General features: G+C 38.9%; 50 protein-coding genes and 2 pseudogenes (1 of these 52 running past the window's edge). 31 read left to right on the forward strand and 21 right to left on the reverse strand.

What is annotated here, in order from left to right:
- Window positions 1-136 precede the first annotated feature (136 nt).
- Both CDG59_RS02285 and CDG59_RS02290 read left to right on the forward strand, forming a co-directional pair.
- Window positions 137-337 (forward strand): PA3496 family putative envelope integrity protein, encoded by a 201-nt coding sequence (locus CDG59_RS02285; RefSeq protein ID WP_004664469.1) that lies wholly within the window; start codon window positions 137-139, stop codon window positions 335-337.
- 76 nt (window positions 338-413) lie between these two features.
- Window positions 414-938 (forward strand): YecA family protein, encoded by a 525-nt coding sequence (locus tag CDG59_RS02290; RefSeq protein WP_005161776.1) that lies wholly within the window; start codon window positions 414-416, stop codon window positions 936-938.
- 170 nt (window positions 939-1,108) lie between these two features.
- Here the strand turns inward: CDG59_RS02290 and tmpT are convergent, their stop codons facing one another.
- The 3 genes from tmpT to CDG59_RS02305 all read right to left on the reverse strand — a co-directional run bounded on the left by tmpT (window position 1,109) and on the right by CDG59_RS02305 (window position 3,490).
- Window positions 1,109-1,753, reverse strand: a complete 645-nt coding sequence (tmpT, locus tag CDG59_RS02295; RefSeq protein WP_087543318.1) for a thiopurine S-methyltransferase — start codon at window positions 1,751-1,753, stop codon at window positions 1,109-1,111.
- A gap of 47 nt (window positions 1,754-1,800) precedes the next feature.
- Complete coding sequence (locus tag CDG59_RS02300; protein ID WP_087543320.1) at window positions 1,801-2,412, reverse strand: DedA family protein; 612 nt, start codon at window positions 2,410-2,412, stop codon at window positions 1,801-1,803.
- Between the two features lie 145 nt (window positions 2,413-2,557).
- Complete coding sequence (locus CDG59_RS02305) at window positions 2,558-3,490, reverse strand: rhodanese-related sulfurtransferase (protein ID WP_087543322.1); 933 nt, start codon at window positions 3,488-3,490, stop codon at window positions 2,558-2,560.
- 109 nt (window positions 3,491-3,599) lie between these two features.
- On the opposite strand from CDG59_RS02305, the gene CDG59_RS02310 reads away from it, so the two are divergent.
- On the forward strand, window positions 3,600-4,091 hold the full coding sequence (locus tag CDG59_RS02310; RefSeq protein WP_087543446.1) for a DUF1289 domain-containing protein: 492 nt from the start codon (window positions 3,600-3,602) through the stop codon (window positions 4,089-4,091).
- Here CDG59_RS02310 and CDG59_RS02315 read toward each other — a convergent pair.
- Window positions 4,088-4,744 (reverse strand): DUF2306 domain-containing protein, encoded by a 657-nt coding sequence (locus tag CDG59_RS02315; protein WP_087543323.1) that lies wholly within the window; start codon window positions 4,742-4,744, stop codon window positions 4,088-4,090. The genes CDG59_RS02310 and CDG59_RS02315 overlap by 4 nt on opposite strands.
- 69 nt (window positions 4,745-4,813) lie before the next feature.
- Between CDG59_RS02315 and CDG59_RS02320 the strand changes: the two genes are divergently transcribed.
- Complete coding sequence (locus CDG59_RS02320) at window positions 4,814-5,479, forward strand: YARHG domain-containing protein (protein WP_087543325.1); 666 nt, start codon at window positions 4,814-4,816, stop codon at window positions 5,477-5,479.
- Between the two features lie 72 nt (window positions 5,480-5,551).
- Here CDG59_RS02320 and gltA read toward each other — a convergent pair whose 3' ends face one another.
- On the reverse strand, window positions 5,552-6,826 hold the full coding sequence (gene gltA, locus CDG59_RS02325) for a citrate synthase (RefSeq protein ID WP_005161757.1): 1,275 nt from the start codon (window positions 6,824-6,826) through the stop codon (window positions 5,552-5,554).
- Between the two features lie 900 nt (window positions 6,827-7,726).
- On the opposite strand from gltA, the gene sdhC reads away from it, so the two are divergent.
- The 11 genes from sdhC (at window position 7,727) to CDG59_RS02385 (ending at window position 21,003) form a co-directional block, all read left to right on the forward strand.
- Window positions 7,727-8,128: a succinate dehydrogenase, cytochrome b556 subunit gene (gene sdhC / locus CDG59_RS02330; protein WP_087536948.1), complete on the forward strand. Its 402-nt coding sequence runs from the start codon at window positions 7,727-7,729 to the stop codon at window positions 8,126-8,128.
- On the forward strand, window positions 8,128-8,493 hold the full coding sequence (gene sdhD / locus CDG59_RS02335; protein WP_087543327.1) for a succinate dehydrogenase, hydrophobic membrane anchor protein: 366 nt from the start codon (window positions 8,128-8,130) through the stop codon (window positions 8,491-8,493). Before sdhC ends, sdhD begins: the two co-directional genes overlap by 1 nt.
- Before the next feature lie 12 nt (window positions 8,494-8,505).
- Window positions 8,506-10,401: a succinate dehydrogenase flavoprotein subunit gene (sdhA, locus tag CDG59_RS02340; protein ID WP_004664448.1), complete on the forward strand. Its 1,896-nt coding sequence runs from the start codon at window positions 8,506-8,508 to the stop codon at window positions 10,399-10,401.
- A 14-nt stretch (window positions 10,402-10,415) separates the two neighbouring features.
- On the forward strand, window positions 10,416-11,126 hold the full coding sequence (locus tag CDG59_RS02345; RefSeq protein ID WP_004664446.1) for a succinate dehydrogenase iron-sulfur subunit: 711 nt from the start codon (window positions 10,416-10,418) through the stop codon (window positions 11,124-11,126).
- Between the two features lie 740 nt (window positions 11,127-11,866).
- Window positions 11,867-14,707, forward strand: coding sequence for a 2-oxoglutarate dehydrogenase E1 component (locus CDG59_RS02355; RefSeq protein ID WP_087543329.1), 2,841 nt, complete (start codon window positions 11,867-11,869; stop codon window positions 14,705-14,707).
- The gene (gene odhB / locus CDG59_RS02360; RefSeq protein ID WP_087543331.1) at window positions 14,707-15,903 is read left to right on the forward strand and encodes a 2-oxoglutarate dehydrogenase complex dihydrolipoyllysine-residue succinyltransferase; all 1,197 of its coding nucleotides are present in this window, start codon (window positions 14,707-14,709) and stop codon (window positions 15,901-15,903) included. Before CDG59_RS02355 ends, odhB begins: the two co-directional genes overlap by 1 nt.
- Window positions 15,904-15,962: 59 nt before the next feature.
- The gene (gene lpdA / locus CDG59_RS02365) at window positions 15,963-17,396 is read left to right on the forward strand and encodes a dihydrolipoyl dehydrogenase (protein ID WP_087536945.1); all 1,434 of its coding nucleotides are present in this window, start codon (window positions 15,963-15,965) and stop codon (window positions 17,394-17,396) included.
- Window positions 17,397-17,532: 136 nt separating this feature from the next.
- Window positions 17,533-18,699, forward strand: a complete 1,167-nt coding sequence (sucC, locus tag CDG59_RS02370) for an ADP-forming succinate--CoA ligase subunit beta (protein ID WP_004664440.1) — start codon at window positions 17,533-17,535, stop codon at window positions 18,697-18,699.
- A gap of 12 nt (window positions 18,700-18,711) precedes the next feature.
- Window positions 18,712-19,602, forward strand: a complete 891-nt coding sequence (gene sucD, locus CDG59_RS02375) for a succinate--CoA ligase subunit alpha (RefSeq protein ID WP_004664438.1) — start codon at window positions 18,712-18,714, stop codon at window positions 19,600-19,602.
- 255 nt (window positions 19,603-19,857) lie between these two features.
- Window positions 19,858-20,508, forward strand: a complete 651-nt coding sequence (locus tag CDG59_RS02380; RefSeq protein ID WP_087543333.1) for an esterase/lipase family protein — start codon at window positions 19,858-19,860, stop codon at window positions 20,506-20,508.
- 255 nt (window positions 20,509-20,763) lie between these two features.
- Window positions 20,764-21,003, forward strand: a complete 240-nt coding sequence (locus CDG59_RS02385; RefSeq protein ID WP_087543335.1) for a hypothetical protein — start codon at window positions 20,764-20,766, stop codon at window positions 21,001-21,003.
- A 79-nt stretch (window positions 21,004-21,082) separates the two neighbouring features.
- Here CDG59_RS02385 and CDG59_RS02390 read toward each other — a convergent pair whose 3' ends face one another.
- The 3 genes from CDG59_RS02390 to trpS form a co-directional block, all read right to left on the reverse strand.
- Window positions 21,083-22,789, reverse strand: a complete 1,707-nt coding sequence (locus CDG59_RS02390; RefSeq protein ID WP_087543337.1) for a flotillin family protein — start codon at window positions 22,787-22,789, stop codon at window positions 21,083-21,085.
- A gap of 30 nt (window positions 22,790-22,819) precedes the next feature.
- Window positions 22,820-23,464 carry a YqiJ family protein gene (locus tag CDG59_RS02395; protein WP_087543338.1) on the reverse strand — a complete coding sequence of 215 codons (645 nt, stop codon included), beginning with the start codon at window positions 23,462-23,464 and terminating at the stop codon, window positions 22,820-22,822.
- A gap of 424 nt (window positions 23,465-23,888) precedes the next feature.
- Window positions 23,889-24,902, reverse strand: a complete 1,014-nt coding sequence (trpS, locus tag CDG59_RS02400; protein ID WP_087543340.1) for a tryptophan--tRNA ligase — start codon at window positions 24,900-24,902, stop codon at window positions 23,889-23,891.
- 165 nt (window positions 24,903-25,067) lie between these two features.
- On the opposite strand from trpS, the gene CDG59_RS02405 reads away from it, so the two are divergent.
- The 3 genes and pseudogenes from CDG59_RS02405 to CDG59_RS14985 all read left to right on the forward strand — a co-directional run.
- Complete coding sequence (locus CDG59_RS02405) at window positions 25,068-25,991, forward strand: DUF808 domain-containing protein (RefSeq protein ID WP_087543341.1); 924 nt, start codon at window positions 25,068-25,070, stop codon at window positions 25,989-25,991.
- Between the two features lie 42 nt (window positions 25,992-26,033).
- Window positions 26,034-26,927 (forward strand): neutral zinc metallopeptidase, encoded by an 894-nt coding sequence (locus CDG59_RS02410; RefSeq protein ID WP_087543343.1) that lies wholly within the window; start codon window positions 26,034-26,036, stop codon window positions 26,925-26,927.
- An 18-nt stretch (window positions 26,928-26,945) separates the two neighbouring features.
- Window positions 26,946-27,075: pseudogene (locus CDG59_RS14985) on the forward strand (IS5/IS1182 family transposase); the annotation flags it as partial.
- A 275-nt stretch (window positions 27,076-27,350) separates the two neighbouring features.
- Here the strand turns inward: CDG59_RS14985 and CDG59_RS02415 are convergent.
- From CDG59_RS02415 to carA, 5 genes are all read right to left on the reverse strand, one after another.
- Window positions 27,351-27,788 (reverse strand): universal stress protein, encoded by a 438-nt coding sequence (locus CDG59_RS02415; RefSeq protein ID WP_046738777.1) that lies wholly within the window; start codon window positions 27,786-27,788, stop codon window positions 27,351-27,353.
- 209 nt (window positions 27,789-27,997) lie between these two features.
- The gene (locus CDG59_RS02420) at window positions 27,998-28,624 is read right to left on the reverse strand and encodes a CatB-related O-acetyltransferase (protein WP_087543344.1); all 627 of its coding nucleotides are present in this window, start codon (window positions 28,622-28,624) and stop codon (window positions 27,998-28,000) included.
- A 63-nt stretch (window positions 28,625-28,687) separates the two neighbouring features.
- Window positions 28,688-29,164 carry a transcription elongation factor GreA gene (greA, locus tag CDG59_RS02425; RefSeq protein ID WP_004660795.1) on the reverse strand — a complete coding sequence of 159 codons (477 nt, stop codon included), beginning with the start codon at window positions 29,162-29,164 and terminating at the stop codon, window positions 28,688-28,690.
- A gap of 90 nt (window positions 29,165-29,254) precedes the next feature.
- Complete coding sequence (carB, locus tag CDG59_RS02430; protein WP_087543346.1) at window positions 29,255-32,488, reverse strand: carbamoyl-phosphate synthase large subunit; 3,234 nt, start codon at window positions 32,486-32,488, stop codon at window positions 29,255-29,257.
- A 14-nt stretch (window positions 32,489-32,502) separates the two neighbouring features.
- Window positions 32,503-33,642 carry a glutamine-hydrolyzing carbamoyl-phosphate synthase small subunit gene (gene carA, locus CDG59_RS02435; protein WP_005161719.1) on the reverse strand — a complete coding sequence of 380 codons (1,140 nt, stop codon included), beginning with the start codon at window positions 33,640-33,642 and terminating at the stop codon, window positions 32,503-32,505.
- Window positions 33,643-34,002: 360 nt separating this feature from the next.
- Here carA and CDG59_RS02440 point away from each other — a divergent pair, with 360 nt between their 5' ends.
- On the forward strand, window positions 34,003-34,611 hold the full coding sequence (locus CDG59_RS02440; RefSeq protein WP_005161718.1) for a hypothetical protein: 609 nt from the start codon (window positions 34,003-34,005) through the stop codon (window positions 34,609-34,611).
- A gap of 48 nt (window positions 34,612-34,659) precedes the next feature.
- On the opposite strand, the gene CDG59_RS02445 is transcribed toward CDG59_RS02440, so the two are convergent.
- A complete protein-coding gene (locus CDG59_RS02445; protein ID WP_087536935.1) occupies window positions 34,660-35,196 on the reverse strand; it encodes a DOMON-like domain-containing protein in 537 nt (178 codons plus the stop codon).
- Window positions 35,197-35,201: 5 nt separating this feature from the next.
- A complete protein-coding gene (gene yhbY / locus CDG59_RS02450) occupies window positions 35,202-35,528 on the reverse strand; it encodes a ribosome assembly RNA-binding protein YhbY (RefSeq protein ID WP_087543348.1) in 327 nt (108 codons plus the stop codon).
- A 228-nt stretch (window positions 35,529-35,756) separates the two neighbouring features.
- Here yhbY and rlmE point away from each other — a divergent pair, with 228 nt between their 5' ends.
- From rlmE to CDG59_RS02475, 5 genes are all read left to right on the forward strand, one after another.
- On the forward strand, window positions 35,757-36,407 hold the full coding sequence (rlmE, locus tag CDG59_RS02455) for a 23S rRNA (uridine(2552)-2'-O)-methyltransferase RlmE (protein WP_087543350.1): 651 nt from the start codon (window positions 35,757-35,759) through the stop codon (window positions 36,405-36,407).
- Window positions 36,408-36,543: 136 nt separating this feature from the next.
- Window positions 36,544-38,439, forward strand: coding sequence for an ATP-dependent zinc metalloprotease FtsH (gene ftsH, locus CDG59_RS02460; RefSeq protein WP_087543352.1), 1,896 nt, complete (start codon window positions 36,544-36,546; stop codon window positions 38,437-38,439).
- A 140-nt stretch (window positions 38,440-38,579) separates the two neighbouring features.
- Window positions 38,580-39,434, forward strand: coding sequence for a dihydropteroate synthase (folP, locus tag CDG59_RS02465; RefSeq protein WP_087543354.1), 855 nt, complete (start codon window positions 38,580-38,582; stop codon window positions 39,432-39,434).
- Between the two features lie 119 nt (window positions 39,435-39,553).
- A complete protein-coding gene (locus CDG59_RS02470) occupies window positions 39,554-41,173 on the forward strand; it encodes a vWA domain-containing protein (RefSeq protein WP_087543448.1) in 1,620 nt (539 codons plus the stop codon).
- 111 nt (window positions 41,174-41,284) lie between these two features.
- Window positions 41,285-41,599, forward strand: a complete 315-nt coding sequence (locus tag CDG59_RS02475; RefSeq protein ID WP_034602853.1) for a DUF5713 family protein — start codon at window positions 41,285-41,287, stop codon at window positions 41,597-41,599.
- Between the two features lie 29 nt (window positions 41,600-41,628).
- Here the strand turns inward: CDG59_RS02475 and CDG59_RS02480 are convergent, their stop codons facing one another.
- Window positions 41,629-43,233, reverse strand: a complete 1,605-nt coding sequence (locus CDG59_RS02480; RefSeq protein WP_087543356.1) for a CocE/NonD family hydrolase — start codon at window positions 43,231-43,233, stop codon at window positions 41,629-41,631.
- Window positions 43,234-43,511: 278 nt separating this feature from the next.
- Between CDG59_RS02480 and pnuC the strand changes: the two genes are divergently transcribed.
- Window positions 43,512-44,084, forward strand: coding sequence for a nicotinamide riboside transporter PnuC (pnuC, locus tag CDG59_RS02485; RefSeq protein WP_087543450.1), 573 nt, complete (start codon window positions 43,512-43,514; stop codon window positions 44,082-44,084).
- Between the two features lie 43 nt (window positions 44,085-44,127).
- On the opposite strand, the gene CDG59_RS02490 is transcribed toward pnuC, so the two are convergent.
- Both CDG59_RS02490 and CDG59_RS02495 read right to left on the reverse strand, forming a co-directional pair.
- On the reverse strand, window positions 44,128-45,261 hold the full coding sequence (locus CDG59_RS02490) for a glycerophosphodiester phosphodiesterase (protein ID WP_005161692.1): 1,134 nt from the start codon (window positions 45,259-45,261) through the stop codon (window positions 44,128-44,130).
- 163 nt (window positions 45,262-45,424) lie between these two features.
- Window positions 45,425-47,038: a phosphoethanolamine transferase gene (locus CDG59_RS02495; RefSeq protein WP_087543358.1), complete on the reverse strand. Its 1,614-nt coding sequence runs from the start codon at window positions 47,036-47,038 to the stop codon at window positions 45,425-45,427.
- 310 nt (window positions 47,039-47,348) lie between these two features.
- Here CDG59_RS02495 and CDG59_RS02500 point away from each other — a divergent pair, with 310 nt between their 5' ends.
- The 3 genes and pseudogenes from CDG59_RS02500 to CDG59_RS02510 all read left to right on the forward strand — a co-directional run bounded on the left by CDG59_RS02500 (window position 47,349) and on the right by CDG59_RS02510 (window position 51,861).
- Window positions 47,349-50,456, forward strand: coding sequence for a multidrug efflux RND transporter permease subunit (locus tag CDG59_RS02500; RefSeq protein ID WP_087543359.1), 3,108 nt, complete (start codon window positions 47,349-47,351; stop codon window positions 50,454-50,456).
- A 90-nt stretch (window positions 50,457-50,546) separates the two neighbouring features.
- Window positions 50,547-51,189: pseudogene (locus CDG59_RS02505) on the forward strand (magnesium transporter); the annotation flags it as partial.
- Between the two features lie 78 nt (window positions 51,190-51,267).
- Window positions 51,268-51,861, forward strand: coding sequence for a DUF4112 domain-containing protein (locus CDG59_RS02510; protein WP_087543361.1), 594 nt, complete (start codon window positions 51,268-51,270; stop codon window positions 51,859-51,861).
- 57 nt (window positions 51,862-51,918) lie between these two features.
- Here CDG59_RS02510 and htpX read toward each other — a convergent pair whose 3' ends face one another.
- Together htpX and CDG59_RS02520 are read right to left on the reverse strand one after the other, a co-directional pair.
- Window positions 51,919-52,824 carry a protease HtpX gene (htpX, locus tag CDG59_RS02515; protein WP_004660837.1) on the reverse strand — a complete coding sequence of 302 codons (906 nt, stop codon included), beginning with the start codon at window positions 52,822-52,824 and terminating at the stop codon, window positions 51,919-51,921.
- A 214-nt stretch (window positions 52,825-53,038) separates the two neighbouring features.
- Window positions 53,039-53,899, reverse strand: a complete 861-nt coding sequence (locus CDG59_RS02520) for a lytic transglycosylase domain-containing protein (RefSeq protein WP_087543363.1) — start codon at window positions 53,897-53,899, stop codon at window positions 53,039-53,041.
- 493 nt (window positions 53,900-54,392) lie between these two features.
- Between CDG59_RS02520 and ttcA the strand changes: the two genes are divergently transcribed.
- Both ttcA and CDG59_RS02530 read left to right on the forward strand, forming a co-directional pair.
- Window positions 54,393-55,298, forward strand: coding sequence for a tRNA 2-thiocytidine(32) synthetase TtcA (gene ttcA / locus CDG59_RS02525; protein ID WP_005161680.1), 906 nt, complete (start codon window positions 54,393-54,395; stop codon window positions 55,296-55,298).
- 199 nt (window positions 55,299-55,497) lie between these two features.
- Window positions 55,498-55,881: an SCP2 sterol-binding domain-containing protein gene (locus tag CDG59_RS02530; RefSeq protein ID WP_004660844.1), complete on the forward strand. Its 384-nt coding sequence runs from the start codon at window positions 55,498-55,500 to the stop codon at window positions 55,879-55,881.
- Between the two features lie 52 nt (window positions 55,882-55,933).
- On the opposite strand, the gene CDG59_RS02535 is transcribed toward CDG59_RS02530, so the two are convergent.
- Window positions 55,934-57,043 (reverse strand): transglycosylase SLT domain-containing protein, encoded by a 1,110-nt coding sequence (locus CDG59_RS02535; RefSeq protein WP_087543365.1) that lies wholly within the window; start codon window positions 57,041-57,043, stop codon window positions 55,934-55,936.
- Between the two features lie 371 nt (window positions 57,044-57,414).
- Between CDG59_RS02535 and greB the strand changes: the two genes are divergently transcribed.
- On the forward strand, window positions 57,415-57,671 hold the 5' portion of the coding sequence (gene greB / locus CDG59_RS02540) for a transcription elongation factor GreB (RefSeq protein WP_087543367.1). It continues 232 nt past the right edge of the window; only the first 257 of its 489 coding nucleotides appear in the window; it begins with the start codon at window positions 57,415-57,417; its stop codon lies beyond the right edge, outside the window.

The raw sequence follows: 57,671 nt of genomic DNA on the forward strand, positions 1-57,671 counted from the left end.
CACAAAAAAAACGATGAAAAAAAGTACAAAACACCATTTTATAGTAAAAAAAATCAAATAAAACTTGACAAGGTCTGATAAGACCGATAAATAGCGGCTAGACCCATTTATATTTTTTCATTTAGAGGTACTGTTAGTGTCTTCTACAGATTTCGAATTAGATGATGATAACTACGGTGAGGATGATGTTGGTTTTGATGAGTCATCAGGCAAAATCAGTGCCAAAGAATCATTAGAAAAGCGCCGTTTGATTGATGATCTACTCGCTCAACGCCGTTTAGAACGAGAATTAAAAGATTTCGATTATGATTTCGACGACGATGATTTGGATGACTAAAGTGAAGCAAAATTGCTAAGACTTTATGTTTGAAAATGTTATGCTGTTGCCGTGTATTTAAAATTTGGATCATAAAATGAGCACATTAGATTTAGACTTATTGAGTAATTTTCTTGACGGTGATCAAAATGAGCACGGTTTAGATTTTGCAGCGACTCATGGCTTTTTGTGTGCTATTGCGGTTGGTCCAAAATTTGATCGTTGGTTGGATGAGCTTTTTGAGAGTAATCAAAAGAAAGTTCCTAGTGAAATCATTGAACAAATCAAAGCTTGGTTAGAGTCTATTCGCCAAGATTTAGCCAATGAAAACGGAATTGAATTCCCTTTTGAAATTGAAGAAGCAGATGTTGATTCAAGTTTAGGTGATTGGAGCGTTGGTTTTGTTGATGCAATGTTCTTAAATGAAGAGGCATGGTTTGCTCCAGAGTTTGAGGAACAATTGGTTGATTTAACTTTACCAATTATGGTGTTTAGTGGCATTGATGAAGAAGATCCACAAATGGAATCTTTCCGCCGCAATGGTCAATTGATGGATGAATTAGCAGAAGAAATTCCTGATAATTTGAACGAAATTTATCTTATGTATCACACGCCAGCGTGATGCTACATCTTATGTAGTTATAAAAGTAATGCATAATTTGACACCAAATTAAATATTAAACGTCCTTTAGAGGACGTTTTTTATATCTCGTTTGGGAGTTAATGTTTTTGTGATTGAGGAAGCATCAAGTGGAAATCACTATTCAATGCTTTTATATTTCTCTTCGCTATTTAATCTATTTGTGGTGATTTGCCCAGAGACCAAACATTTTCATAGGCGATTACTTTACCCTTAAGATTCTCTGTTATCGTTTCCAATAATTTAATTTGATAATGCGTTGCATAATGCTCAGTTAATTCATGTTCAGGAACGGAGAATGGTGGTCCTTTAAGTGAGTTTTGATCATATTCAAGGCTAATTAATAGCTGAGGTGCTTGTTTTGTAATGTCTAACAAATGTTGTGTGTATTGGCTTCGCATTTGCGGTGGAAGAGCGATTAGGGCAGCTCGATCATAAACAGCATCTACATCACCAAGTTGTTGTGCTGTTAACTGGAAAAAATCACCAACGAATAATTCAATTTGAGGATGTTGATAGTGAGTCAATTCACCTGATTGTGCCTCTTTAAAGCTCAATCCTAAATTTGAAATAAGATCTTGGATTGCAATAGGGCTAAGATCAATACCAACTATTTGATAACCCTGATTTATTAGCCAGCTTATATCTAAACTTTTACCACAAAGTGGAACAAAAATACGAGCATGAGGCTTTAAATCTAATGATCTAAAATATTGGGTGAGTAGGGTGTGAGGTTGGTCTTGATGAAAACCAATATTATTGTTTTGCCATTTGTCATGCCAAAAATCATGTTGCATTATTTGAACCTCGGTATCCATTTAAATAGAGTTGAAAATGTCATTTACTATTTTTTTGATAAATAGAATTTTTTGATTAAGAACCAAAGTACGTATGCTATTGCAATAGCTAAAATAATAGTGCCAATACGCTGTGTAATAGCACTCATCAATGCTGGATTTTCACTAAAATGATAACCAACATAGGCAAGAAGAGTGGTCCAAAGAATTGTACCTGCAGCACTGTAAGCGATGAACTTACTAAAAGGCATTTTGCTCATACCTGCTGGGATACTAATTAAAGAGCGAACTGCAGGTACCATACGACCAAAAAAAACGATCCTATGCCCATATTTTTCAAACCAAGCCAATGATTTTTCAAGATCAGCAACACTAATACGTAGGTATTTTCCGTAGCGTTCGACAAGAGTAAAAAGGTGGTGTTGCGGAATTTTTCTACCAATCCAATACAGTAATGCCGCAGCTAGGAGTGAGCCGATACTACCAGCAATAATCACTCCGATTAAAGTCAGTTCACCTTTTGCCGCAGTATAGCCTGCGGATGGCATAATGATTTCGGATGGAATTGGTGGGAAAATATTATCAAGAAACATTAAAAATGCGATACCCAAGTATCCTAGTTTCTCCATGATGGATAATACCCAGCCTTCCAGTCCCATAGCGCCTAAATGTGATTTGTGAGTTAAGGTTTAGAATAATGCTTGTCTAAATAACTCTCAATGATGTATTGGTTAATAATTTTGATGATTAAAATAAAAAAGCCTTAGTTTGAGCTAAGGCTTTTTATTAAATCTTTATACTTATTTATAGGCGTTTGCGTTTTGCCGCTGCAATTTGTGACTGACGCATACGGAAGCCAGCTTTTTGTTTATCCGTAGTTTTATCAATACAGTAAACACAAGACACACCGTGTTCATAGCTTGGTAATTCAGCTTCAACCTTAGTAAGTGGCCATCCACAAGCGTGACACTTAATATTTTCACCTTCTGCAACGCCGTGAGTCACCGCAGTACGACCATCAAATACGAAGCATTCACCTTCCCACATACTTTCTTCGGCAGGGGTTTCTTCTAGATATTTTAAAATACCGCCTTTGAGATGATAAACTTCATTAAAGCCTTCTTGAAGAAGGAGAGAAGTTGATTTCTCGCAACGAATACCGCCCGTACAGAACATCGCAATTTTTTTGTCTTTATGTTGTTCAAGGTTTTGTTTTACATATTCAGGAAATTCACGGAATGTTTCCGTTTTGGGATCGATTGCACCCTTGAATGTACCCGCTTTGTATTCATAGTCATTACGAGTGTCGATCAGGATCACGTCATCACGACTAATCAGATCATTCCATTCCTTTGGATCAAGATAATGGCCAACCAGGTCACGTGGCTTAACGTCGACACCTAAAGTGACAATTTCATTTTTAAGTTTAATTTTCATTTTACGGAATGGTTTTTCAGAGCTTTCAGACTCTTTATATTCCATTGCATTGAAACCTTCGTTTAAAAGGAATTGATGAACGGTATCAATCGCGGCACGGTCGCCAGCAACAGTTCCATTAATTCCTTCAGACGCTACAATCAGAGTTCCACATAAATTGATGCTCTTCACTAAGTTTAAAAGACGTTGTTGCAGGTCTGCTGCATCTGAAACTTCTTTAAATTGATATAGTGCCGCAACAACCCAATTATTGGTCGCTTGCTGTTCTACAGGTGCAAGCTGTTCTACAGTAGCGTTCATGGATAACTCCAAATGTATTAAGATAGAAAAATAAGGCGCACATTTTAGCGCGAAATCTGAAAATAAGCGAGAAAGCCATAAAACAAATATGGTTTTAAAGGAGTTGGTTTTGAGTAACGATCGTCGAATTCCATCATTGACCCCCTGTGCAGGACGTTGCTCAACGGTATTTGGTGATCTGGTTTGTCGTGGTTGTCGACGTTTTAATCATGAAGTGATTCAGTGGAACACCTATACGCCTGAACAGCGGTTGGTGGTCTGGAAGCGTTTGGATGCACAACTGGACCAGATTCTGGTGCCATTGCTGCCCAATGCCAGTCTCCAGCATGTCGAGGGCTTTATCCACGGCAAGCACATTCGTATTCTGGAAAGCGCAAGTGCTGGGCGTAAGCTGTATCATGCTTTGAAAATTTGCGAGAAGAATAAGCATTTGGCACATGATAGTGGGCTTGGTATTACAGATTCACAGGTTAAACCCATTTGGGATGAGTTTGAGCGTCGTGTGTTGGCTTTGGCTAAGGCGAGTTATGAATTGGCATGGTTACGTGCAGATGGTATCAGTGCAACCTTGTTACGTGCCTTGGAAGATGATGAGATCTAAAAAGCTTTTTTTCGAAAAGTTAGCCAATAAATAACCATTTCAGCAATTAATACATTGATCGTCCAGCCTAACCATGCTTCAAGCTGATAAATGTGGATTGGTGTAAGCCAATCCCAATAGGGTTGAATTTGGTAAAGTGTAAGTTTCCATGTTCTTAAGCTTAATGCAGATAATGCTAAAGCAAAACTTCGAATCATCCAGTTAAGATGTGCAATCCATTTTTTTTCAAAAGCATAATAAAGTGCAAATAGGGTACTTGTTCCCCATAATAATCCAAGAATGACAAAGCAGATTTGAGTACTTAGACCTCCATTTGCTGAGATTGCAAGAATGAAGCCGCTAGGCAAGGCGGCTCCAAGTGTTGCAATAATATAAAGCCAGCCCGCATAGCGATGTAAACGTGGTGTGTTGTTACGAATTGAATGTGAGAATTGGGTAAAACCCGCCAATAATACCAAGCTGCTAGTCATAACATGAGTTTGAAATGCAAAGCGCCAAGGCTGAGAGTGTACGACATCTTGCTTAAGAACTAAAAAATTGGTGCTATCCGACCAAGGGAAATAATTCAGGCAGATTTTAAGCATTAACCAAGATAGATAGCCGAAAACTAATATGATGATCAATTGAGAGAATCGGTTGAGTATTTTCCACATAAATATTGATCACTGATATGCTGTGCAAGCAAAATAATTTAAATAGTCTTTTTAGATGAGAACATTAAAATGAATAAGCCTAAACAATTATTAATTGCGATTGCTATTTTATCAAGCACTCCGCTGACTTTAGCACAGCCCGCTCAAATAGCACCTTCATGGACAGGGTTATATAACGATGAACAAAAAATTTCTTTGTTTATGCAGCAAAAAGGTAATGATGTTACTGGTTATAGTGTTTTGAATGGTAAGCAACTAAATTTTAAAGGGAAAATTAAGCAAACTGATTCAAATTATACATTAACCTTGAATGAGGTTGGGCAAGGTGTGGATGTTGGTCGATTCGTATTGAATTATAAGGGGAATACTTCACCGATTGAAGCGCAATGGTTGTCTGTAAGTCAAACGGTAAAACCTAAATTTTTTAGTTTAAATGCACAGCAATGTAAATATGCAAAAGGGCAAGGTGAATTTCCTGATGCTTCGGTGCGTTTGTTGAAAGATGCTGATTTACAAGTGCCTTTAGGGCAGTTGCAATATATGCGTAATGAAATTTATGCACGTCATGGTTATGCTTTTCAGAACAAAAATTGGGCAACTACATTTTCGCAATATGATTGGTATATGCCTTGCTACACCAATGTGGATACACGTCTAACTCAAATTGAAAAAGAAAATATCAAGCGGATTAAAATGGTCGAACCTTATGCAAAAGATATAGATTGGGGGCGTTAAGATATTTCTATTTTTTGTACATAAAAAAGCTGCCATTTGGCAGCTTTTTTAACATTAATTTTAAAAATAAAATTAACGTTTGATGTCGCGTTGAGTCGAGCCTGTGTAAAGCTGACGTGGACGACCGATCTTGTAAGGACCGCTGTGCATTTCTAACCAGTGGCTGATCCAACCAACAGTACGTGCAAGAGCGAAAATTACAGTAAACATTTCTGTTGGGATACCAATCGCTTTTAAGATGATACCTGAGTAGAAGTCTACGTTCGGGTAAAGCTTACGCTCTACGAAGTACGGGTCGTTCAATGCAATACGCTCAAGTTCCATAGCAAGCTGCAATTGTGGATCGTTGATGCCTAATGCTTCAAGAACTTCGTCACAAGTTTGCTTCATTACTTTAGCGCGAGGGTCAAAGTTTTTATAAACGCGGTGACCGAAGCCCATAAGCTTCACTTCTTTACGTTTTACTTTTTCCATGAATTCAGCAACGTTTTCAACGCTACCAATTTCATCTAACATTTTAAGTACAGCTTCGTTTGCACCACCGTGAGCAGGTCCCCAAAGTGCAGAGATACCAGCAGAGATACATGCATATGGGTTCGCACCAGTAGAACCAGCAAGACGAACTGTAGACGTAGATGCATTTTGCTCGTGGTCAGCATGAAGCGTAAAGATACGATCCATTGCACGTGCAAGAACAGGATTTACTTTGTAGTCACGATCAGCAGGAGTAGCAAACATCATGTGCAAAAAGTTTTCTGCATAACCTAAGTCATTACGTGGGTAAATGAATGGTTGACCTACAGTGTACTTGTAGCTCCACGCTGCAAGCGTAGGGATTTTCGCGATTAAGCGAATTGCAGTAATTTCACGATGGTTAACATCTTCGATGTCTAAACCGTTGTGATAAAACGCAGATAATGCACCTACTACACCAACCATGATTGCCATAGGGTGAGCATCACGACGGAAACCATTGAAGAAACGGCTTACTTGGTCATGAACCATAGTGTGGTTGCGAACTTTAGCATCAAATTCTGCTTTCTGTTCAGCATTTGGAAGCTCGCCATTTAATAATAAGTAGCAAGTTTCTAAATAGTCTGCTTGAGTCGCTAATTGATCAATCGGATAGCCACGGTGTAATAACACACCTTTGTCACCATCAATGAATGTGATCTTAGATTCGCAAGCAGCTGTCGCCATAAAACCAGGATCGAAAGTAAAATGACCAGATGCTAATACATCTTTAACGTCAATTACATCTGGGCCCAATGTGCCGCTGTAAATTGGTAATTCAATTTCTTTGCCATCAAGCTGTAATACGGCTTTTTTGCCAGTTGCTGCAGACATTCAATAGATCTCCTGTCCTGGTGAATGATTATCTGACTCGAAATCCTAATCTTGTCATGTGCGAATCAGACGGTGTCAAAATTTGCTATAAGATTAGTGGCTACTAAAATTTTGTCAATTATACTTAGGGATAAAAAATAACGTTATTGCAGTCAATTAGTCATTTAGTATCAAAGAAAAAATTGAGTAAAATCACAGCATCGGTCGAGTATAATATGTCAAATCAGGTTTGAGGTGCATAAAAAAAATGAAGCACCAGTACAATTGTAAGTAAATTTTTATCCGAGTTATATTTTGGTGCTTAAAAAATAAATACTTACCACAATTCAAAAGCCTATATATCTCAGGGTTTAGAATTAACTATCCATTAAAAAATAGATTAAAAGTTTTATATATTGAGTCATAATTGATTCATTATGGTGCGATTAACTGTATAAAAAATAGCTTATTTTTTGTGGCTAATTGGTGTGAGGAGACAGATTATTGATCCCTGATATTTAATATATAAATGAGGGGTATTATTTTCGCCTATATTTAAGATTGTACTTTTTGATTAATTTTTAGACATTAGGTGGAGTGTTATTGAAATATATTAGAAATAATTTTGACAAAAAATTTAGTAAACTAAAAAATAATAACTTATATTTTATTTTTATATAACAGTAATATATTGGGTTTTATTGCTGTTTCCAACGCAGCTTAAACACGCATTAAATGTGAATGATTCTTATTTCATTGTATTTTCGACTAAAGCGAAAACTGATTGTTTGTATTTTGATATTTCACGTTTTATAATTCGTTGTCGTTATATAGGTTAGGCGTGCATTATGCTTGCCTGACTATGCCAGCTTTCCTTTGAATTAATTCAAACAAACTCCAGATGGAGTTTCTACCTACAGGATGCCCGCTGTGAAAAGCAACAGACCTGTCAATTTGTCCATGGGTCAGGTGTTAGCGGTAAATTTACGCTCACCCGTGGCTATTGCATCAATTCTACACCGTTTATCAGGTGTAATCGTTTTCTTATTAGTCGCTGTTCTTTTGTGGATTTTGGATAAATCTTTATCTTCACCAGAAGGATTTGACTACGTTAAAAATGTCGTTTTCGGAAATATCATTGTACGTTTCATCGTATGGGTATTTGTAGCTGGGTTAATTTTCCACTTTATTGCAGGAATCAAGCACTTGCTTGCTGACATGGGTTTTGCGGAAGAATTACAAAGCGGTCGTATCGCAGCTACTATTTCATTGATCTTGTCTGCGCTTGGAATTATCGCAGCTTTCGTATGGATTATGTTCTGATGAAAAGTGCTACAGGTTTAACAGGTTCAGGTTCTCGCGATTGGTATATCCAGCGTGTGAGTGCGGTTGTATTGGCTGCCTATACTGTTGTTCTGTTTGGCTGGATTCTCTGCAACAGCGGATTTGGCTATGAACAGTGGGCTGGCTTTATGTTGACTCTGCCAATGAAGATTTTTTCTTTGCTGGCCGTATTATCGCTCTTTGCACATGCCTGGATTGGGATGTGGCAAGTCTTTACTGATTATGTAACGACTCGTCAAATGGGTTCTTCGGCTTCAGGTTTACGCCTTGTACTCACTACAGCTGTCATTATTTCAGTGTTCGTGTACGCAATCTGGGGTATCCAGATTTTCTGGGCAAATTGATAGGAAGAGATCATGGGCGCAATTAACCCTAAAGAAGATTATTCAAATATTCAAAACCTCACTTTCGATGCAGTTATTGTTGGTGGTGGTGGTTCTGGTATGCGTGCTTCTTACCAACTTGCTCAAGCTGGTTTAAAAGTTGCAGTATTGACCAAAGTATTCCCGACACGTTCGCATACTGTTGCTGCTCAAGGCGGTATTGGTGCATCGTTAGGTAACATGCAAGAAGATAACTGGCATTATCACTTCTATGACACGGTTAAAGGTTCGGATTGGTTAGGCGATCAGGATGCAATCGAGTTCATGACACGTGAAGCGCCAAAAGTTGTTTATGAGCTTGAACACTTAGGTATGCCGTTTGACCGTAACGAAGATGGTACGATCTATCAGCGTCCATTTGGTGGTCACTCTGCAAACTACGGTGAAAAAGCTGTACCACGTGCGTGTGCTGCTGCTGACCGTACAGGTCATGCATTACTTCATACTTTGTATCAAAGTAACGTAAAAATGGGTACTCAGTTTTACGTTGAATGGATTGCATTAGACCTAATCCGTAACGAAGCAGGTGATGTTCTTGGTGTAACCGCAATTGACCAAGAAACAGGTAATATTGCAGTATTCCAAGCGAAAGCGACTTTATTTGCTACTGGTGGTGCTGGTCGTGTTTATCGTGCATCAACCAATGCTTATATCAACACTGGTGATGGTCTTGGTATGGCTGCTCGCGCAGGTATTCCATTACAAGATATGGAATTCTGGCAATTCCACCCAACGGGTGTTGCGGGTGCGGGCGTATTGTTAACTGAAGGTTGTCGTGGTGAAGGTGGTATCCTTCGTAACAAAGACGGCGAACCATTCATGGAACGTTATGCTCCAACTTTAAAAGACTTGGCGCCACGTGACTTCGTATCACGTTCAATGGACCAAGAAATTAAAGAAGGTCGTGGTTGTGGTCCTAAGGCGGATTATATCTTGTTAGATATGACGCATTTGGGTGCTGAAACGATTATGAAACGTCTACCATCTGTATTTGAGATTGGTAAGAAGTTCGCAAACGTTGACTGTACCAAAGAGCCAATTCCAGTTGTACCAACAATCCATTATCAAATGGGTGGTATTCCTACGAATATTCATGGTCAAGTGGTTGTACCACACGGTGTTGAAGAGGGTGAATTCTCTGCGCACTATGATAAAGATACGAAAGAGTATTCTTATAAAGGTACACGTGACTATGTGAAACCAGTAAAAGGTTTCTATGCGATCGGTGAATGTTCTTGCGTATCAGTACATGGTGCAAACCGTTTAGGTACAAACTCATTGCTTGACCTTGTAGTATTTGGTAAAGCAGCGGGTGAACACATCATTGACTACGTGACTAAACATCATGGTGATGACTATCAACCGCTTCCGACTGATGTGTTGGAAAACACATTAAAGCGTATTCGTAAGTTAGATGATTCAACCACAGGTGAAAACGCGCAAGAAGTTGCTGATGCAATCCGTGACATCGTACAAGATCACGCAGGTGTATTCCGTACTCAAGCATTGCTTGATAAAGGCGTAAAAGAAATTCTTGCGATTGAGCCACGTGTTCGTAACATTCATTTGAAAGACAAATCTAAAGTATTTAACACTGCACGTGTTGAAGCATTAGAAGTTGAAAACTTGTATGAAGTTGCGAAAGCGACTTTGATTTCTGCTGCTGCACGTAAAGAATGTCGTGGTGCGCATACAGTTGTTGACTATGAGTTAGCACCTGATCACCCAACTTATTCATACGGTCGCCGTGATGATGAGTGGATGAAGCATACTTTATGGTATTCATCAGACAACCGTCTTGAATATAAGCCGGTACGTTTCAGCCCATTAACGGTTGAAGCAATTGAACCTAAGCCACGTACATTCTAATCGGGAGAACAAAGATGAGTAGAGGTACTCGTACATTCGAAATCTACCGCTATGATCCTGATAAGGATAAAGCGCCGTACATGCAAACTTTCAAACTTGAGTTAACCGATAAGCACCGTATGTTGCTTGATGCGTTACTTGCGTTGAAAGTACAAGATGAGTCATTAACATTCCGTCGCTCTTGCCGTGAAGGTATTTGTGGTTCGGATGGTGTGAACATCAATGGTAAAAATGGTTTAGCGTGCTTGTGGAACTTGAACGATTTACCAGAGAAGATTGTGATCCGTCCTTTACCTGGTTTACCAGTGGTAAAAGATTTGGTTGTAGACATGAACCAGTTCTATGATCAATATGACAAGATTCAACCTTTCTTGATTAACAATCAGCCTGCACCAGCAAAAGAGCGTTTACAGTCTCAAGCAGAACGTGAACACTTAGATGGTCTATATGAATGTATTCTTTGTGCATGTTGTTCAACATCATGCCCATCATTCTGGTGGAACCCTGATAAGTTCCTCGGACCATCTGCATTGTTAAATGCATATCGCTTTATCATTGACTCTCGTGATACGGCAACACAAGAGCGTTTGGCTCGTTTAGACGACCCATTCTCTTTGTTCCGTTGTAAAGGGATCATGAACTGTGTATCAGTTTGTCCTAAAGGTTTAAACCCGACGAAGGCAATTGGTCACATTCGTAATATGTTGTTAGACCAAGCTGGTTAATACAGTTTTCTGACATGTGAAAAGGGAACTTTTTAAAAGTTCCCTTTTTTATTTTGTTTAAATCCTTTTTTGTGTTGGGAGGTGCAAGGCTTATTATCGAGTCCTTAAAAAATATTATTGAGTGTTGAAATTTATAAATTTTGAGCTTAAGAAAAATGACTTGGATGAATAGGAAAAATGAATGATCTATTTTTAGGCGCTCTGCATAATGTTTGTGCAAGAATTGTAGAAAATCTTTAACTTTGGTCGATAAGGGTGCAACAATTATAAAAAGGGCGGTATATTAGAATATAATGAAGAATGTGTATTTCGCTGCTTTATAGATGGTATGTGTCAAAAAAATCAATTCGTACATGAGAACATGTTACGATTTCTGCCACGGCCTGAAGCAAAAAATAAGCATATTCCTGATGTTATATCGCTCTAACGCTTACCAATTGTATGGATATACTTCGGGTTAAAGTCAATTTAGAAAAGTTAATATTTTTGTTAATTTTTCTAAAATGGTTTGCAAAAAATTGCTCGATTTCATCGAGTATAAGGATGAGTTATGTGCTTTGAATTGAAAGTGCATAGCTCATTTATTACATCAAAAGGAATACTCCTGATGTGTAGTGATAATGTCTCAAGGTTGGATGATCTTGAGTAGTAGTGTCATTTTACCAATTTGATACTATGAATCATGGGTGTGCTTAAAAGGCAACCTGTATTATTTTTTGCAATAGGAAATGGGTCCAAAAATGCAAGAAGTTGCTGACGCACTGCGTCTTGACACTGAACTTTCCGCTGATAGTGCAGCGTATATTGAAGAGCTTTACGAACAGTACCTAACTTCTCCAACCTCAGTGTCAGAGGATTGGCGTGAATATTTCGATAAATACCCTAAAGGTGATCAACCACACGGCAGTGTGCGCGAGCAATTCCTCCTTTTGGGTCGTAATTCAAACCGAGTTCAACCTGTTGTACAAAGCACTGTAAGTACAGAACATGAGCGTCGTCAAATTGGTGTATTACAACTGATTGCTGCTTATCGTAACCGTGGTCATCAAAAAGCCAAACTTGATCCATTAGGCCTTGCGAAACGCGAAGAAGTTCCAGATCTTGATTTATCTGCACACGGTTTAACCAAATCTGATTTAGATACTGTATTTAATACAGGTAACCTCGCGATTGGTAAAGCAGAAGCGACATTGTCTGAAATGGTTGAGTCCATGGAAGCAATTTACTGCTCTTCAATCGGTGCAGAATATATGCATATCGTTGATACCAAAGAAAAGCGTTGGATTCAACAACGTTTGGAAGGTGCTCGCGGTAAATTCAATTACACCAATGATCAGAAAAAAGGTTTTCTTGAGCGTTTAACCGCTGCGGAAGGCTTAGAGAAATATCTTGGTAATAAATTCGTTGGTGCGAAACGTTTTGGTGTAGAAGGCGGTGAGTCTTTTATTCCAATGATGAATGAAATCATTCAACGTGCAGGCAGCGTCGGTTGTAAAGAAGTTGTGATTGGGATGCCACACCGTGGTCGTCTCAACCTTCTTGTGAACATCATGGGTAAAAACCCAGCGGATCTTTTTGGTGAATTTGAAGGCAAGAGCCTACATAAAAAAGGTTCTGGTGACGTTAAGTATCACCAAGGTTTCTCTTCAAACGTAATGACTCCGGGTGGCGAAGTTCACTTAGCATTGGCGTTTAACCCATCGCACTTAGAGATCGTTGGCCCAGTTGTCGAAGGTTCGGTTCGTGCACGTCAAGTTCGTCGTAAAGATATTGGCGGCGATGACGTTCTTCCAGTGATTGTGCATGGTGATGCTGCATTTGCGGGTCAAGGTGTAAACCAAGAAACCTTCCAAATGTCACAAACACGTGGTTACACAGTGGGCGGTACCGTTCACATCGTGATCAATAACCAAGTGGGCTTCACAACTTCTGATCCGCGCGATACACGTTCTACAGAGTATTGTACTGACGTTGCGAAGATGATTCAGGCGCCGATTTTCCATGTGAATGGCGATGATCCTGAAGCTGTGATTTTCGTAACTCAGCTTGCACATGATTTCCGTCATACTTTCCGTAAAGATGTCATCTTAGACTTGTTCTGCTACCGTCGTCGTGGTCATAACGAAGCGGATGAACCATCTGCAACTCAACCATTGATGTATCAAGTGATCAACAAGAAAGCAACAACACGTACGTTGTATGCTGATCAATTGGTTCAAGAAAAAGTGCTTGATCGTGCAAGTGCTGATGCCATGGTTGAAGGTTATCGCTCTGACTTAGAAGCAGGTAATCATGTTGCCAATGCTTTAGTTCGTGAACCAAACAAAAAAATGTTTGTAGATTGGTCGCCATATTTAGGTCATGAATACACAGATATTTGGGATACAACTTTTAGCATCGATCGTCTAAAAGAACTTGGTTTGAAAATGAATACATTACCAGAAGGTTTTGTATTACAGCGTCAAGTTCAGAAAGTGATCGAAGATCGCGTGAAGATGCAAACAGGTGAAATGCCACTCAATTGGGGTGCTGCAGAAACTCTAGCTTATGCATCTTTGCTTGACGATGGTTTCCTTGTGCGTATCACGGGTGAAGATGTGGGGCGTGGTACATTCTCGCACCGTCATGCCAAATTACATAACCAAGTCGATGGTTCGGTTTATATTCCACTTTGCCATATTAAAGAAAATCAGCCTCGTACTGCGGTCTATGACTCTTTGTTGTCAGAAGAAGCAGTGCTTGCATTTGAATACGGCTATTCAACGACATTGCCAAAAAGCTTAATCGTTTGGGAAGCTCAATTTGGTGACTTCGCAAACTGTGCACAAGTTGTTATTGACCAATTTATCGCTTCGGGTGAAACCAAGTGGGAGCGTGTGTGTGGTCTAACCATGTTGTTACCACACGGTTATGAAGGTCAAGGTCCAGAACATTCATCTGCACGTTTAGAGCGTTTCTTACAGCTTTGCGCTGAAGACAATATGCAAGTGATGACACCGACAACACCAGCGCAGATTTTCCATGCATTGCGTCGTCAAGCGGTTCGTCCGATTCGTAAGCCAATGATTGTAATGTCACCAAAATCATTACTCCGTCATAAACTTGCGACTTCAACTTTAGATGAATTAGCAAACGGTTCATTCCAAACTGTGATTGATGAAGTTGATCAAATCAATAAAGCTGATGTGACTCGTTTAGTTCTTTGTGGTGGTAAGGTTTATTACGATTTACTCGAAAAACGTCGTGAGCTTGGTCTAAACCATATTGCGATCGTTCGTATCGAACAATTGTATCCATACCCAGAACAACGCTTAGCTGAGGTTATGGCTCAGTATTCAAACATTCAAGAACTTGTTTGGGCACAAGAAGAGCCGAAGAACCAAGGTGCTTGGTTATTTATCGTTCCTCGTTTATATGAAGACGTTCTTAAATCAGGTAAACAAATTCGTATTAGCTATGCTGGTCGTGACGCATCTGCCGCACCTGCTTGTGGCTCGCCATACTTGCATGCAAAACAACAAGCTCAGCTTATCAATGACGCACTTGCGATTGAAGTTGAACAATCAGGAGATTCTAAATAATGGCAACCGAAATTAAAGCACCGGTATTTCCAGAGTCAGTTGCTGACGGTACGATCGCAACTTGGCACAAGAAAGTAGGTGAACCTGTATCACGTGATGAAGTGATCTGTGACATTGAAACCGATAAAGTTGTTTTAGAAGTGGTTGCTCCAGCTGATGGTAGCTTAGTTGCAATCATCAAAGGTGAAGGCGATACAGTTCTTTCTGACGAAGTGATTGCTCAATTCGAAACTGGTGCTGTTGCTGCGGCTGCTCCTGAAGCTGCTGCACCAGCAGAAGCGGCGCCTGCTGCATCTGCCCCTGCGGTGGCTGCATCAACTCAAGCAGTTGATCAAAACCAAGCGCCTGCAGTTCGTAAAGCATTATCTGAAACTGGTATCAATGCTGCTGACGTTCAAGGCACAGGCCGTGGTGGTCGCATCACTAAAGAAGATGTTGCTAGCCATCAAGCTAAACCTGCTGCATCAGTTCAACCATTAAGCGTTGCTGTCGGCGAGCGTATCGAGAAACGTGTTCCAATGACACGTTTACGTAAGCGTGTTGCTGAGCGTTTATTGGCTGCGACACAACAAACTGCAATGTTAACAACGTTCAACGAAGTTAACATGAAACCAATCATGGAAATGCGTAAGCAATATAAAGATGCTTTCGAAAAACGTCATGGTGCACGTTTAGGCTTTATGTCTTTCTTCGTTAAAGCGGCAACTGAAGCGTTAAAACGCTACCCAGCTGTAAACGCTTCTATCGATGGCGACGATATCGTATATCACGGTTTCTATGACATCGGTGTAGCTGTTTCTTCTGACCGTGGTTTAGTTGTGCCAATCCTTCGTGATACTGATCGTATGAACTACGCTGAAGTTGAAGGTGGAATTGCTGCATATGCTGCTAAAGCACGTGAAGGCAAATTATCGATCGAAGAAATGACGGGTGGTACGTTCACGATCACGAACGGCGGTACTTTCGGTTCATTGCTTTCAACACCTATTTTAAACCAGCCACAAACTGCAATCTTGGGGATGCATAAAATCCAAGAACGTCCTATGGCGGTAAATGGTCAAGTTGAAATCTTGCCAATGATGTACTTAGCACTTTCTTATGACCACCGTTTAATCGATGGTAAAGAAGCTGTAGGTTTCCTTGTAACAATCAAAGAATTGTTAGAAGAGCCAGCTAAACTCATTCTTGATCTTTAATACTACATATATTGCCTCCCATATAAAGTGATCCTTTATATGGGATTTTGGAGATAAAAATGTCTCAACAGTTTGATCTTGTTGTCATTGGCGGTGGTCCTGGTGGTTATGAAGCAGCGATTCGTGCAGCTCAACTTGGTTTCAAAGTCGCTTGTATCGAAAAACGTATTCACAACGGTAAGCCATCTTTGGGTGGTACATGTTTAAACGTGGGTTGTATCCCTTCTAAAGCATTGCTTGACTCTTCTCACCGTTATGAAGCAACAATTCATGAGCTTGCTGAACACGGTATCACGACTGGCGAAGTTAAATTTGATTTAGATACTTTGTTGGCACGTAAAGACAAAGTTGTAGATCAATTGACGGGTGGTGTTGCTCAATTACTGAAAGGTAATGGTATCGAGTGGTTACAAGGTACGGGTAAATTACTTGCAGGTAAAAAAGTAGAATTCACACCGTTTGAAGGTGAAGTACAGGTTTTAGAACCTAAATATGTCATTCTTGCGACTGGTTCTGTACCTGTAAATATTCCAGTCGCTCCAGTTGATGAAGACTTAATCGTTGATTCTACTGGTGCATTAAAATTCCCAGAAGTTCCTAAACGTCTTGGTGTGATTGGTGCAGGTGTTATTGGTTTAGAACTTGGTTCTGTATGGCGTCGCCTTGGTTCGGAAGTTGTTGTGTTTGAAGCATTAGATGCTTTCTTACCAATGGCAGACAAAGCATTGGCGAAGGAATATCAAAAAATCTTGAAAAAACAAGGTTTAGATATCCGTATCGGTGCAAAAGTTTCTGGTGCTGAAACCAATGGCCGCGAAGTAACGGTTAAATATAACCAAGCTGGCGAAGACAAAGAACAAGTTTTTGACAAGTTAATCGTATGTGTAGGTCGTAAGGCATATGCAGAAGGTTTATTGGCAGAAGATTCTGGCATTAAATTGACTGAACGTGGTTTGGTTGATGTGAATGATCAGTGCCAAACATCTGTTGAAGGTGTTTACGCGATTGGTGACTTGGTACGTGGTCCAATGCTTGCTCATAAAGCAATGGAAGAGGGCGTAATGGCAGTTGAGCGTATTCACGGTCATGCTGCTCAAGTGAACTATGACACAATCATCAGCGTTATTTATACACATCCAGAAGCTGCTTGGGTTGGTTTAACTGAAGAACAAGCTGCTGAAAAAGGTCACGAAGTTAAAGCAGGTCAATTCCCGTTTGCGGTGAATGGTCGTGCGTTGGCTGCTGGTGATACTGCTGGTTTTGTGAAGTTCGTTGCTGATGCAAAAACTGACCGTTTATTAGGTATGCACGTTGTGGGTCCAAATGCATCTGATATCGTACATCAAGGTATGATCGCACTTGAATTTGTATCTTCAATTGAAGACCTACAATTAATGACTTTTGGTCATCCAACTTTCTCAGAAGTTGTACATGAAGCCGCGCTTGCTGTTGATGGTCGTGCCATCCATGCGATTCAACGTAAACGTAAATAACAAAATAAGTGTGGTTCGCCACACTTTTTAATTAATGATGGTTGAAATAAAAACAATCATTTACTCAACTTGTAACAGTCTATAATTTATAATATATCTAGACTGTATGACAATAAACTACATAGTAGGTAACTGAATGAACTTACATGAATATCAAGCTAAAGCATTATTGAAAAAATATGGTATGCCAGTACAGGAAGGTATCTTGGCAACAAATGCAGATGAAGCCGTTGCTGCGTTTGAACAGCTTGGTGGTAAATTTGCTGTAATGAAAGCACAAGTTCATGCTGGTGGTCGTGGTAAGGCTGGCGGTGTAAAAGTTGCGAAATCAAAAGAAGATGTTATCGAATTTGCAAACAATATTATTGGTACGCGTCTTGTAACCTATCAAACAGATGCAAATGGCCAACCAGTAAATAGTATTATTGTTGCTGAAGATGTATATCCAGTTGAGCGTGAGCTTTATTTGGGTGCGGTTGTCGACCGTTCTAGCCGTCGTATTACTTTCATGGCTTCTACCGAAGGTGGTGTAGAAATCGAGAAAGTTGCAGAAGAAACACCTGAAAAAATTATTAAAGTTGAAGTCGATCCACTTGTTGGCTTACAACCATTCCAAGCACGTGAAGTTGCATTTAAATTAGCATTAAAAGATAAACAAGTTGGTCAATTTGTTAAAATCATGACAGCTGCATATCAAGCATTTGTAGAAAATGATTTTGCTTTATTTGAAATTAACCCACTTTCAGTACGTGAAAATGGTGAAATTTTGTGTGTTGATGCAAAAGTAGGCATTGACTCAAATGCGTTATACCGTTTACCAGAAGTTGCTGCTTTACGTGATAAATCTCAAGAGAATGAGCGTGAATTAAAAGCATCTGAATTTGATCTTAACTATGTTGCTCTAGAAGGTAATATCGGTTGTATGGTGAATGGTGCTGGTCTTGCAATGGCAACGATGGACATCATCAAACTTTATGGTGGTCAACCTGCAAACTTCCTTGACGTTGGTGGCGGTGCAACCAAAGAGCGCGTAATCGAAGCGTTCAAAATCATCCTTGCTGATACGTCTGTTCAAGGTGTTTTAATCAATATCTTTGGTGGTATCGTACGTTGTGACATGATTGCTGAAGCAATTATTGCAGCGGTTCAAGAAGTAAATGTCACTGTACCCGTTGTTGTTCGTTTAGAAGGTAACAATGCTGAGTTAGGTGCTAAATTACTTGATGAATCTGGTTTGAAATTAATTTCTGCGAATGGTTTATCTGATGCCGCAGAAAAAGTTGTAGCTGCAGTGAAAGCGTAAGGAGTATCAATCATGAGCGTATTAATTAATAAAGACACTAAAGTATTGGTACAAGGTTTTACTGGTAAAAACGGTACTTTCCACTCTGCGCAAGCTTTAGACTACGGCACAAAAGTTGTTGGTGGTGTTACTCCGGGTAAGGGTGGTACAACTCATCTTGAACTGCCTGTATTCAACACGATGAAAGAAGCGGTACGTGAAACAAATGCGGATGCATCTGTAATATATGTACCAGCACCATTCGTTTTAGACTCAATCGTTGAAGCGGTTGATTCAGGTGTTGGCTTAATTGTTGTGATCACTGAAGGTGTTCCAACAATCGACATGCTTAAAGCTAAACGCTACTTAGAGACTAATGGTAATGGTACTCGTTTAGTTGGTCCTAACTGCCCAGGCGTGATCACTCCGGGTGAATGTAAGATCGGTATTATGCCTGGTCACATCCACCAACCAGGCCGTATTGGTATTATCTCACGTTCAGGTACATTGACTTACGAAGCTGTTGCTCAAACAACTAAGCTTGGTTTAGGTCAGTCTACTTGTATCGGTATTGGTGGTGACCCAATCCCAGGTATGAACCAGATCGAAGCGCTTCAATTGTTCCAAGACGATCCAGATACGGATGCAATCATCATGATCGGTGAGATCGGTGGTACAGCGGAAGAAGAAGCTGCTGAATTCATCAAATCTAACGTGACTAAGCCTGTTGTAGGTTACATCGCTGGTGTAACTGCGCCTAAAGGTAAGCGTATGGGTCATGCTGGTGCGATCATTTCTGGCGGTCAAGGTACTGCTGAAGAGAAATTTGCTGCATTTGAACGTGCAGGAATGGCTTACACTCGTAGCCCAGCTGAGCTTGGTTCAACTATGTTGCAAGTGTTAAAAGAGAAAGGTTTAGCGTAATACGTTAGATTTTAATCTTTTAAAAAACCCCAATGGAAACGTTGGGGTTTTTTTATTGAGGGAATATAATCTACCAAATTTACATTTAATTTGTGAAAGAATACCCACGATAAAATACTTGACATGGTTATTTTGTATTCGTACTTTATAAGATAAGTTTCAATGCTAGCAATAAATTAATGGAAGTTATATATCTAATTTTTGGAAATTTATATGGCAATTTGCCGTATAACGTTAGTTAGGTCTTAAAGCGCTATGCAAGCATTATTCGTACATGGAATGGGGCGCTCGCCTTTATCTGGTTGGCCAATGCTTCGCCACATTAAAAAGGCTGGCATTATAACTAGGTGCTTCGGCTATTCTGTAAGCTTACAATCGTTTTCTGAAATTCAAGTTCGCTTGACTAGATGGATTGAAGAAATCGCAGCAAAGGGAGATTATGTGCTGATAGGTCATTCCCTTGGGGGAGTGCTAATCCGCTCTGCTTTAAGTTTGCTCCCAGCAGGAACAAACCAGCCCAAACACATCTTTCTGCTTGGTTCTCCAATCCAAGCCTCACAACTTGCTCAGCGTTTCAACAGGAACTTCCTGTTTCGCTCAGTCACACGTGACTGTGGTCATCTGCTTAGTTCGATAGAGCGAATGGCAGCTATACCGTGTACTGAACATTCAACCACAGGCATTGCTGGTATTAAAGGACTTTCAGGAAAACTGAGCCCATTCAGAACAGAATTTAACGATGGAATTGTCTCGTTATCTGAGGTAAGTGCCGATTGGCTTACAGATCAAGTCAAGTTACCTATTATCCATAGCCTACTTCCATCTAGTAAACAAGTTGCACAAATCATCATTCAACGCATTAATTGCAAAGATACCCATGCTTGGTTTTCAAATCAAATTCCTTAATCTACGAGTCTGAAATCTTATGTATCACAACAACGACTAATTATTTTGCTTCATTCAACTATTTTGGATTGCAGTGAAGACTTTTGTGCACTCTTTGATTGTATTGAACTAGCATTTGATAATGAAATTATTGATAAACGTGTTTTTATGACTGCTTTGTTGGCTGGGATTGAGTCAACTTCTTAATTCAATTTGTTTCATTACATAGATAAACAGTAGTAGAACGATGAGTTAATTAGTCTAAGGCTAAGATAAATGATTAAAGAAAAATTAATTTATAGTATTAAGCAGTTTATAGATAAAAAAGATATATCTATTAAGAATGCACAAAGAATAGAAGTTTTTCTTGATGATTTAAAGTCTGAGGAAGAGTTGATAAATAATATGGTTCTAATTTTAGCTTCATATGTGTGTGGAGGCGGAGAGTACATGTATGATGAAGATGAGGTAATTGTAGAATTGAAGAAAATCTTAATTTTTTTAAATGATGCTTAAACTCCACTAGTTATCTATTTATATTTTTTAGATGAAAAAAAGAGCCTTATTACTAAGACTCTTTATAGATCAACAATGTTTATTCAGCTTTGGGTTTTAACCCTTGAGTCAAACCATTGATGTCACCACCTTGTAAGCCAAGTTCATTCATTAAACTATCAATGAGCGGTGCTTGTGAACGATAGCGTAGGGCACTATTCACTACTTGATCAGATAAAGACGTTTGACCATTTTCAACTGTTTCACCTGATACAGAACCACCTGCGAAATTACTTAAACCATTCACTTGTAAAATCTTGATGTCATCAATGTTTTCCATTGGTTTAACACTTTCACGAATGATCTCTGGTAAATGCTTTAACAATGCCAGACGAACTTGCATTTCCACTTGCTCAGCAGAAAGAGTATTGGCGGCTTCATTCACTGCACGAGCACCTTCTGCATCAACCTGATATTGTTTCTCTAAAGCTTGGGCAAGCAATATTTTAGCATCGGCTTCACCTTTCGCTTTTAAGCGAATTTTTTCAGCATCTGCTTCAGCAGCAATACGCACAGCTTCCGCTTCATCAGCAGCGGCTTTTTTACCTGCATCTGCTGCGACAGTGATAGCAATTGCTTCTTTTTCAGCAGTCTGTTTGGCTGCAACTAGTTCAACCGCTTTTTGACGTTCAGCACGTTGTGTTTCACGTACCGTTACAACTTCTTCTTCAGCTTTTACGGCTTCGGCACGGGCTTTATCTGCTTGGGCTTTGGCTTCTGATTCAGCGCGAGATTTTTCAGCAATGGCAATGGCACGATCCTGTTCAGCCAATTCAATGGTTTTCTTTTGCTCAACTTGCGCTTTTTGAATCAATTGTGCTTTTTGAATATTTTCATTTTCTACATCACGAGCCGAAGCAATACGTTTGATTTCAACTTCACGTTCAGCAGCAATACGGGCTTCTTCTGCTTCACGCTTTTTAGCCGCTTCCTGAGCAGCAATTTCAGCACTTTGTTCGGCCTTGCGAATTGAAATTTCACGTTCCTGCTGTAGTTTGGCATATTCCTCTTCACGAGAAATTTGTAGTCTTGCCTGTTCAGCTTGCAGATTTTTCGCACGAATCGCCAGATCAGCATCCTGCTCAATGTCGTTACGCTTTTTACGACGATCTTCGATGGTTTCAGTTAGTTTGGTTAAACCTTCTGCATCAAAGGCGTTTTGTGGATTAAAGAATTTAAAACTGGTCTGGTCTAAACCAGTCAATGACACTGTTTCAAGTTCTAAACCATTTTTAGATAAATCTTCAGAAACGACTTGCTGAACCTTTTGTACAAAGTCCACACGTTTTTCATGCAGTTCTTCCATTGCCATCTCAGCAGCAACAGCACGTAAAGAGTCAACAAATTTGCCTTCAACCAAGTCTTTCAATTCTTGAGGTGACATGGTTTTTCGACCTAATGTTTGGGCTGCCGTTGCAATTGATTCACCAGTAGGTTTGACCCGAACATAGAATTCAGCCATGACATCGACACGCATACGATCACGAGTGATCAGTGCTTGATCTGCTGCCCGTTTAACTTCGAGGCGCAGCGTATTCATATTCACAGGAATAATTTCATGTAAAACAGGGAGGACAATTGCTCCTCCGTTCAAAATAACTTTTTCACCTCCAAAACCTGTTCGTACAAAGGACACTTCTTTGCTGGAACGGGTATATAGGCGAGCAATCACGACGCCGATAAAAATGAGTGCTGCAAAAATAATACCGGTGATGATTAAAATTTCAGTCAATGCTGAACTCAACATTTAAAATCCCTCATTAAATTAATATATAAATTAAGCAGTAATTGCTTGGAATCCAATTTTTGTTCTTTGGGTTAAAATCACATCTTGCCCTTGATAAAAAATAATATCTAACTCGGGTTCAACCAAGACATAATGGGTTTGACCGAATTGATCTTTTACCTTGGCTTGAGCAGGGGAGTTTTGTTTGGCTTGTCCTAAAATAATTTGTGCTGTACGACCAATCAGTTCATCACTATGAATGGCTGTGGTTTCATCTTTTGGAATAATTTTACTGATCAATGCTGCACTTGTTCTCACTAGTGGCATACATAAAAATAAACACATAGGAGCAATGATCCAAGCAGATAAATAATGCTCGGTTAAGTGGAAAAAAATATCCTGAATAATGAGACCTGTGAGTGAGTAGACCGTTAAAAAGATAATTAACCAAATGAGAAGAGGAACTTTTCCTAGATAAAGCCACTCTAAAAGCTGAGTAAAAATACCGTTAGTATGTTCAATAGAAATATCGGCATGATCAACATCAACTAGACTGTCTGGTAAAAATTGATCAATGAAACTACTACTACCGCCAAATAATAATAAAATTAATTCTAGAGCACCTATAAATAGGCATAGCATTAATGAAATACTAAAAACAATGTTTGATGGATGTGTTAATAAATCCCATATCATTTGTATTACTCTTATTTCTTTTAGAGATAATGAATAAAATTTTTATAAAAATAAATCATTTATAAGATTAAATGTAACTTGATTTAATTTCAACCCAAATCATTAATATTATTAAAAACAAAAAAAACGCAATGATTGGGGTAGTCATTGCGTGAACAACGAATCTGCAGAAACAGTTTCGGTTGAAAGGAGAAATGTCATGAGATTAGTGTTTACTGATCTACTTGGCTATAGTACAAAAAAACCTGACAGAGTTCATAGGTATTCATGTAAACTAGTGTTAATGGATGTTAAGGGATGTTAATAGGTGACAAAAATTGTTAGTTTTAGATAGGTGTTAAAAGTTCTTAAATTGAACTCAAATCAAATGGTTAAATAAAAAAAGCCTAAATACTAGGCTTTTTTGCGATAAAAGTAACGTAAATTAGAATTTAAACAAACCTAATCCGCTTTTCACTTCATCTAATGTTTGCTGAGTAATGTCACGGCATTTATGTGTACCATGTTTTAAAATGTCCATAATATAATCAGGATCTTTTTCAAGTTCAGCTCTGCGTTCACGAATCGGCAGGATCAATTCTTTGAGTACACCTTCTAGGCGTTTTTTCACCGTACCATCACCTAAACCACCACGACGATAATGCGCTTTTAGTTCTTCGATTTCTTCTTTATTTGGATCAAACGCATCAAGGTAAGTAAATACAATATTACCTTCGACTTGACCTGGATCCTCAATTCTTAAGTGATTTGGATCGGTATACATTGCGTTGACTGCTTTTTTAATGTCTTTGTCAGAAGCATTCAGCACAATAGTATTGCCTAAAGATTTAGACATTTTTGCTTTACCATCAAAACCAGGTAAGCGTCCCATATTCGATAATAATGCTTTACACTCAGGTAATAAGTCATGACCAATTTGGCGGTTAACGCGACGTACAACCTCATTGGTTTGTTCAATCATTGGGATTTGATCTTCGCCAACAGGTACTACAGTCGCTTTAAATGCGGTAATGTCTGCTGCTTGAGCCACTGGATAACATAAAAAGCCAGCAGGAATATCTCGTTCAAAACCACGCATTTGAATTTCTGACTTAATGGTTGGATTGCGTTCTAAACGAGCAACCGTCACAAAATTCAGATAGAGCATGGTCAGTTCATTGAGAGCAGGCAAGCATGATTGGACACAGATCGTTGTTTTGGTTGGATCAATACCAACAGCCAAATAATCTAATGCAACTTGAAGAATATTATTACGGACTTTATCTGGATTATCAGCATTATCAGTGAGTGCTTGAGCATCTGCTAATAAAAGGTGTTGATGATGACTGTCTTGTAAACCAACACGAGAGCGTAATGAGCCAACAAAGTGTCCAAGATGAAGTTGTCCAGTAGGGCGGTCGCCTGTCAAGATGATTGGACGTTGATCAGCATTACTCATGATATATTCCAAGATTCAGTAGTTTCATAAATATAAAGATTGATATTATTGTACGGGAAATAAAATTTTTTCGTCAGCGATTGCTTAAACTTTTTCTTAAAATAATGTTGTGAATTTATTGAGGAATTCTACAATAGCGAAATAAATACAAACTGGGAAATAAAAATGGCGAGTGGATTATTGTTATTACTCGATGATATTGCAACGATTTTAGATGATGTTGCGGTAATGAGTAAGATGGCTGCAAAAAAAACAGCAGGGGTGTTGGGTGATGATTTAGCCCTAAACGCGCAGCAAGTCAGTGGTGTACGTGCAGATCGAGAGTTGCCTGTGGTATGGGGAGTTGCTAAGGGTTCTTTCGTTAATAAACTTATCTTGGTTCCATTAGCATTACTGATTAGTGTAGTTGCACCTTGGTTAATCAATCCTTTATTAATGATTGGCGGCTTATTTCTATGCTATGAAGGAGTAGAAAAAGTTGTACACATGCTCCAGCATAAAAAAGCAAAAACAGCTGAGGAGGCCAATGAAAGCTTGGAACAGATCGAAATAGATTTAGACAAGTTTGAAAAAGAAAAAGTAAAAGGTGCGATTCGTACTGATTTTATTTTATCTGCTGAAATTGTGGTGATTTCGTTAGGTACAGTTGCAACAGCAGCATTTATGACTAAAGTGACTGTATTGAGTGTGATTGCAATCGTAATGACCGTAGGTGTTTATGGTTTTGTTGCAATGATTGTGAAAATTGATGATTTAGGCTTATATTTAACACAGCAAGCATCTGCGTTAAAAAATAAAATAGGTCGTGGTCTACTCGCATTTGCTCCTATTCTAATGAAAACATTATCTATTGTTGGAACGGTTGCAATGTTTTTGGTAGGTGGTGGAATTATTTCGCATACAGTTCCTTTATTACATCATTTTACTGAAGAAACCGTAGACCATTTAGAGTTGATTCCAAGTTTTGGTTCAATTATTGGTGCCTTAACACCAACATTGATTAATTTAGGAATCGGCTTTATTGCAGGTGCGATTGTATTAATGGTTGTTATACTTATTCAAAAATTTTGGTCAAAAGCATCTGCATAAATAAAATGCTCAATCACCATCATTATCATATGTGAGGTTAATATGCGTTGGAAAGGTCGTCGTGTCAGTACCAATGTTGAAGATCGTCGTGGTGGTGGCAGAGCAAAAGCAGGTGGTATCAGTATTATAGGTTTGATCGTTGCATTTGTTGCGTGGAAGTTTTTTGGAGTAGATCCACAACAAGCCTATCAAGCAACTCAAGCGGTTACCAGTGCTCAGTCTTCACAACAGGGTGTTGCGCCACAAAATTTAACTGCTGAACAGAAAGAGGCAAGTGATTTTGTTGGAACTATTCTTGCAGATACAGAAGATACTTGGACGCCGATTTTTCAAAAACTTGGCATGACTTACACGCCACCACGCTTAGTTTTGTTTAGCGGTGTCGATAAATCAGCTTGTGGTAGGGCACAAGCAGCGATGGGGCCGTTTTATTGTCCTGCTGATCAAAAAGTTTATATCGATACTGCTTTCTTTAAAGATATGCGCCAGCAAATGGGTATTTCTGGTGAGCAGAATCAGACAGAACTTTCCCGTCAAGATCAAGCAGGGGATTTTGCACAGGCTTATGTTATTGCGCATGAAGTCGGGCATCATATTCAAAATCTATTGGGCATCTCTGGTCAAGTACAGCAAGCACGTGCACAAGCTAGCCAAACACAAGGAAATCAGCTTTCTGTCCGTTTAGAATTACAGGCGGATTGTTTTGCTGGTATCTGGGCGCATCAGAATCAACAACGCACTCAATTTTTAGAACAGGGTGATATTGAAGAAGCAATGGATGCTGCCGAGAAAATTGGCGATGATTATTTGCAACGTAGAGCTACAGGTCAGGTTGTTCCCGATAGTTTCACACATGGCAGTAGTGAACAACGAATGCACTGGTTTCAGCAAGGTCTGAAATCTGGAGATATCAATCAATGTGATACTTTTAAGTAAAAACGATGAATATTTGTTCTTAAATTATTAGGCGATAAACTCTGCTCAAGGAACTTTGATAGCCAAGTGAATGAGATTCATGCACGCGTAGCAGTCCTCAACAGATTTGCGGAATTAGGTCGACCTACTTACCCAAGTTACGCCTTAAATTTAGCTCAATTAGGGGGCTTTGCATTTCAAATCTGTGTGCAAAAAAGCCCTTAAGTACTAAAGATACCAATGGTGTACTGAATGATCTTAATAAAGAAAACATTCAAGCAAATACACAGTCACTGACGATTGTTTCTACGACTGAGTTACCAAAAGAAGTTTTACAAAAAGCAAAACCTATTGAATTAAAAACTCAATAATCAAAAAATAACCCTTATGAAACTTAAGGTTTCATAAGGGTTGCAATGTTTCTAAAACTAAAAATCAGAATATTTAACGTACGACCAAAACAGGGATATGGCTTTCACCTAATACTTTTTGAGCTACGCTGCCTAAGATAAATTTTTTGAAACCAGTCCGACCGTGTGATCCCATAATAATCAGATCAGCACCTAAGTTCTGTGCAGCACTGATAATTTCCCCATTTACAGAGAAGCCTTCCAACACTTGAGTTGCGACTGTCAGTCCTAAAGCTTCAAATTTTTTTTCCGCTTTCGTTAAATTTTCTTGTACATAGCTACGAACACGTTCAATCAATTCATTACTTTGACCGAGTCTAAGGTATGCATCTGCCAAATACGGGTCTAAGGTCATCACTTCAACAACAGTGATTTCACTATTTAGGGCTTTTGCAAGTTGAGCCGCTTGTTGAATGACATTATCGGAGATTTCAGAGTCATCAATTGCAACCAAGATTTTTTGATAAGACATAGTTATTACTCCTTATTATTACACTTTGAGTTGTTTCTAAATTTTTGTTTAAAATAAGATCTATGTTTTCATATTAAACTTATTAGTAGCATAATAAAACCTAGTAATTTTATAAGAATAATTAAATGTTAAAGCAGTTTTTAATTATTCAATCCATTGAAAAATAATCTTTTTTTTAAATATTAAGGTGAATATTAGATTTGGGAAGATTATAGACTTTGGTCTAAATATGAACATAACTCTACGAGTTGATCCGTCTGCAATTGTTCACGCATTTTTAAAATCTGCTTTTCTTCTAGGTTGTAGAGTTTAAGTGAAAGCAATTTTTCTATATCTGTTGAGGAAAAGCGGTATTTAATAACTTTTGCTGGAACACCAGCAACAATTGCATAGGGCGGTACATCTTGGGTGACCACAGCACCTGTTGCCACGATAGCACCTTCACCCAATTTTACTCCCTGCATAATCATGGCGCGGCTACCAATCCAGCAACCATCGGCAATAACAGTATCACCAGCAGGCAAGAAACTACGGGTGTCAAAAGGGAAGGTCGAAATCCAATCAGGACGGTGTAATTGATTGCCACCCATCATAATCACGCATTCAGCACCAAAACAGACAAAATTGCCAATATGCAGTTGATCAATTGGTTTCTCAGGTGTAGCAGGTTTGTCATGTAGATAACGTACCACACAACGTTCAAAGCCCTGATCCCAATAAGCAGAATAATAAGAATAATTACCTTTGATATGGATATTTGGATTTTTTACTGTTTTAGAAATAAATTCGAATTCACACCAATGTTTAACAGGAGAGTTGATCAAAGATGAGTTCATTGAATTTCCACCGAGTATCTTGAGAAGAAAAACCCCTCAAATAGAGGGGTCAGTGACTTGGAATTAAATATATTCCACGCTTACGATTTCGTATTCAACTTCACCTTGTGGTGTTTGAATTTTTGCTTCGTCGCCTTCGCTTTTACCTAAAAGACCACGGGCAATCGGTGAGTTCACTGAGATTTTATTGATTTTAAAATCTGCTTCATCATCACCTACGATTTTATAAGTTTTACGTTCTTCAGTGTCTAAGTTTTCGATGGTTACAGTAACACCAAACACAACACGACCGTTTTGTTCAAGTGTTTTGACATCAATCTCTTGAGCTGCACCCAGTTTGCCTTCGATATCCTGAATACGACCTTCACAAAAACCTTGCTGTTCACGTGCAGCGTGATATTCAGCATTTTCCTTTAAATCACCGTGCTCACGAGCTTCCGCGATCGCTTGGATAATACGTGGGCGATCCACTGTTTTTAGCTGTTGTAATTCTTTCTCTAAGGCAACCTTGCCTTCAGGAGTCATAGGATAACGTTGCATTTCAGTCCCTCTAAATTGGTTGGGAAAATACAGGATTAAAAAAAGAAAAAGCCCGCCACCGATAAGGTAGCGGGACTTATCGGTAAAGAATTAACCTACAGTTTGTAAATCTTGCAAGCGGTATACATCCATTGGCAATTTCACGGCAAATGCTTGGCAAACAGCTTCTGCACCATTAATTGTCGTAGTGTAATACACTTTGCCTTGTAGGGCAGCACGACGAATCATGGCAGAATCATATTGAGCTTGTTTGCCTTCAGTAGTGTTGACAATAAGATGAATCTCACCATTTTTCAAGCGGTCTACAATATGTGGACGACCTTCAGTGACTTTATTGACAGCTTCACACTCTAAACCAGCTTCTTTTAATACTTGGTAAGTACCATTTGTCGCAACGAGTTTGAAGCCATAAGCAATTAACTGTTTCGCAATATTAGCGATGTATTTCTTATCTGATTCACGAACCGATAAGAACGCATGCTTCACTTCGCCCTCAGTTGGTAAGCCCGGTAAACGTTCATTTGAGCCGAGTACTGCTTTATAGAATGCTTCACCGAATGTTTGACCAACGCCCATGACTTCACCTGTAGATTTCATCTCAGGTCCAAGCATTGGATCAACACCTTGGAATTTAGCGAATGGGAATACAGCTTCTTTTACTGCAAAGTGAGTCGGGATGATCTCTTTTGTGAATCCTTGAGATTCTAAAGATTGACCAGCCATACAACGTGCAGCCACTTTCGCTAAAGATTCACCAATACATTTAGAAACGAAAGGAACAGTACGTGATGCACGTGGGTTCACTTCGAGGATATAAATGTCATTGCCTTTCACTGCAAACTGAACGTTCATTAAGCCGATTACGCCAAGTTCTTTTGCCATTGCAACAGTTTGACGACGCATTTCATCCTGAACTTCTTGTGAAAGAGAGTAAGGAGGAATTGAACATGCTGAGTCACCTGAGTGAATCCCTGCTTGTTCAATGTGTTGCATGATACCGCCGATTACAACGTCTTTACCGTCAGATACGCAGTCCACATCAACTTCAGTTGCATCATCAAGGAAACGGTCGAGCAGGACAGGGGCTTCATTTGAAGCTTGAACTGCTTCACGAAGGTAGCGTTTTAGCTCATCTTCGTTATAGACGATTTCCATTGCGCGACCACCCAATACATAAGATGGGCGAACAACCAATGGATAACCGACTTTAGCCGCTTCTGAAATACCTTCTTCAGCAGATTTTACAATGCTGTTGTTCGGTTGACGAAGTTGCAAACGTTGAATCATTTGTTGGAAACGTTCACGGTCTTCTGCACGGTCAATTGCATCAGGAGATGTACCGATAATTGGTGTACCTGCTTCTTCTAAAGCACGTGCCAATTTTAATGGTGTTTGACCACCGTACTGTACGATTACGCCTTTAGGCTTCTCAGTACGTACGATTTCAAGTACATCTTCAAGTGTTACAGGTTCGAAGTACAAACGATCTGAGGTGTCATAATCTGTTGAAACTGTTTCAGGGTTACAGTTGACCATGATTGTTTCATAACCGTCTTCGCGCATTGCAAGCGCAGCGTGTACACAACAGTAGTCAAACTCGATCCCTTGACCAATACGGTTTGGACCACCACCAATCACCATGATTTTGTCACGGTTCGATGGATTTGCTTCACATTCTTCGTCGTAAGTTGAGTACATGTAAGCTGTGCCTGATTCGAACTCAGCAGCACAAGTATCAACACGTTTATAAACTGGATAGACACCCAAGTTCCAACGTTGTTTACGGAATTGTTTTTGTGAAATACCCATCAAGTCAGCAATACGTAGGTCAGATAAACCTTTACGCTTGAACGAACGGATATTGTCAGCATTTAAATCGCCAAAGCCTAAAGTTTTTACTTGAGCTTCAGTTTTAACGATGTCTTCAATTTGGATCAAGAACCAACGATCGATCTTGGTTGCTTCAAACACGTCATCTAATGAGAAACCATGACGGAATGCGTCAGCTACATACCAAATACGATCTGGACCTGGAACTTTAAGCTCTTTTAAGATGATGTCTTTGGCATTAGCCGTACCAACTTCGATTTTTTCATCAAAGCCGCTGACACCTACTTCAAGACCACGAAGCGCTTTTTGAACAGATTCTTGGAAGTTACGACCAATTGCCATCACTTCGCCCACAGATTTCATCTGAGTCGTCAATACAGGCTCAGCTTGCGGGAATTTTTCGAAGTTGAAGCGAGGAATCTTGGTTACAACATAGTCAATCGCTGGTTCAAAGCTTGCAGGCGTGATACCACCAGTGATGTCATTTTTCAATTCATCAAGGGTATAGCCAACCGCAAGTTTTGCTGCGATTTTCGCAATTGGGAAACCTGTTGCTTTAGAGGCAAGCGCAGATGAACGAGAAACACGAGGGTTCATCTCGATCACAACCATACGACCATCTTTCGGGTTAATACCGAACTGAACGTTTGAACCACCTGTTTCAACGCCGATTTCACGAAGAACAGCAACCGATGCATTACGCATGATTTGATATTCTTTATCTGTCAATGTTTGCGCAGGGGCAACAGTGATTGAGTCACCTGTGTGTACGCCCATTGGGTCAAAGTTTTCAATCGCACATACGATAATACAGTTGTCGTTTTTGTCACGAACAACTTCCATTTCGTACTCTTTCCAGCCAATCAGTGATTCATCAATCAATAATTGTTTGGTTGGAGAAAGATCGAAACCACGTTCACAGATTTCAATAAATTCTTCTTTATTGTACGCAATACCGCCACCAGAACCACCCATCGTGAATGACGGACGAATGATCACTGGGAAGCCGAAACGTGCTTGAATTTCCAATGCATGTTCCATGCTTTCAGCAACATCAGCACGAGGACACTCTAAGCCGATTTTACGCATGGCGATGTCAAACAGTTTACGATCTTCTGCTTTTTCAATCGCTTCTTTTGATGCACCAATCAACTCAACATTGTATTTCTCTAAAACACCGTTGGCATCTAATGCAAGTGCACAGTTCAATGCAGTTTGACCGCCCATCGTTGGGAGGACTGCATCTGGGCGTTCTTTTTCAATGATTTGAGCAACAGTCTGCCAAGTGATTGGCTCGATATAAGTGGCATCCGCCATTGAAGGGTCAGTCATAATGGTTGCTGGGTTAGAGTTCACCAAAATAACACGATAGCCTTCTTCACGAAGTGCTTTACATGCTTGCGCACCTGAGTAGTCAAACTCACATGCTTGACCGATCACAATTGGACCTGCACCAATAATTAAGATGCTTTTAATATCCGTACGTTTAGGCATTATTCGCTCCTTAATTACTTCTTAGATGCTTCAATAAGTTCGATGAAATGATCGAACAATGGAGCACAGTCATGTGGACCAGGGCTTGCTTCAGGGTGACCTTGGAAGCTGAATGCTGGTTTGTCAGTGCGATGAATACCTTGGTTTGTACCATCAAACAGAGAGCGATGTGTCACTTTTAAGTTTGCAGGTAAAGTACTCTCATCGACAGCAAAGCCGTGGTTTTGAGAAGTAATCATCACTGTACCATTCTCAAGATTTTGTACAGGATGGTTTGCACCGTGATGACCATGATTCATTTTCATGGTCTTCGCGCCAGAAGCAAGTGCTAAAATTTGGTGACCTAAACAAATACCAAATACAGGTAAAGTCGTAGTTTCAACAATCGTTTTTACTGCTTCAATCGCATAGTCACATGCTGCTGGATCACCAGGACCATTTGACAAGAACACGCCATCTGGATTTAAAGCGAGAACTTTCTCAGCAGGGGTCTGTGCAGGCACAACAGTGAGTTTACAACCACGGTCTGCAAGCATACGTAAGATGTTGGTTTTGACACCATAATCGTATGCAACAACATGAAATTTAAATTCTGGTTGGCTAAAACCTTGACCTAAAGTCCAAGAACCTTCAGTCCATTCAAAGCCTTCAGGATCACAGCATTCTTTTGCAAGGTCTAAACCATTTAAACCACCGAATGCACGTGCTTTTGCAATTGCTTCTTCTTCAGTGATATTTTCACCAGCAAGGATGCAACCATTTTGCGCACCTTTGTCACGTAAAATACGTGTCAATTTACGCGTATCAATATCAGCGATTGCAACAACATTATGTTGTTCCAAGTATTCACTGAGTGATTGTTCTGCACGGAAATTACTATGTAATAAAGGAAGATCACGAATAATTAAACCGTTCGCCCATACTTTATGGATGCGACCAGATTCAACGTCTTCGCTATTACAGCCTGTATTTCCAATATGGGGATAAGTCAGCGTCACAATTTGTTGCGCATAACTTGGGTCAGTCAAAATTTCTTGGTAGCCAGTCATGGCTGTATTAAAAACGACTTCACCAGTCGTACTTCCCGATGCACCGATAGACGTTCCTTTAAAGATCGTTCCATCTGCGAGGGCTAAAATGGCGGGGGTGCTCAAACCAAAGCTCCTGAACTAAAACCACAAAAATAGGGCTGTAAAAAAGCGAGAAGACATAAAAAAAGGTAGGCTGTCTTTAAAAACATGCCCCTCCTTCCAGTCTGCTCGCTTGTAACTTAACAGCGCATTATACGCATGAGTAGTTCAAAAGTCTATCTGTTTTATTGGTTAAAGCGAGTAATTGTAATTTTTCTTTTATAAGTTTGGCTGTTGTTATGTCTATTGCCAAATCAATCATTCTTCTATCTATATCATGAGATATTATGCAAATTGTCTAACAATTTTTTCATAGTCTAAAAGTAAAGCGTTTTATCTTATATTTAGCCAAAAAATCAACTAACAATATAGAGGGGAAACACAATGGCTGATAATCAAACGACACCAGCAACTGAAGAAGTTAAAGAAGTTGTGGTTGAAAAAACAGCGAAGGCGAAAGAAGTTGTTGCAGAGAAAACCACTGAAGTTAAAGAAGCTGTTGCTGAAAAGACGGCAGAAGTGAAAGAGGTGGTTGCTGAGAAAACTGCAAAAGCGAAAGAAGTTGTAGCTGAAAAAACAGCGAAGGCGAAAGAAGTGATTGCTGAGACTCAGGAACAAGCGAAAGAAGTCATTGCTGAGACTCAAGAGCAAGTGAAAGAAGTATTAGCTGAAACTCAAGAAAAAATTGAGGCGGAAGCGAAAGAACTTAACCAAAATATCCAAAATCAGCTTGCACAAATTAAGCAAGATATTTTGCAGCGTATTGATGTTATTAAAACTCAACTGAATTCATCACAAGGCAATTTAGTTGAATTAACGAATGCATTAAAAACTGAGTTAAATGCTTTAATTGAAGATTTAACGAAGGTCAGCAAAGAGTTGAAAGATGATATTGGTCAAATTTCAGTGAAGCATAAAGATACTTTGGTTGGTAGCTTTAAGCGCACTAAAGAGCAAGCAGTAGAAGCTTGGAATAAAGTTCGCGCTAGCTAACATGTATTTAAATAAAAAAAGCGAGATCATTCTCGCTTTTTTTATTTTTTAGAATTGATGTAACCAATCGCGTTTATTATGAAAGTCAGCTTGTGGGCTACTATGTTGCATTGCAAAATAGTGATTACCTTGAGTGGTATTAAAAACCGCACTTAAACCTAAATATAAGTCAGACCATTTCAATTTATTCTGTTGCATAAATTTAGATAAATCTAGACTGACATTTAAACCATAATGTGTGCGTTGCAAATGGTTCAACTCAATGTCATATGCAGCAACGGGCGGCATATCCTCTGGGAAGCGATATTCTTCAAATTGATAGGCTTGCCAAGCTTGAGAGGGAGAAAGATTGATTTCACGATAAAAATCTTCATCTTTCACACCAATAAAAATCTCAAAACAAGTCTGCTCCCATAAAAAGTCTTGGCGAGGATGAGCCTTGACTTGATCTGGGTAAATCAGAAACTGATTGGGATCACGAACCCAAAAACCAACATTTAATGTCGCTGGTGTTTGTTGCTCAATTGCTCCAACGACAGTAATAGCATTAAAGCGATCGAAAGCAGAAAGTTCATAACTTGCCATTTTGATTACTTGTTACTTAAGTGAGCAAAACGAACTAAATTAGAAAGATGCTGGTTTTGTTTTGCTGCTTTTTTATAAAGCAAAACAATTTTACCAATTTTCTGTACAGATTCAGCACATGTTGCTTCAACAAGCGCATCAATTACTGCGGCACGTGCATCACGATCTTCACCTGCAATTTTCACTTTAATGAGTTCATGATCATTTAGTGCGCGATGAGTTTCTTCAATGACGTTTTCTGTAAGACCTTGGCCACCAATCATTACAACTGGATTAAGTGCATGACCAATTTGACGTAAACGCTTACGTTCATGGATAGATAAAGCCGCCATTAAAAATACCTGATTGGGAAAACGACCTAGTATAACTTGCATCCCGTTTCTAAGATAGATTTAGCAGACAGGCACTCGAAACAAATATGTGAAAATTAGGCAAATAGCCAATCATGACAATCGGAAAAAATCTGTAAAAGTTCGTGTGAATGAACTACAACCGTACTGTAATGAGAGTAATTTTAACGTACAATGACCAATCAGAAGTTTTTTGAAATTTAGTGAGTTATGGCGACACGCATTACCAATCAAAAATTGTCTAAAAGCAGTCGTGCATGGATGAGAGAGCACTTAGATGACCCTTTTGTAAAGAAAGCACAGAAGGAAGGTTATCGCGCACGTGCAGCATATAAATTACTTGAAATCCAAGAAAAATATAAAATGATCAAGCCGGGTATGACCGTTGTCGATCTTGGTGCAGCACCAGGCAGTTGGTCACAAATTGCAGGTAAATTAGTCGGCTCAAATGGTTTAGTGATTGCTTCAGATATTCTCGCAATGGACGCTCTTCCAGATGTGACTTTCTTACAAGGTGACTTCCGAGAAGAAGAAGTTTTCGAAAAATTGTTAAATATTTTAAATGGACGTCAAGTAGACGTTGTAATTTCAGATATGGCCCCCAATACATCAGGTAATAGGGCTGTCGATCAACCACGCCAGATTTACTTATGTGAGTTGGCATTGGATTTTGCTCAAAAAGTTTTAGGCCCAAATGGACAGTTTATTGTTAAGGTGTTCCAAGGCTCAGGATTTGATGAGTTCAGAAAACAAGTTGTTGATAGTTTTGATGTATTAAAAACAGCCAAACCTGCGGCATCTCGTGCTCGATCAAAAGAAGTTTTTTTGATTGGTCAAGGTCGTAAAAAGGCATTGCAATAAAAGTGTACTTGCCAAGTTGTTAAAAATTGTGCATTTTGTACCTTTTAAGTTTTTTGCAACGCAAATTTATTGCTGTTTTTGTGAAGGTCAGCCAAGATTAGGTATGATCAAATTAGATTGATATGGGAATAAAGCCTTGAGCGATTACTTCAAGAATGCCGTATTGTGGCTCATCATACTCGGTGTTCTGATTTTGATTTTTAGCAACGTCAGTGACCGCAATAAGCCTGCAGCGATGAAATATTCTGATTTCGTTGCAGCGGTGAATGCTGGGCAAATTAAACAAGTCACAATTGACGGTTTAAACATTAGTGGTGAAAAAACCAATGGTTCTTCTTTTGAAACGGTTCGTCCACAAGTAGAAGACACTGAATTGCTTCCAAGCTTGAATAAACAGAATGTAGTCGTTGAAGGTACTGCACCACAACGTCAAGGCATTTTGATGCAACTTCTCATTGCGAGCTTCCCTGTATTACTGATCATCTTATTATTCATGTTCTTTATGCGTAATATGGGTGGGGGCGCTGGTGGCAAAAACAGCCCAATGAGTTTTGGCAAGTCAAAAGCGAAAATGTTATCTGAAGATCAGATTAAGGTTACGTTTACCGATGTTGCAGGTTGTGATGAAGCAAAACAAGAAGTGGTTGAAATTGTTGACTTCTTGAAAGATCCTTCTAAGTTCAAACGTCTTGGTGCAACCATTCCTCGTGGTGTGTTGATGGTTGGTCCTCCAGGTACGGGTAAAACATTACTTGCGAAAGCCATTGCAGGTGAAGCTAAAGTTCCATTCTTTAGTATCTCTGGTTCTGACTTCGTTGAAATGTTTGTTGGTGTCGGTGCATCACGTGTTCGTGACATGTTTGAACAAGCTAAACGTCATGCTCCATGTATCATTTTCATCGATGAGATTGATGCTGTTGGTCGCCATCGTGGTTCTGGTACAGGAGGTGGTCATGATGAGCGTGAACAAACCCTGAACCAAATGCTTGTTGAGATGGATGGTTTTGAAGGTAATGAGGGTGTGATCGTCATTGCAGCAACTAACCGTGTAGACGTACTTGATAAAGCATTGCTTCGTCCAGGTCGTTTTGATCGCCAAGTGATGGTGGGTTTACCAGACATCCGTGGTCGTGAGCAAATCTTGAATGTTCATTTGAAGAAACTTCCTTCGGTTACAGGCGTGGATGTTAAAGTCCTTGCTCGTGGTACGCCAGGATTCTCAGGTGCGCAACTTGCGAACTTAGTTAACGAAGCTGCGTTGTTTGCTGCTCGCCGTAATAAAAACACGGTCGATATGCATGACTTTGAAGATGCAAAAGACAAGATCTACATGGGTCCAGAACGTAAATCGATGGTGATTCGTGAAGAAGAACGTCGTGCGACGGCTTACCATGAAGCTGGACATGCCATTGTTGCTGAAATTTTGCCAGGTACAGACCCTGTGCATAAAGTAACAATCATGCCACGTGGTTGGGCACTAGGTGTAACTTGGCAGTTGCCTGAGCAAGACCAAACCAGCCATTACAAAGATAAGATGTTGAATGAGCTTTCAATCTTATTTGGTGGTCGTATTGCCGAAGAAGTGTTCATTAATCAAATGTCGACAGGTGCATCAAACGACTTTGAACGAGCAACTAAAATGGCGCGTGCAATGGTGACCAAGTATGGTATGTCTGATGCTCTTGGTGTAATGGTTTATGAAGATGAAAACCAAAGTGGTTTCTTTGGTAATGTGGGTAGCCGTACAATTTCAGAAGCAACTCAGCAAAAAGTTGATGAAGAAGTACGTCGTATCTTAGATGAACAATATAAAGTTGCTCGTGATATCTTGGAAAATAACAAAGATATCGCACATGCAATGGTGAAAGCGTTGATGGAATGGGAAACCATCGATCGTGACCAAATCCGTGACATCATGGAAGGTCGTGAACCACAACCACCTAAGGTCTATATTCCTGAAAATCCAGTGGCTGCATTTGAACCACCAAAAGATGGTCCATCTACACCACCACCATTACCAGCAATGGGTTAATTAGAATTAAATAAATCAGAGCGACTTAGGTCGCTCTTTTTTTGTTCTTATTTTAGCCAAGCTGAAAATAAATCAACAATGTTCACAGAATAGTCTTGTTAAACTAAAGTGATTCGTAAAGTGTTAAGAGTTTTTTGATAATGCAGTTGATGCCATTACCACAGCAGCAGTTACAATGTGGTCGTTTTACATTGGATTTATCCCAACCACAGATTATGGGTATTCTCAATGTCACCCCTGATTCTTTCAGTGATGGTGGACAGCATCATCATAAAGAACAGGCGGTTCAACGTGCTTTGCAGATGATTGAAGAGGGTGCAAGCATTATTGATATTGGTGGAGAGTCAACTCGCCCAAATGCATCACCCGTTGAGCTAGAAGAAGAAATTCAGCGTGTAATTCCTGTGGTGGAAGCATTATCCAAGTATGATGTGATCATATCGATTGATACCAGTCAGCCTGAGGTGATTCGAGCTGCCGTGAAAGCAGGTGCGCATATCTGGAATGATGTTCGTGCTTTAACTCGTCCACAAGCTTTAGAAACGGCGGCTGAATTAAATATTCCTGTGGTGTTGATGCATATGCGTGGTGAACCGACCAATATGAATCAGTTGGATCAATATCAGGATGTGACTGAAGATGTGATTCATGAATTACAGCAGCGGCTTAATCAAGCAATTGCAGTCGGAGTAAGCAAAGAAAATATTATTATCGACCCAGGTTTCGGTTTTGCCAAGAACGCACAACAGAATTTTCGATTACTCAATGAGTTTTGGAAGCTGAATCGGATGGGGTATCCGATCTTGTCTGGCTTGTCACGTAAACGTTTCATTGGTGAGGCATTGAATGGTGTACCTGCACAGGAACGTGCGCTTGGAAGTGTCATGGGGCATCTACTGAGTATTCAGCAGGGCGCTAGTATTGTTCGAGTGCACGATGTTAAAGCCACAAGCGATGCGATAAAAGTTTGGAATGCGATGCGTTTAGCTCAATAATTACAGAGAAATAATGAAGATAAAAATACATTCCAATACGATGTATCTTTATCTTTTTGCATACAATCACTGCAATCTCGTCATTCATTTAAAAGACATAAAAATTGGGGGATTTTATGATGCATCAATCTACAAACATACTGACCTTAACCTTGCTAAGTTCCATGATGATCGCCTGTGGTAATCCCATAAAGGAACGTAGCCATGTAGTCGCTCCTGCATCTTTGGTTATGTCTAATATGGCAGCGGATAGTACCCGAAAGATGATTGCTCCTGCTGCGTACATGGCGGCAATGCCTAGTCCAGAAAGCGTGCGGCTAGAACAGAATACTGAAAAATATCAAAAGAATGAGGTCAATCCTATTTATCGGGTTGCAGATCAGGCAGTTTCAACTTTTAGCATTGATGTCGATACAGGCAGTTATAGCAATACCCGCCGTTTCCTGAATGATGGGCGTTTGCCACCAGTCGATGCGGTTCGTGCTGAGGAAATGATTAACTACTTTGATTATCAATATCCGCAGCCAAACAGCATTCACCCATTCTCGGTCACGACTGAAATTGTTGATTCACCGTGGAAAGAAAATGCCAAACTGATCAAAATCGGGATTCAAGCCAAAGACTTGGCAACCAAACAGTTACCACCAGCCAATTTGGTATTCTTGGTTGATGTTTCCGGTAGTATGGATGCCCCAGATAAATTACCCTTGGTTAAGCAAACTCTTAGATTATTGACCGAGCAATTGCGACCTCAAGATAAAGTCACGATTATTACTTATGCTAGTGGTGAGAAACTCATTTTAGCACCCACTTCAGGTGATCAAAAAGACAAAATTTTAACCGGCATTAATGAATTACAGGCAAGTGGGGCAACCGCAGGCGAACAGGCAATTCAACTGGCTTATAAACAAGCTGAAAAAGCCTTTGTGAAGAATGGAATCAATCGTATTTTATTGGCAACTGATGGCGACTTTAATGTCGGGATCACAGATTTTAGTACTCTAAAAGGCATGGTGGCGGAAAAGCGCAAAAGTGGTATTTCACTCACGACACTGGGCTTTGGAACAGGAAATTATAATGAGCAGTTGATGGAGCAACTGGCGGATGCAGGAGATGGTAATTACAGCTATATTGATAATAAAAATGAAGCGAAAAAAGTGGTACAACGTCAGCTTTCGTCAACACTGGCAACGGTTGCTCAGGATGTAAAAATTCAGGTGGAGTTTAATCCTGCTACGGTAAAAGAATATCGCTTAGTGGGGTATGAAAATCGGATGCTAAAACAGGAAGATTTTAATAATGATAAAGTCGATGCAGGAGATATTGGGGCAGGGCATAACGTAACAGCAATTTATGAAATCGTTCCAGTCGGACAACAAGGCTGGCTCAATGATTCACGTTATCAGGCATCGACAAAAACAGATACAACGAAAAAATCTGAATATGCGTTTGTAAATTTGCGCTATAAATTGCCAAATCAAGAGAAGAGCATTCTTTTAAACCAAGCTGTAAAAGCGCAAAGTAAGTCCCTTGCTCAGGCCAATAGCGATACTCGTTTTGCGATTGCGGTGGCTTCCTATGCCCAGCAGCTAAAAGGTGGGCAATACAATGCTGCTATGGGGTGGGATCAAATTATTCAGTTAGCCCAGCAATCTGCAAAACCAGATCCTTACCAAATGCGTGAGGAATTTATAGAGCTTGCCAAGATCGCAAAAAGTTTAAGTGCTAAAAAAGACTAAATTATCTTTTTTAAAAGCGGTCGGAAAGATCGCTTTTTTTATGTCTAAATATCGTGATTTGTATGGGATTATGTTATAAGCATGGCGTTTTATTGGCATATTATTTTATTTATGTTTGAAGATCTCCTTCTCCCGATGTTTGATGATGAATATTATCCTGACATTCTCGTTGCCGAAGTTAAACAACAGATTAAACACTTTTCCAAAAAGGTGGGTCGTTCTGGTTTAACTGAAGCGGAAATATATCATTTTGCTCATCATACAATGATCGCAATTAATGAGATGAAACCTCAGTTTGAAGACCTAGATTCAAGTTTAGATGATACGGCTGCGGATTACATTGCTGAAGCTATGATGATGATTGTGCAAGAAGCAGGTTATTTTGAGATTGAAATGGAACAATTGATTGCAAATCGAGAGTGGTAAAATTCACTCTCGATATTTAGAAATTATGATCATTCCTTATTTGAAATCTCACTCCAAAATTTAGGTAAAGTAATTTGACCTGAAATCCATGCTTCAATTTTAGGTTGTTTAATTTTTTGATAATAAATACTTTCGGTCTGAATCAGTAAGCCTAAAGTATCGCCTTTATTCAAACGTCCATTAATACTAGGTAATTCAATAGTTTGATTTCCTTTCGATGCTGAATTTTTATGAGAAATAACTTGATCAAAAGTATGTTTTTTGCTTGGATTTAATGCTGTTGTTTGATCATTTAAAATAGCATATTTACCCGTTTTTTCAGATTTAATGGCCATAGAAATAAATAGTGTTGGTTCTACTTTATTATTTGGCGTTTCGATCTTTAAATTGAGTTGTGGGGTACCTGTGAGATGTGCCAATTCAGTTATTGTATGGATCGGAACAAACACAGCTTGCGAATTCTGAGGTTCAATCCAAGTTCTATTTAACGTGTATTGTGTTTTTGCATCCAAATCTTTGAACTTATAGACTGGACTTTTGTCGACACATAATTCTGGTAAATCAATTGTTGCAGTTTGGTCTTTGAGTTTTTGATCAAACCATCCCATGATCGTGTCTTGTAATTTATATTGCTTTTGATTCCCACAGGCAACAGATTTCCCAATATACCAAAAAGGAGTATCACCCAATGGGGAACGCTGTGCAAATGGTTGTAAATGTCCGCCTTGTACGCCGATTAAATGGACTTCATGCTGCGATTTCTGAATACATTGAGCCGCTTTAACGCCTTCATTAAAAGGAAATAATACATCTCTAAAGCCTTGGATAATGAGCGCATCTGCTTTTGGCGCTTGAGCATTTTCACAAAACCAACTAGCTTGATGTGTCTTTAGTAAATCATAAGTTGATTGTTTCAACTGACCTTGTTGGATATCTTGATAAGCTTGTTTAAGTTCGGGATCAAATTTGTTCCAGTTCCACCAGTCACCAATCAAATTCAAGAAACTTAGCCAATCTCCTTTTGGAACGCCATTGGGTACAAGGCTATCGACGATATCATGCCAAGTTGTGATTGGTACAATTGCTTGTAGGCGAGGGTCTAGAGCAGAAGCAATGTATTGCACACCGCCTGCATAAGATTCGCCAATCATACCTGTACGAACACCATTTTGATTTTGTGCTAGTTGTGGCAAGTTTTTTTCAGCCCAGTTCATGATGCTAATGACATCTTGAGCTTCTTTTTCAGGATCGGTTAAGCGAATTTTACCCTGACTATTTCCATGACCACGTTGATCATAGCTGATGACCCAATAGCCATTTTTCCACGCTGTTTTGGCTACTTGACCCGTCGGAAGTAAAAAACCATACAAGCTTAATTCTGGTCTTTTCATTCGAGATAAACCAAAACCATGGGTATGTAGCAGCAAAGGAGCTGTTTGTCCTGCTTTTAAATGTGGTTGATACACTGTAAACGCAATGATTGTTCCATCTGATGCGATTGTTTTTGCTTGAAAATAACGTTGTTTTAATTCTGTTGGTTGAGATTGAATTTTTTGAGGTTGAATTGCCGCATTGACACAACCTTGTAATAGCAAAAAAATGCCAAAGCAAAGCCATAAAATATTTGAACGCATAGATTCTTTCATCCTTGAGCAAATCTGTGAGAAATTCTAATTGGATGGTATGTAGTTTACAGTGTGAAACGGATTGAGACTATAAAGGATAGGTCATTTTATTGACCTATCAGTTTTATACTATTTAATTCGATGTGGGCTTGAGTGAAAAATAACCTTTGGCGTTAAAGCTTTAAAAATATGGCGAATAGAAGCGCATCAGATCAAGATTTTTTGGCTTGCTTAAATAAAGAATATTTCCATAATGTTGTCATTCGGATTTTCAAAGTAGTTTGCTCTTGTCTTCGTTAGAAATTATTGCCGTTATTATTAGTGTGATCGGTGTTGCGCTCACGATAAAACGGAATATGTGGTGTTGGTGGTTTAATTTTTTGGCATTTATTTTATATGCTTACCTTTTTTTCACCTTTAAATTATACGGCGAAACGATTTTACAATTCTTATTTATGCTGATTAATTTCTATGGTTTTTATTATTGGCTGAAAGGTAAACGCCAAGACCATGAGATTCGGATCGAACCAATTGCAGCCAAAAGGGTATTGATGCAAATGTGTTTAGCAGCAATCGGTGGATTATTGTTTGGTTTAACGCTTAAACATTTTACCGATGCTGCTGTACCGTTATTAGATGCCCAACTCGCTGCTTTTAGTTTACTGGCAACCTATTGGACAAGTCGTAAACATATCGCAACTTGGGTACTTTGGGTATTTGTCGATATTGTCTATGTAGGTATGTTTATTTATAAAGAATTATTTTTAACCGCAGGATTGTATGCCGCTTTTGTGTTGTTGGCTGCATATGGTTGGTGGCAATGGGAACAAGTCAAACACAAGCAACTTACTCTTTCTTAAAAATAAGAGCAGTAGAACAACTGCCCTTATTCACTACTTTGACTTATTTAGTTGCTTGATAACTTTGTACTGCCTGACGACCTAATGCTGGATCATCAGTAAATACACCATCTACGCCAGCCTTGAAGTAAAGTTGCATTTCCTTGATTGAACCAGACTCACAACGCTCGGCTGCTTTGGACGTATCCTTACTACATTTTAAGCTGTCTGGTAGGAAATTATTTTCAGGGCGGAAGGTATAAGGATGTACTTTTAAATTGACTTTATGGGCATCTGCAATAAAAGAGGTGGTCTGTGTCATTGCTGCATCTTTAAAGACATAGACTTTCCATGGACCTACACCATTGGCATAGGCCGAAACGTCTTTGAGGCCTTGTGCCGTTGCTAGATCTGCATAGGTTTTAGGATTGTTTTGTGCAACATAATCTGCTGGTCTTGCTTCAGGCGAATCATAGAGCTGAATCAATTGTGCATGCTTAACACTCTTGTGTAAATCGAGTTGATTTTTTAAATATTTTAGATTGCCAACTTCAAAAGACTGTAAGTAAATAGGCGCAATATCGCGGCTATATTGGTATTTGGATAAGGTTTTTAACAAAGTATCTTCCATAGCCAAATTCTGTTTTTGGAAATAGGTTGGGTGTTTGGTTTCTGGATAAAGACCAATAATTTTGCCCGTTTTTTGATAATGCTTTGCAGCTAAATCAATGATTTCATCGAGTGTCGGGATTTCAAATTGATCATTATATTGCGTATTGGCAGCACGATACTGGGGAATACGCTCACGTGCTTTGAGCTGTTTTAGCTCGGCCAAAGTAAAATCTTCAGTAAACCAACCTGTTAAACTCACGCCATCAATAATTTTAGTTTTTTTACGGTCTGCAAATTGAGGAAGCGTTGCAACATTGGTTGTGCCGCTGATCTCATTTTCATGGCGAGCAACCAATATGCCGTCTTTGCTTGATACCAAATCTGGTTCAATAAAATCAGCACCATCATCAATCGCTTTTTGATAGGATGCGAGTGTATGTTCTGGACGAAGTGCGCTCGCGCCACGATGTCCAATCACTTGTGGTAATTGAGGTTCAGGTTGCGCCGTGCTTTGTTGATCTTTGTTGTCATCATTGCAAGCTGTCAGACCGATCAAGCTAATACAGACCAATACTTTTTTGAACATAATTTAACTCATTAGTTTTTCTTAAAGCATTGATCTTGCCGTTTTAATTTATCAAATGGATGACAATCAGATGATAATTTTATGAAAATAATGATTTTTTAACTGAATGTTTGAAATCCAATATCTGATTTTAGGCTTTGATAAAGCGGGGTCTGGAGGGAGATTATGACTTCTGTTTCCAATAAGGCCAATTTACTTCAGGCGTAAAACGATAATCACGATCTAACCAATAAGATTGCGGTGAAGCAGTTTTATTTTTAAGACCCATGATATGCATTAAATTGTTATCAAGTTCTGCTGTATTAAGCATTTTTTCTTTATTGACACCCGTGACTTGCATATTGTCATGCCACATAATCACAGGAACTTGGTATCCCGCTTTTGTATTCGGGCTGTGACCAGCATAGTCAATTTCATGACCAACTTCATTTCCGTGATCTGAAACGACCATAAAAGATCTAAAATCAGAATTATTATCAGCCTTTAGATCATCTAAAAATCTAGCAAGCAACGAGTCTTCATATAATACTGCATTATCATAATCATTGCGTAGTGAACGAACCCAAGGATCAATATTACGATTCTTGAGGTCGAGTTCGACAGCATCATTACTGTCTCCAGTAAATTTATTAAACGCTAATGGGTAACGTTCTTGGTAATTTGGATGTGCGCCAATCAAATGAAGAATAATCAGTTTTTTAGGATCCGGATCTGCAAGAGCTTGTTGATAAACGGGAATAAGCTTTTCATCTAATGAATGACTACTTCTTCCTGATCGTGTATTTTTATAAACAGCCGTATCTGCATAAGAACCAAATAATGAAGATAAATAACTATCATCTTGATTGCTTAACCAATAAATCTTATAGCCTGCCGCGCGAGCGTAAGCTAAAACGCTTTCCGAAGAATATTGATCATGCGCAGATGCAGGACTTTCAGTCAATAAAACACGTAGCGCATTGATCGTTGAAGGTGACGGTGAAAATGCATTACAAAAGATTTTTAACTCATCAAGTTTTTTTGCTAATTGTGGAGTCGTCTCGCGTTGATAACCACAAACACCTAAATTTAAACTTGTTAAGCTCTCTGAGAGAACTAACACATGTGTTTGTTTCTCATCCTGTTTTTTTGTTAAAGTTAAATTTTGCTTTGCACTGATGTCCCATTGTCGGTGTACATTTTGATGTTGCTTAATTCTATTTTTAAAATCCTGAAGTTTTGTTTGATAGTCTGACCAAAAAATGATGGGATGAACTTTACGTGATGGCTTCATTAAATAGCTTGTTATTGTTAATAGAACAAGTAAAACGATACAACTACGATAAATTCGACTCTGCCACATCTGATCAAGATGGTGAGCTTTAATCAGTTTGAAAGTAGAAATACTGTAAATAATTAGCAAGCAAAGTAGACTAAAAATCACACTTAAGATTGTGCTTAAGTGTAGTTGTATGAATTCCCACGTTTCCTGCTGACTGGTATTAGCAATTGCTTCAATAATAAAATAGGCTTCATTATCACTATTAAATAAAAACCACGTACTCGAACGTAGTAGTACATCAAGCCAAGTCGCAAACCACCATAAAACTGTAAGTCCATACCAATATTTTTTTTGTGTTTTAATGGCAAGCCAAATTAAACCTACACCTGGCAAAGAAAGAAATCCCAGTCTTAAACCATCAGACAAATTGCCAGCAATACTGAGTAACCCCCCAGTAATTAATGCGGGCAATAGAATTAGGAGCAGAATATTAAAATGTTTAAAACTGGCCTTCATATATGCCTAGAAAAATAAGGGAGCAACGGAGAGCGTGCTACTATCGGTTTAAGTGAGTGGAGTGTCAATCTAAAATTAAGAAGTATTTGATAGGATAGTAAATTAAATTTTTGACCTCATTTGTTTTCGATGAAATATGCTGATGATCGATAAAAAATTCATTATTTCTCCGTAATTTTCGCTTTTTGCAATGATATGTTAATAAGGATGGTGTTTCCTTGAAAGCTCGGTAATGATCGTAGATTGAAAGTGCCTCTATTTTCCTATCTTTTTGAAAAAATTGACTGTTTCCACGATGGAATGAGCAGCCATGCTATCTAAATTTTTTATTGAGCGTCCAATTTTCGCAGGTGTGCTTGCCATTATTGTGATGGCATTAGGAATACTGGCAATTCTGAATTTGCCAGTTGAACGTTATCCTGATATTGCTCCACCGAAAATTACAGTATCGACCAACTATAGTGGTGCTGATGCCAAAACAGTTGAACAAAGTGTAACTCAAGTTTTAGAGCAGCAAATCCAAGGTCTCGACCATTTACTGTACTTTAGTTCAACCAGCGATGCAGCTGGTCGTAGCCGTATTACGATTAGTTTTGAAAATGGCACAAATCCCGATACAGCACAGGTTCAAGTACAAAATAAAATTAGTGGTGTGATACGCCGTCTCCCAGATGCGGTACAACGGCAGGGAGTTAATGTCACTAAGTCCTTGGGTGATACCTTTATGGTGATTGGACTGTATGACAGTACAGGGCAAGCAAATAATATTGCGTTGTCTGATTATCTATCTACGCATGTCCTTGATAATTTAAATCGGATTGATGGCGTCGGTGAAACAGATATTTTTGGATCGCAGTATGCAATGCGAATTTGGCTAGATCCAAATAAATTGACTCAATATAATTTAATTCCAAATGATGTCGTTACCGCGATTACTACTCAAAATACACAGGTGGCAGCAGGTGCGATCGGCGATTTGCCCGTTGTTCAAGGTCAATACTTGAATGCAAAAGTAACAGCAGGTTCTCGCTTAAAGACCATTCAAGACTTTGAACAAATTATTGTGAAATCAGATGTATCTGGAAGTTTTGTTCAATTAAAAGATATTGCTCGGATTGAATTAGGGGCAGAAAATTATCAATCATTTAATACGATCAATGGTTACCCAGCTGCAGGTCTTGGTATTTCTTTATCTTCTGGTGCCAACGCAATTCAAACATCTAAACTTATTCATCAGACTTTAGATGAACTCTCTAGCAAGCTTCCAACAGGGTATAAGATCGTTTATCCAAGAGATAATACTCCCTTTGTGCAAGAATCTATTAAAGAGGTAATTAAAACACTTGTCGAAGCAATTGGTTTAGTTATTTTAGTCATGTTCCTTTTTCTTCAAAGTTGGCGTGCGACGCTTATTCCAAGTATTACTGTACCGATCGTGATTTTAGGGACTTTTGCCGTACTTGAATTACTGGGATTTAGTATTAATACTTTAACTCTCTTTGCATTGGTGCTTGCGATTGGTTTGTTGGTTGATGATGCAATTGTTGTAGTGGAAAATGTTGAACGGCTTATGCATGAGCAGCATTTGTCGCCCAAACAAGCAGCCGTTGAATCTATGCAAGAAATTAGTGGTGCATTGATTGGAATTACCATGGTGTTAACAGCCGTTTTTATTCCAATGTCATTTTTTGCTGGTTCTATCGGGGTTATCTATCGTCAGTTTTCAATCACTTTGGTTGCTGCGATGGTCTTATCTTTAGTAGTGGCTTTGGTGCTTACACCCGCTTTATGTGCTTTGATTTTAAAGCCAAACCATCAACCTAAGTCATCGGCGATTCGGTTCAATAACGGGATAGACACACTTAAAAATAAGTATTTATCTCTAGTGCAAACCATGCTTCGTTATAAAATCTCTGTATCTGTGATTTTTATTGCATTAATTGCCGTATTTGCTTTGTTCTATAGCAATCTGCAAAGTAGTTTTTTACCAAAAGAAGACCAAGGGATATTAAGTGTTCAATTTAAATTAGTGGATAGTGCGCCACTTTCAAAAAGTCAGGAGGTCGGTGAGGCAATTCGTCAGTATTTTCTTCAGAATGAAAAAGCAAATGTCAATTTAGTGCTTATTCGTTACGGACGAAATAATTCTGGAACGGGGCAAAATCTTGGACAAGGCTTTGTTTCATTAAATCATTGGGACAACCGTACTGGGAAGAAAAACTCTGCTGAAGCTATTCGCAAGAGAGCACTTAAATATTTTAGCCAATTTCCCGATGCACAGATCAATGTGACGTTGCCTGCTTCGGTAAATGGATTAGGCGCAACAGATGGAATGGATTTATGGATTCAGGATATCAATGGGCAAGGTGAGCAATTCCTTGATCAAAGTTTTAAACAGTTGCAACAGTTGGGACAAAAATATTCAAGTTTTGAAAACTTAGATAAACAATCCACTGATAGTAAAGCTACTTTGAATGTAAAGATTGACCATAAGCAAGCGATGGCAAATGGTTTAAATCTAAATGAAATTAATAGTACTTTGTCGACCGCATGGGGTGGGACATATGTGAATGACTTTATTGACCGTGGTCGAATTAAACAAGTTATTTTACAAGGTGATGCACCATTTCGTTCTAAACCTGAAGACTTATATAGCTGGTCAGTACGTAATAATCAAAGTCAAATGGTTTCTTTTAGTTCATTTTCAACGACATCATGGGGAGGGACACCAAGCATTGTGCAACGCTATATGGGATACAGTGCTTTGCAATTACAAGCTAACGTTGTCAGTGGTCAATCTTCAGGCCAAGCCATGAAAGATATTGAACAGTTGGTGGGTCAACAAGAAGGCTTAGGTTTACTATGGACTGGGCTTTCTTATCAAGAGCAGCAATCGACTAATCAAGCAATTTGGCTATATTTAATTTCTATTGCATTTATTTTTCTATGTTTAGCCGCGTTGTATGAAAGTCTGCGTATTCCTATGGCTGTGATGACCGCAATTCCTTTAGGGATTGGCGGTAGTATTATTTTTGCCCATATTTTTGCTTTACCAAATGATGTTTACTTTCAGATCGCTTTACTTACAACAATTGGCTTATCCTGTAAAAATGCAATTTTGATTGTTGAATTTGCAGCGATGGCCCAAGCACAAGGAAAAAATGCCATTCAAGCAGCGCTACAAGGTGCAGGGCTGCGTTTGCGTCCTATTCTAATGACGTCTTTTGCATTTGGCGCGGGAGTTATTCCACTGGTTTTTGCATTTGGAGCAGGGGCTGTAAGCCGTCAAGAAATTGGTATCAGTGTTTTAGGTGGTGTGATATTCGGGACAATATTGGTACTGATATTTATTCCATTTATGTTTGTACTTGTTGCCAATATCTTTAAACCTAAAGAAGAAATTGAAATTTTTAAATAAAAAGGATGAAAGCCAAGCAACAGAAATGAATTATTCATGGACTCATTTAAGAGATGAATTGTTCATTTTTGTTGTGTAAGTTGAGAATATAAAAAATATATGCTGGTCAATGATGCGATTAAAATGTTACGCCTAGAAGCACCTGATACCGAAATGATCTATTTCGCTTATGTACTGGATGAAGCGCGTAAGATTTTGGGCGTATTGTCTTTAAAGCAGTTAATTTTGGCACCTGAAGATCAAAATATTAATGAGTTGATGGGGACCAATGTCTTAACCGCTTATGTAGATACCGACCAAGATGAAGTGGCAAAAACCATTGCACGTTATGATTTACTTGCATTGCCGATTATTGATCATCAACAGATGATGGTCGGGATCGTGACCTACGATGATGCGATGGATGTAGCCAGTGAAGAAGCAACCGAGGACTTCTTAAAAGTCGGTGTGGCGAATGCCTCATCTAAACTCAGTATCAAGTCTGCCCCCATTTTGCAACTTTACCAGAAACGAGTGTTTTGGTTAGTATTTCTAGTGTTTGGTAGCTTTAGTTTTGGCGCTGAGTATGATTGGAATTGTACTTATGGGTTGTCTGATTGGTATGAGCTTACCATTTATTTTAAATAAGGCTGGACTTGATCCTGACAGTGCTTCTGCACCCTTGGTTACCTCAATTTGTGATGCAACTGGAGTATTGGTGTATTTATTTATGGCCTCAATGATTTTATTTTGATTGATAATAATAATTGTACCGACAAAATGGAAAATCTGCTTTATTCTCAAGCATAAACATGGTTTTTAGGTTGAGTAAATGACTGCTCCAACAGAACAAAAAAAATTAACTCAGCAGCAAGCGATTGCTGTTGAACGTGATTTAGCAAAATTTGCCAATACCATGGACAGTTTGGTTCGAATTCCTTTTACCAAACAGGGAGTCGGGGCAGATGCTGCATTGAGTACCATGCCGTTTGCGGGCGATATCGCAGGTTTTGTTTTAACACTATATGCTTTTAAAAAAGCCAGAGAAGTGGGCGTACCACAGCATAAATTGAAGGGTGTGGTCAAACTGGCAATTATGGATATGTTGGTGGGTTTTGTACCGATTGTCGGTACCTTATTTGATGTATTTATTCGCCCAAGTCGTAAGACACTGGAAATAGTTCATGACTATATCCGTGAGGAATATCAAGTGCATAGTGATATTCATGTGGTGCATCCATTCTTGCATGAATCCCTAGAACAAAAGCAGAAAACTTCAGCTTTCTGGCGTAATCCGATCGTAAGTTGGATTTGGTTACGTATCCCAGATTTATTGGGTATTGCGGTACTCATTTTATTGGCTGTTGCAGTTTGGGCAGGTTTGAGTTATCTGTGGCAGTTTTATCAATCTTTCCAAGCACACTAGATTTTAAGCAAAAATAAAGCCTCCATAACGGAGGCTTTATCATTTATCTGATACTGATTATTGAACATTTAATTGCTGTAAAGCGGCAACACGTTGTTCAATGGTTGGGTGAGTTTGGAATAAAGCCGCTAAGCTAAAGCCTTGTTCCTTACCTTCCGCAATTGCAAATGCTTTCATTTCTTTTGGCATTTGATCTGGCATTTCTGACTCTGCCTGTAAACGAAGTAGAGCAGAAATCATTGCTTGTTTGCCTGCTAAACGTGCACCAGCTTCGTCTGCGCGATATTCACGTTGACGAGAGAACCACATTACAATCGCAGAGGCCAAAATACCAAATACGATGTCGAGTACAATCGTAATAGCAAAATAAGCAAGACCAGGTGCTTCACCATCTTCACGACCGAACACATTACGGTCAATAAAGTCACCTGCAATACGTGCAAAGAACATCACAAAGGCGTTCACTACACCTTGAATCAATGCAAGAGTCACCATATCGCCGTTGGCAACGTGACCGATTTCGTGCGCAAGTACAGCACGAAGTTCATCTTTGTTCATACGCTCAAGCAAGCCTGTCGAAACAGAGACTAAAGCATCATTTTTATTCCAACCTGTCGCAAATGCATTGGATTGGTAAGAAGGGAAAATACCAACTTCAGGCATTTTAATACCTGCACGTTGAGAAAGTTGTGCCACTTCTTGTAGTAACCAAGCTTCTGCTTGACTACGAGGAGCATTTGGGTCAATTAATTCAGTTCCAGTGGTTTTTTTCGCCATCCACTTCGACATGAATAAGGAAATTAAAGAACCCACCATACCAAAGACAAAACAGACGACTAAAAGGTTGCCTAGATTCAAGCCACCCGCGCCATGGTAACTACCGACACCGAAGAGTGACAAGATAATGCCAGCTACAACCAGTACCGCGAGGTTGGTCAGCAAGAACAAACCAATCCGCATCATTGAGAAAATCCTCTTATAAATAAAAACTGATCTGATTTATAAATTATAAATCATAACGCTAATATGCAGGGCGAACCCTAAAAATTCAAGCAAAAAATGAGCGCAGATACATTAAGCTAATAAAAGAATAGAAGTGTTTTAAGAAGGGGAAAACGACTAATTTATTTGAAAAAAACAAATAAAATCATGATGTGAGAATAAGTGATTTCTTTGTTTAATCATTTACTCGGATTCGTGCAGATGCAGTTGCATTGGCTGTGGTATATGTGCCTGGTGCATCTGTAAAAGTACCATCGGCCAATGTGATAATTTGACGACTATATTGTTTAGGTGCGGACACAGCTTCTGAATTTGAAGATGTATAATTTGCCGATTGAGCAATCACTTGAGTATTTGCATTATTAGAACTCGAAGTTGGAGTTAGACCTGATGAATAGAGATTTTGAAAACGACTTGTGACACGACGGACATAATCTTGTGTTTCACGAAATGGCGGTATTCCACCATATTTATCAACATTACCTTCACCAGCGTTATACGCTGCAATAGCAAGGCGTGTATCCCCATTAAAACGTTTTAACAACCAACTTAGATATCTCGCACCACCAAAAATATTTTGTTGAGGGTCGTAAGCATTACTCACGTTAAAACGCCGTGCAGTTGCAGGCATCAGTTGCATTAATCCTTGAGCACCGACAGGGGATCGCGCATTAATATTAAAACCTGACTCAGTATGCATAACGGCTTTAATAAGACCTTCTGAGACGCCATGCTGTTGCGCTGCTTGACGGATCATCTGATCAAAAGCATTTTTATTACGACTATAACTTGGTAGAACAGAGGCTTCACTTGCGCCCCAGTTACTATAGCTGTGAATATTGCTATCAGGATAATAGGTCGCTTTAATCACTTTTAGGTGATTGTATTCAGCTTTCTTTTTATTGGTAAGTAAAGTTGTACCATTATCATCTTTAAATTGATAAATGGTTTGACCAGCATAACTAGATACTGCCGTATTTAAAAAACCGATTGTCCCCAAAAAAAGAACAAAAATATATTTTGTTTTGTCCATCATTATAATATTCACAAAAGATGAGCATGGAGTTGTTCACAGTAGTGTAACAAAAAAAAGCATAAAAAAAACTTTAGCTACAATTTTTTTATTTCCGCTGTCTTACAAAAAGCAAGTCGTTTTGTGCGAATGTTCAGCAAAAAAAATTAAATTATTTTTTTTAAAATCTAAGTCTTGACATATTTAAAGCATTGTTTTTGTTAACTAAAAAACAATGATTAAAAAATGATCAATTTGATTGTAAGCCTTGTTCTCACATAAAAATACTTTGTCAATAGCGAAGAAATCCACAATTTTATCCACAGCTTTTGTGGAAAACTGTGGAAAAGTTTGAAATATAAGCAATCCAGACCGTTTTGACATAATTTGGTCAGAATTTTACCAGTATGAAACTGAAATATGACGATTGCACGAAATTGAAAAATTCTTTAGGTGCGCATCTTTTCGGAATCGGATAAAATCTTGCGGTATTTTTGTTTATGAGTAAATCACGTCTATGTACGCGCCAGTGGAGTCCAACCAAGGATTTAATTTTAAGCCTGAGCTTCCGACGAGTTCGGCATATTATCGCCTGTTGAAAAAGCTTCGTCGTCAAGTAGGGCATGCAATTCGTGATTACAACATGATCGAAGATGGCGACAAAGTCATGGTCTGTGTGTCTGGTGGTAAAGACAGTTACACGTTGCTTGATATTTTATTGCAGTTTAAACGTATCGCGCCGATTAACTTTGATATTGTGGCGGTGAATCTTGATCAAAAACAACCAGGGTTCCCTGAAGATGTTTTACCACGTTATATGGAAGAAAATAACATTCCATATTACATTCTTGAAAAAGACACTTATACGATTACTAAACGCCTAACGCCTGAAGGTAAAACCTACTGTGCGGTATGTTCACGCCTACGCCGTGGTTCGTTATATGGCTTCGCACAAGAAATCGGTGCAACCAAAGTTGCATTAGGTCATCATCGCGATGACATTATGGCGACTTTCTTTTTAAATCTATTCCATGGCGGTAGCTTAAAGGCGATGCCACCAAAACTTCTTTCTTCTGATAAAAAGAATATCTTGATTCGTCCTTTGGCTTATGTCGAAGAAAAAGACATTATTAAATATGCTGATCTACGAAAGTTCCCAATCATTCCATGTAACTTATGTGGTTCACAAGAAAACTTACAACGTGCGATTATTAATGACATGCTACGTGAATGGGATAAACAACATCCAAAACGTTTACATAGCATCTTTGGTGCCTTACAGAATGTATCGCCTTCACAATTGGCTGACCGTGAATTGTTTGATTTCGAAGCCTTGGATGGGCAACGTGAATTTGATATGAAAGACCCTGAAGAGATGAAAAATCGTCTTGATGTGGTGAACTTGAGTTTTGCTGCTGAATAAAATGTAAAACCTTTTGAAACGGCACTTATTTAAGTGTCTTTTTTTTATAAAAAAGAGCTAAAAAGTGAATTCTTCGTACAAAAAGCCATAGCCTAAAATAAAAATTACGTGCTATAACAGTGCACAAGCAAATTGCTTCATTTAATGTTGTCTGGATAGATGACACAAGAAATTGAACAAATATATTTGAGGAATAATCATGGCTGCATTTTTAACTGATGATTGGTTTGCAACTGTTGAAAAACTTACTGCTGAAGCGGGTGATTTAAATTTACCACCAGCACTTGCGAATTTAGCGATTAACTTAGTTGTAACAGATGCGGCTGGTAATACCGAATTGGCCTTAGATGCTGGTAAAATCCAAAAAGGTTTGTCTGCAAATGCTAAAACAACTTTAAATATGGATGCTGAAACATTACGTAAAGTATTCTTAGAGTTTGATATGGCTGCTGCGATGCAAGCGTTTATGACTGGTAAAATCAAAGTACAAGGCGATATGTCTCAACTTATGGCTTTACAAACGGCGAAGCCAAGCCAAGAACAAAAAGATTTATTCAAGAAAGTACTTGAGCAAACTGCTTAAGTCCTTTTCTCATAAAAAAGCTTACCGAGAGGTAAGCTTTTTTATTTTCAACTTAGACATCAATACGACTGTTGGTCTTTAAATGTTCTAAGTAAGTTCGAATACGTGTCACGTATTGAACTGCTTGTTTATATCGACCATTTCGCGCTTGGTTACGCTGTAAATAATCATATAAATTTACCCATTGATTTGGGTTTTTTCCTTGGGTTTTGATTCGGGTTTGAATCTGATTGACTGCACCTGGTCCCATGTTATAAGCAACCAAAGCATACCAATTACGGTCTGGATAAGGGACATTCGAAAATTGATCTAGCATAAGATCAAAATATTTTGCACCACCTTGAATACTTTGTATTGGATCAGATCGGTTGCTCACACCCATTGCTTGAGCGGTGTTATTGGTCAACATCATCAAACCGCGTACACCAGTGGGAGAAACCGATGTGGGTTTAAGATAAGATTCTTGATAGCCAATAGCAGCGAGCAAATGCCAATCTAAATTATATTTAGAGGCACTTTGTTTAAAGCTTGCTTTATAAATTGGCAAACGCTGGTTCAGGTCTTTTTGAATCGTAGACCATGCTTCAGGTTTAACCACATTGCGATTATAAAAGGAAGCTAGTTGTTGGGTTGTACCAAGCTGTTTGCTTTGACAAACAAATCCACTTGCAGTGAGCGTTAACGGATCATCAGCTTGCTTAAGTACCCAATTGAGTTGAGGATTCAATCCATTTTTACTTAAAGTAGCTTGATCGCCACAACTTGCAGAAAAAGAGACAAGTTGTTTACTTTCAATGGCTGCTAAATTTGCAGTTGTCATAGCAAGATTAGCTTTACCTTGAGCAATCCATTTTAACGCAGTTGCATTATCAGGAACCGTTTTAAAATCGAGTTTGACATTTAAACTCTGTGCATAATTTCTTGCTAAATCATAGCCAAAACCATGCAAAAATTGCCCGTCTTTAAAAACAGTTGTCGGGTTTTCAACAGCAACTACCGTTAATGTATTGGTGGTTACAACTGTCTTGTATTGATGTGATTTTTCTGCGTTCAAACTATTAAAGGGAAGGATTGCAATTCCTAATACCATCGTTTGAAATGAAAGTTTAGAAGATAAAGAGTTAAGGCTAGGCCTCGACCCAGAACTTGAATTACTGTGCATGTTGTCTCCGCTACAGGTAATTTATGCCCAAAAAAGTTCAGCAAAACAAATCCTTAACTTTTAAAAGTTGATAAATTCAATAAGGGTGGGCAAGTCATGACGCCATTTAAAATGACATTGGGTTAATGGAAAAATGATGAAAATGTTTCACATCACTTACAAAGTGTATATAAAATAAACAAAAAACTAACTTAGGGGCGCATCTTAAGCGTCAAAAAGGAGCTTGTCAAATTTTGATCAGTAAAAATATGAGAAATACATCACAAACACATGATTTGAAAAAGAATAAAATTTATACACTTTAGTCATGTTGAAATAAGGAATACAATGCAAAAACTTGTAAATGGATTGTTGTTGTAGCGTTTTTAAATATGAAATCGAACTTGATCACACGTAATGGACATGACTTGCTGGTTGCTGAATTAAAAAAACTATGGCATGACGAACGACCAGAAATCACCAAAAAGGTAAACTGGGCCGCTAGTTTGGGAGATCGTTCAGAAAATGCAGATTATCAATATAATAAACAATTACTTAGGAAAATAGATCGTCGTGTTCGCTATTTGGGTAAGCGTTTAGAGGAGTTGAAAATTGTTGACTTTGTGCCTGAGCAGGAGGGAAAAGTCTA

It is taken from the genome of Acinetobacter sp. WCHA29 (genome assembly GCF_002165335.1).
Classification (GTDB): Bacteria; Pseudomonadota; Gammaproteobacteria; order Pseudomonadales; family Moraxellaceae; genus Acinetobacter.

Excerpts from the sequence above, each read along its gene's own strand:
- CDG59_RS02315 (WP_087543323.1), bottom strand. The coding sequence starts at position 4,744 with ATGTGGAAAATACTCAACCGATTCTCTCAATTGATCATCATATTAGTT.
- carB (WP_087543346.1), bottom strand. The coding sequence starts at position 32,488 with ATGCCTAAACGTACGGATATTAAAAGCATCTTAATTATTGGTGCAGGT.
- CDG59_RS02420 (WP_087543344.1), bottom strand. The coding sequence starts at position 28,624 with ATGAACTCATCTTTGATCAACTCTCCTGTTAAACATTGGTGTGAATTC.
- CDG59_RS02490 (WP_005161692.1), bottom strand. The coding sequence starts at position 45,261 with ATGTTCAAAAAAGTATTGGTCTGTATTAGCTTGATCGGTCTGACAGCT.
- sdhA (WP_004664448.1), top strand. The coding sequence starts at position 8,506 with ATGGGCGCAATTAACCCTAAAGAAGATTATTCAAATATTCAAAACCTC.
- CDG59_RS02300 (WP_087543320.1), bottom strand. The coding sequence starts at position 2,412 with ATGGGACTGGAAGGCTGGGTATTATCCATCATGGAGAAACTAGGATAC.
- CDG59_RS02495 (WP_087543358.1), bottom strand. The coding sequence starts at position 47,038 with ATGAAGGCCAGTTTTAAACATTTTAATATTCTGCTCCTAATTCTATTG.
- CDG59_RS02415 (WP_046738777.1), bottom strand. The coding sequence starts at position 27,788 with ATGTCTTATCAAAAAATCTTGGTTGCAATTGATGACTCTGAAATCTCC.
- CDG59_RS02305 (WP_087543322.1), bottom strand. The coding sequence starts at position 3,490 with ATGAACGCTACTGTAGAACAGCTTGCACCTGTAGAACAGCAAGCGACC.
- CDG59_RS02290 (WP_005161776.1), top strand. The coding sequence starts at position 414 with ATGAGCACATTAGATTTAGACTTATTGAGTAATTTTCTTGACGGTGAT.
- CDG59_RS02410 (WP_087543343.1), top strand. The coding sequence starts at position 26,034 with ATGCGTTGGAAAGGTCGTCGTGTCAGTACCAATGTTGAAGATCGTCGT.
- CDG59_RS02480 (WP_087543356.1), bottom strand. The coding sequence starts at position 43,233 with ATGCGTTCAAATATTTTATGGCTTTGCTTTGGCATTTTTTTGCTATTA.
- sucD (WP_004664438.1), top strand. The coding sequence starts at position 18,712 with ATGAGCGTATTAATTAATAAAGACACTAAAGTATTGGTACAAGGTTTT.
- htpX (WP_004660837.1), bottom strand. The coding sequence starts at position 52,824 with ATGATGCGGATTGGTTTGTTCTTGCTGACCAACCTCGCGGTACTGGTT.
- CDG59_RS02520 (WP_087543363.1), bottom strand. The coding sequence starts at position 53,899 with ATGATGGACAAAACAAAATATATTTTTGTTCTTTTTTTGGGGACAATC.
- CDG59_RS02510 (WP_087543361.1), top strand. The coding sequence starts at position 51,268 with ATGACTGCTCCAACAGAACAAAAAAAATTAACTCAGCAGCAAGCGATT.
- CDG59_RS02440 (WP_005161718.1), top strand. The coding sequence starts at position 34,003 with ATGGCTGATAATCAAACGACACCAGCAACTGAAGAAGTTAAAGAAGTT.
- sdhC (WP_087536948.1), top strand. The coding sequence starts at position 7,727 with ATGCCCGCTGTGAAAAGCAACAGACCTGTCAATTTGTCCATGGGTCAG.
- CDG59_RS02395 (WP_087543338.1), bottom strand. The coding sequence starts at position 23,464 with ATGATATGGGATTTATTAACACATCCATCAAACATTGTTTTTAGTATT.
- CDG59_RS02390 (WP_087543337.1), bottom strand. The coding sequence starts at position 22,789 with ATGTTGAGTTCAGCATTGACTGAAATTTTAATCATCACCGGTATTATT.
- yhbY (WP_087543348.1), bottom strand. The coding sequence starts at position 35,528 with ATGGCGGCTTTATCTATCCATGAACGTAAGCGTTTACGTCAAATTGGT.
- CDG59_RS02345 (WP_004664446.1), top strand. The coding sequence starts at position 10,416 with ATGAGTAGAGGTACTCGTACATTCGAAATCTACCGCTATGATCCTGAT.
- CDG59_RS02500 (WP_087543359.1), top strand. The coding sequence starts at position 47,349 with ATGCTATCTAAATTTTTTATTGAGCGTCCAATTTTCGCAGGTGTGCTT.
- trpS (WP_087543340.1), bottom strand. The coding sequence starts at position 24,902 with ATGAGTAATGCTGATCAACGTCCAATCATCTTGACAGGCGACCGCCCT.
- CDG59_RS02405 (WP_087543341.1), top strand. The coding sequence starts at position 25,068 with ATGGCGAGTGGATTATTGTTATTACTCGATGATATTGCAACGATTTTA.
- ttcA (WP_005161680.1), top strand. The coding sequence starts at position 54,393 with ATGTACGCGCCAGTGGAGTCCAACCAAGGATTTAATTTTAAGCCTGAG.
- CDG59_RS02320 (WP_087543325.1), top strand. The coding sequence starts at position 4,814 with ATGAATAAGCCTAAACAATTATTAATTGCGATTGCTATTTTATCAAGC.
- sdhD (WP_087543327.1), top strand. The coding sequence starts at position 8,128 with ATGAAAAGTGCTACAGGTTTAACAGGTTCAGGTTCTCGCGATTGGTAT.
- sucC (WP_004664440.1), top strand. The coding sequence starts at position 17,533 with ATGAACTTACATGAATATCAAGCTAAAGCATTATTGAAAAAATATGGT.
- CDG59_RS02475 (WP_034602853.1), top strand. The coding sequence starts at position 41,285 with ATGTTTGAAGATCTCCTTCTCCCGATGTTTGATGATGAATATTATCCT.
- lpdA (WP_087536945.1), top strand. The coding sequence starts at position 15,963 with ATGTCTCAACAGTTTGATCTTGTTGTCATTGGCGGTGGTCCTGGTGGT.
- CDG59_RS02470 (WP_087543448.1), top strand. The coding sequence starts at position 39,554 with ATGCATCAATCTACAAACATACTGACCTTAACCTTGCTAAGTTCCATG.
- CDG59_RS02385 (WP_087543335.1), top strand. The coding sequence starts at position 20,764 with ATGATTAAAGAAAAATTAATTTATAGTATTAAGCAGTTTATAGATAAA.
- greA (WP_004660795.1), bottom strand. The coding sequence starts at position 29,164 with ATGCAACGTTATCCTATGACTCCTGAAGGCAAGGTTGCCTTAGAGAAA.
- odhB (WP_087543331.1), top strand. The coding sequence starts at position 14,707 with ATGGCAACCGAAATTAAAGCACCGGTATTTCCAGAGTCAGTTGCTGAC.
- CDG59_RS02445 (WP_087536935.1), bottom strand. The coding sequence starts at position 35,196 with ATGGCAAGTTATGAACTTTCTGCTTTCGATCGCTTTAATGCTATTACT.
- CDG59_RS02355 (WP_087543329.1), top strand. The coding sequence starts at position 11,867 with ATGCAAGAAGTTGCTGACGCACTGCGTCTTGACACTGAACTTTCCGCT.
- CDG59_RS02530 (WP_004660844.1), top strand. The coding sequence starts at position 55,498 with ATGGCTGCATTTTTAACTGATGATTGGTTTGCAACTGTTGAAAAACTT.
- folP (WP_087543354.1), top strand. The coding sequence starts at position 38,580 with ATGCAGTTGATGCCATTACCACAGCAGCAGTTACAATGTGGTCGTTTT.
- rlmE (WP_087543350.1), top strand. The coding sequence starts at position 35,757 with ATGGCGACACGCATTACCAATCAAAAATTGTCTAAAAGCAGTCGTGCA.
- tmpT (WP_087543318.1), bottom strand. The coding sequence starts at position 1,753 with ATGCAACATGATTTTTGGCATGACAAATGGCAAAACAATAATATTGGT.
- gltA (WP_005161757.1), bottom strand. The coding sequence starts at position 6,826 with ATGTCTGCAGCAACTGGCAAAAAAGCCGTATTACAGCTTGATGGCAAA.
- CDG59_RS02380 (WP_087543333.1), top strand. The coding sequence starts at position 19,858 with ATGCAAGCATTATTCGTACATGGAATGGGGCGCTCGCCTTTATCTGGT.
- CDG59_RS02535 (WP_087543365.1), bottom strand. The coding sequence starts at position 57,043 with ATGCACAGTAATTCAAGTTCTGGGTCGAGGCCTAGCCTTAACTCTTTA.